The sequence below is a fragment of the Legionella septentrionalis genome, from assembly GCF_003989745.1.
GTDB lineage: Bacteria > Pseudomonadota > Gammaproteobacteria > Legionellales > Legionellaceae > Legionella_A > Legionella_A septentrionalis.
The window spans coordinates 1-45,165 of record NZ_RZGS01000020.1; the positions used below are offsets into that span (position 1 = coordinate 1).

Sequence of the window (45,165 nt, forward strand, 5' to 3'; positions counted from 1 at the left end):
TGACATCGCTAAGCTCCACAAGGGTGGTATCAATCGTATCTTGAACCGTAATCGTTGCGGTGTCGCTGGTATCCAGTTGTTCGTAATTGCCACCGGTTGCATTGCTGATGCTGATGGTTTGGCTGCCGGCATCGATATAGGCATCATCCGTTGGGGCCGGGAAGGTAACACTGCCACTGGTTTGTCCTACCGCGATGGTGATGATTTCGCCATTGGATAAGGTAATGACCAGTGGGGTGTTTTGCGGTGCATTCTCAACGTTCGCGGTTAAGGTCACCATACCGCCTTCATCCACGGTGACATCGCTAAGCTCCACAAGGGTGGTATCAATGGTGTCTTGAACGGTAATCGTCGCCGTGTCACTGGTGTTTAATTGTTCGTAATTTCCACCCACTGCATTGCTGATGCTGATGGTTTGGCTTCCGGCATCAATATAAGCATCATCGGTTGGCGCTGGGAAGGTGACGCTGCCACTGGTTTGTCCTACCGCGATGGTGATGATTTCGCCATTGGATAAGGTAATGACCAGTGGGGTGTTTTGCGGTGCATTCTCAACGTTCGCGGTTAAGGTGATGTTACCGCCTTCATCGACGGTGACATCGCTAAGCTCCACAAGGGTGGTATCAATGGTGTCTTGAACGGTAATCGTTGCGGTGTCGCTGGTATCCAGTTGTTCGTAATTGCCACCCACTGCACTGCTGATGCTAATGGTTTGGCTATCGGCATCAATATAAGCATCATCCGTTGGGGCAGGGAAGGTGACGCTGCCACTGGTTTGTCCAGCGAGGATCGTAATGATTTCTCCATTGGACAACGTCAACGTTAAATCGGTTTGCGGTGCGTTGTTGACATTGGCGGTCAAAGTGATGGTGCCGCCTTCATTGACGGTGACATCGCCCAGGGTAACGGTGGTGGTATCAATGATATCTTGAACGGTAATCGTTGCGGTGTCGCTGGTATCCAATTGTTCGTAATTGCCACCAATTGCATTGCTGATGCTGATGGTTTGTGTACCGGCATCGATGTAGGCATCATCGGTTGGGGCTGGGAAGGTGACGCTGCCGCTCGTTTGTCCAGCAAGAATGGTGATCACTTCCCCATTGGACAGCGTTAAGGTTAAGTCTGTTTCCGGTGCATTGTTAACGTTGGCGGTTAAAGTGATGCTGCCGCCTTCATTGACGGTGACATCGCCTAAGGTGACGGTGGTGGTATCAATGGTATCCTGAATGGTAATCGTTGCGGTGTCGCTGGTGTTCAATTGTTCGTAATTGCCACCGGTTGCATTGCTGATGCTGATGGTTTGGCTATCGGCATCAATATAAGCATCATCGGTTGGGGCTGGGAAGGTAACGCTGCCGCTCGTTTGTCCAGCAAGAATGGTGATCACCTGTCCGTTAGACAGCGTTAACGTTAAATCGGTTTGCGGTGCGTTGTTGACATTAGCCGTCAAAGTCACCATACCACCTTCGTTAACGGTAACATCGCCCAGGGTAACGGTGGTGGTGTTGATGGTATCCTGAACCGTGATGGTTGCGGTGTCGCTAATATCCAATTGTTCGTAATTGCCACCGGCTGCATTGCTGATGCTGATGGTTTGGCTATCGGCATCGACGTAGGCATCATCGGTTGGCGCTGGGAAGGTGACGCTGCCACTCGTTTGTCCAGCGAGAATGGTGATCACCTGTCCGTTAGATAGCGTTAAGGTTAAATCGGTTTGCGGTGCATTATTGACATTGGCGGTTAAGGTGATGGTGCCGCCTTCATTGACGGTGACATCACCCAGGGTAACGGTGGTGGTGTTGATGGTATCTTGAACCGTGATGGTTGCGGTGTCGCTGGTATCCAATTGTTCGTAATTGCCACCGGTTGCATTGCTGATGCTGATGGTTTGCGTACCGGCATCGACGTAGGCATCGTCGGTTGGCGCTGGGAAGGTGACGCTGCCGCTGGTTTGTCCAGCGAGGATGGTAATGACTTGGCCATTGGACAGGGTTAAGGTTAAGTCGGTTTGCGGTGCATTGTTGACATTGGCGGTTAAGGTGATGGTGCCGCCTTCATTGACGGTGACATCGCCCAGGGTGACGGTGGTGGTGTCAATGGTATCTTGAACGGTAATCGTTGCGGTGTCGCTGGTATTCAATTGTTCGTAATTGCCACCGGCTGCATTGCTGATGCTGATGGTTTGGCTATCGGCATCGATATAAGCATCATCGGTTGGGGCTGGGAAGGTAACGCTGCCACTCGTTTGTCCAGCGAGAATGGTGATCACCTGTCCGTTAGATAGCGTTAAGGTTAAGTCTGTTTCCGGTGCATTGTTGACATTGGCGGTTAAAGTGATGGTGCCGCCTTCATTGACGGTGACATCGCCTAAGGTAACGGTGGTGGTATCAATGGTATCTTGAACCGTGATGGTTGCGGTGTCGCTGGTGTTCAAGCTTTCGTAATTGCCACCGGTTGCATTGCTGATGCTGATGGTTTGCGTACCGGCATCGATATAAGCATCGTCGGTTGGGGCTGGGAAGGTAACGCTGCCGCTGGTTTGCCCGGCGAGAATCGTAATGACTTCTCCATTGGACAGCGTTAACGTTAAATCGGTTTGCGGTGCATTGTTGACATTGGCGGTTAAGGTGATGGTGCCGCCTTCATTGACGGTGACATCGCCTAAGGTAACGGTGGTGGTATCAATGGTATCTTGAACGGTAATCGTTGCGGTGTCGCTGGTATCCAATTGTTCGTAATTGCCACCGGCTGCATTGCTGATGCTGATGGTTTGGCTATCGGCATCAATATAAGCATCATCGGTTGGCGCTGGGAAGGTGACGCTGCCACTCGTTTGTCCAGCGAAGATGGTAATGACTTCCCCATTGGACAGGGTTAAGGTTAAATCGGTTTGCGGTGCATTATTGACATTGGCGGTCAAAGTGATGGTGCCGCCTTCATTGACGGTGACATCGCCTAAGGTAACGGTGGTGGTGTCAATGGTATCTTGAACGGTAATCGTTGCGGTGTCACTGGTATCCAGTTGTTCGTAATTGCCACCGGTTGCATTGCTGATGCTGATGGTTTGCGTGCCGGCATCCACATAAGCATCGTCGGTTGGCGCTGGGAAGGTAACGCTACCGCTCGTTTGTCCAGCAAGAATGGTGATCACTTCCCCATTAGACAGCGTTAACGTTAAATCGGTTTGCGGTGCATTATTGACATTGGCGGTCAAAGTAATGGTGCCGCCTTCATTGACGGTGACATCGCCCAGGGTAACGGTGGTGGTATCAATGGTATCTTGCACCGTAATGGTCGCGGTGTCGCTGGTGTTCAAGCTTTCGTAATTGCCACCGGCTGCACTGCTGATGCTGATGGTTTGGCTATCGGCATTAATATAAGCATCATCCGTTGGCGCAGGGAAGGTGACGCTGCCACTGGTTTGTCCAGCGAGGATGGTAATGACTTCTCCATTGGACAGCGTTAAGGTTAAATCGGTTTGCGGTGCATTGTTGACGTTGGCGGTTAAGGTGATGGTGCCGCCTTCATTGACGGTGACATCGCCCAGGATGACGGTCGTGGTATCGACGGTGTCATTAATAGTAATGGTTGCCGTATCGCTGGTATCTAATTGTTCGTAATTGCCACCGGCTGCATTGCTGATGCTGATGGTTTGGCTATCCGCATCAATATAAGCATCATCGGTTGGCGCTGGGAAGGTGACGCTGCCACTCGTTTGTCCAGCGAGAATGGTGATCACCTGTCCGTTAGATAGCGTTAAGGTTAAGTCTGTTTCCGGTGCATTGTTGACATTGGCGGTTAAGGTGATGGTGCCGCCTTCATTGACGGTGACATCGCCTAAGGTAACGGTGGTGGTGTCAATGGTATCTTGAACGGTAATCGTTGCGGTGTCGCTGGTATCCAATTGTTCGTAATTGCCACCGGCTGCACTGCTGATGCTGATGGTTTGGCTATCGGCATTAATATAAGCATCATCCGTTGGCGCAGGGAAGGTGACGCTGCCACTGGTTTGTCCAGCGAGGATGGTAATGACTTCTCCATTGGACAGCGTTAAGGTTAAATCGGTTTGCGGTGCATTGTTGACGTTGGCGGTTAAGGTGATGGTGCCGCCTTCATTGACGGTGACATCGCCCAGGATGACGGTCGTGGTATCGACGGTGTCATTAATAGTAATGGTTGCCGTATCGCTGGTATCTAATTGTTCGTAATTGCCACCGGCTGCATTGCTGATGCTGATGGTTTGGCTATCCGCATCAATATAAGCATCATCGGTTGGCGCTGGGAAGGTGACGCTGCCACTCGTTTGTCCAGCGAGAATGGTGATCACCTGTCCGTTAGATAGCGTTAAGGTTAAGTCTGTTTCCGGTGCATTGTTGACATTGGCGGTTAAGGTGATGGTGCCGCCTTCATTGACGGTGACATCGCCTAAGGTAACGGTGGTGGTGTCAATGGTATCTTGAACGGTAATCGTTGCGGTGTCGCTGGTATCCAATTGTTCGTAATTGCCACCGGCTGCACTGCTGATGCTGATGGTTTGGCTATCGGCATCAATATAAGCATCATCGGTTGGGGCTGGGAAGGTAACGCTGCCGCTCGTTTGTCCAGCAAGAATGGTAATGACTTCCCCATTGGACAGCGTTAAGGTTAAATCGGTTTGCGGTGCATTGTTGACGTTGGCGGTTAAGGTGATGGTGCCGCCTTCATTGACGGTGACATCGCCCAGGGTGACGGTGGTGGTGTTGATGGTATCTTGAACCGTGATGGTTGCGGTGTCGCTGGTATCCAATTGTTCGTAATTGCCACCGGCTGCGCTGCTGATGCTGATGGTTTGGCTATCGGCATCAATATAAGCATCATCGGTTGGGGCTGGGAAGGTAACGCTGCCACTCGTTTGTCCAGCGAGAATGGTGATCACCTGTCCGTTAGATAGCGTTAAGGTTAAATCGGTTTGCGGTGCATTGTTGACATTGGCGGTTAAAGTGATGGTGCCGCCTTCATTGACGGTGACATCGCCCAGGGTGACGGTGGTGGTATCAATGGTATCTTGCACGGTAATGGTCGCGGTGTCGCTGGTGTTCAAGCTTTCGTAATTGCCACCGGCTGCATTGCTGATGCTGATGGTTTGGCTATCGGCATCAATGTAAGCATCATCCGTTGGAGCCGGGAACGTAACGCTACCGCTGGTTTGTCCAGCGAGGATCGTAATGATTTCTCCATTGGACAGCGTCAACGTTAAGTCGGTTTGCGGTGCATTGTTGACGTTGGCGGTTAAGGTCACCATACCGCCTTCATTGACGGTGATATCGCCTAAGGTGACGGTGGTGATATCAATGGTATCTTGAACCGTAATCGTTGCTGTATCGCTGGTGTTCAAATTTTCATAATTACCGCCCAATGCATCGCTGATGCTGATGGTTTGCGTACCTGCATCGATATAGGCATCATCTGTGGGTGCTGGGAAGGTAACGCTGCCACTGGTTTGTCCTACTGCTATGGTGATGATTTCGCCATTGGACAGGGTAATGGTGAGGGGCGTATCTTTCGGTGCGTTCTCAACGTTGGCGGTCAAAGTCACCATGCCGCCTTCATTGACGGTGACATCGCCCAGGGTGACGGCGGTGGTGTCGATGGTGTCTTGAATTGTAATGGTTGCCGTATCACTGGTATCCAATTGTTCGTAATTGCCACCGGTTGCACTGCTGATGCTGATGGTTTGTGTACCTGCATCGATATAGGCATCATCTGTGGGTGCTGGGAAGGTAACGCTGCCACTGGTTTGTCCTACTGCTATGGTGATGATTTCGCCATTGGATAAGGTAATGACCAGCGGGGTGTTTTGCGGTGCATTCTCGACATTGGCGGTTAAGGTCACCATACCGCCTTCATTGACGGTGACATCGCCCAGGGTGACGGCGGTGGTGTCGATGGTGTCTTGAATTGTAATGGTTGCCGTATCACTGGTATCCAGTTGTTCGTAATTGCCACCGGTTGCATTGCTGATGCTGATGGTTTGGCTGCCGGCATCAATATAAGCATCATCGGTTGGGGCAGGGAAGGTGACGCTGCCACTGGTTTGTCCTACCGCGATGGTGATGATTTCGCCATTGGATAAGGTAATGACCAGCGGGGTGTTTTGCGGTGCATTCTCAACGTTCGCGGTTAAGGTGATGGTGCCGCCTTCATTGACGGTGACATCGCCCAGAGTGATGGCGGTGGTATCAATGGTGTCTTGAACGGTAATCGTTGCGGTGTCGCTGGTGTTCAAGCTTTCGTAATTGCCGCCGGTTGCACTGCTGATGCTGATGGTTTGTGTACCTGCATCGATATAGGCATCATCTGTGGGTGCTGGGAAGGTGACGCTGCCGCTCGTTTGCCCCATCGCTATGGTGATGATTTCGCCATTGGACAGGGTAATGGTGAGCGGCGTATCTTGCGGTGCGTTCTCAACGTTCGCGGTTAAGGTGATGGTGCCGCCTTCATTGACGGTGACATCGCCCAGAGTGATGGCGGTGGTATCAATGGTGTCTTGAACGGTAATCGTCGCCGTGTCACTGGTATCCAATTGTTCGTAATTGCCACCGGTTGCACTGCTGATGCTGATGGTTTGTGTACCTGCATCGATATAGGCATCATCTGTGGGTGCTGGGAAGGTGACACTGCCACTGGTTTGTCCTACTGCTATGGTGATGATTTCGCCATTGGATAAGGTAATGACCAGCGGGGTGTTTTGCGGTGCGTTCTCGACATTGGCGGTTAAGGTCACCATACCGCCTTCATTGACGGTGACATCGCCCAGGGTGACGGCGGTGGTGTCGATGGTGTCTTGAATTGTAATGGTTGCCGTATCACTGGTATCCAGTTGTTCGTAATTGCCACCGGTTGCACTGCTGATGCTGATGGTTTGTGTACCTGCATCGATATAGGCATCATCTGTGGGTGCTGGGAAGGTGACACTGCCACTGGTTTGTCCTACTGCTATGGTGATGATTTCGCCATTGGATAAGGTAATGACCAGCGGGGTGTTTTGCGGTGCATTCTCGACATTGGCGGTTAAGGTCACCATGCCGCCTTCATTGACGGTGACATCGCCCAGGGTGACGGCGGTGGTGTCGATGGTGTCTTGAATTGTAATCGTTGCCGTATCACTGGTATCCAGTTGTTCGTAATTGCCACCGGTTGCACTGCTGATGCTGATGGTTTGTGTACCTGCATCGATATAGGCATCATCGGTTGGCGCTGGGAAGGTGACGCTGCCGCTCGTTTGCCCCACCGCTATGGTGATGATTTCGCCATTGGATAAGGTAATGACCAGTGGGGTGTTTTGCGGTGCATTCTCGACATTAGCGGTTAAGGTGATGGTGCCGCCTTCATTGACGGTGACATCGCCTAAGGTGACGGTGGTGGTATCAATGGTATCTTGAACCGTAATCGTTGCTGTATCGCTGGTATCCAATTGTTCGTAATTGCCACCAATTGCATTGCTGATGCTGATGGTTTGGCTGCCGGCATCGATATAAGCATCATCGGTTGGGGCAGGGAAGGTGACGCTGCCGCTCGTTTGTCCGGCGAGAATGGTAATCACTTGGCCATTAGACAAGGTTAAGGTTAAGTCTGTTTGCGGTGCATTATTGACATTGGCGGTTAAGGTGATGGTGCCGCCTTCATTGACGGTGACATCACTCAGGGTGACGGTAGTGGTATCAATGGTATCCTGAACCGTGATGGTTGCGGTGTCGCTGGTATCCAATTGTTCGTAATTGCCACCAATTGCATTGCTGATGCTGATGGTTTGGCTATCGGCATCGATGTAGGCATCATCGGTTGGCGCTGGGAAGGTAACGCTGCCACTGGTTTGTCCTACCGCGATGGTGATGATTTCGCCATTGGATAAGGTAATGACCAGTGGGGTGTTTTGCGGTGCATTCTCGACATTAGCGGTTAAGGTGATGTTACCGCCTTCATCGACGGTGACATCGCTAAGCTCCACAAGGGTGGTGTCAATGGTGTCTTGAACGGTGATGGTCGCCGTGTCACTGATATCCAATTGTTCGTAATTGCCACCGGCTGCGCTGCTGATGCTGATGGTTTGGCTATCGGCATCAATATAAGCATCGTCGGTTGGCGCCGGGAAGGTAACGCTGCCACTGGTTTGTCCTACTGCTATGGTGATGATTTCGCCATTGGATAAGGTAATGACCAGCGGGGTGTTTTGCGGTGCATTCTCGACATTAGCGGTTAAGGTCACCATACCGCCTTCATCCACGGTGACATCGCCTAAGGTGACGGTGGTGGTATCAATCGTATCTTGAACCGTAATCGTTGCGGTGTCACTGGTATCCAATTGTTCGTAATTGCCACCGGTTGCATTGCTGATGCTGATGGTTTGGCTATCGGCATCGATGTAGGCATCATCGGTTGGCGCTGGGAAGGTAACGCTGCCACTGGTTTGTCCAGCGAGGATGGTGATCACCTGTCCGTTAGACAGCGTTAAGGTTAAGTCGGTTTCCGGTGCATTGTTGACATTGGCAGTTAAGGTGATGGTGCCGCCTTCATTGACGGTGACATCGCTCAGGGTGACGGTGGTGGTGTCAATGGTATCTTGAACGGTAATCGTTGCGGTGTCGTTGGTATCCAATTGTTCGTAATTGCCACCGGTTGCATTGCTGATGCTGATGGTTTGGCTATCGGCATCGATGTAGGCATCATCGGTTGGCGCAGGGAAGGTGACGCTGCCGCTCGTTTGTCCAGCGAGGATGGTAATGACTTCTCCATTGGACAGCGTTAAGGTTAAATCGGTTTGCGGTGCATTATTCACATTGGCGGTTAAGGTCACCATACCGCCTTCATTGACGGTGACATCGCCTAAGGTGACGGTGGTGGTATCAATGGTATCTTGAACCGTAACCGTTGCGGTGTCGCTGGTATCCAATTGTTCGTAATTGCCACCGGTTGCATTGCTGATGCTGATGGTTTGGCTATCGGCATCGATGTAGGCATCATCCGTTGGGGCAGGGAAGGTGACGCTGCCACTGGTTTGTCCCACCGCGATGGTGATGATTTCGCCATTGGATAAGGTAATGGTGAGCGGCGTATCTTTCGGTGCATTCTCAACGTTCGCGGTTAAGGTGATGTTACCGCCTTCATTGACGGTGACATCGCCTAAGGTGACGGTGGTGGTATCAATGGTGTCTTGAACCGTAATCGTTGCGGTGTCGCTGGTATCCAGTTGTTCGTAATTGCCACCGGTTGCATTGCTGATGCTGATGGTTTGGCTGCCGGCATCGATGTAGGCATCATCCGTTGGGGCAGGGAAGGTGACGCTGCCACTGGTTTGTCCCACCGCGATGGTGATGATTTCGCCATTGGATAAGGTAATGGTGAGCGGCGTATCTTTCGGTGCATTCTCAACGTTCGCGGTTAAGGTGATGTTACCGCCTTCATTGACGGTGACATCGCCTAAGGTGACGGTGGTGGTATCAATGGTGTCTTGAACCGTAATCGTTGCGGTGTCGCTGGTATCCAGTTGTTCGTAATTGCCACCGGTTGCATTGCTGATGCTGATGGTTTGGCTGCCGGCATCGATGTAGGCATCATCCGTTGGGGCAGGGAAGGTGACGCTGCCACTGGTTTGTCCTACCGCGATGGTGATGACTTCGCCATTGGATAAGGTAATGGTGAGCGGGGTGTTTTGCGGTGCGTTCTCAACGTTCGCGGTTAAGGTGATGTTACCGCCTTCATTGACGGTGACATCGCCCAGGGTGACGGTGGTGGTATCAATGGTATCTTGAACGGTAATCGTCGCCGTGTCACTGGTATCCAGTTGTTCGTAATTTCCACCGGTTGCATTGCTGATGCTGATGGTTTGGCTGCCGGTATCAAGGTAAGCATTATCTGTGGGGGCTGGGAACGTCACGCTACCGCTGGTTTGTCCAGCGAGAATCGTAATGACTTGCCCGTTGGACAGCATTAACGTTAAATCCGTTTGTGGTGGGTTATCGACGCTGGCAGTTAAGGTAACTGTACCACCTTCATTGACAGTGACATTTCCGAGATTGACGGTGGTGGTATCGATAGTATCAGTAATTTCAGTAACAATCTGATCTTTATTTATCTGTAGATTTTCGGAATTGCCGGATACCTCTTTAATATTTACGCTTATGGTTTCAGCATCTAGATACACGTCTTCATGATTCAGAATTTCTTGGGTAACATAACCACTGGTCTGACCCGCAGGTATAATAATGATAAGATTATTACTTAAGGTAATGGTGGTATCATTTGCAACTGCATTACTCAAGGTAGCGGTGTATGTGATTTTTCCGCCACTTTCCAGAATAGAAGGTGTTGCACTTAAATTTAATGTATTTTCAATAATAGGAGGATGAGTTGGGGGTTCGATTGGCCCGGAGGTTTCAGAAGCCAATTCGACAACTGGGATGGTTCTTGGTAATAGGGTAATTTCTTGGGAAATCACTTCAAAGGGTCTTGAGAATTCGCCAAAACGAGAGGTAGTATCAAAACCTGCTTCCACATGACCGCGGGAATTAATAAATTCGACAAATACTATAGCGCTGGTGCTGCTTCCTAGAGCCATTGGGTTCGCTGCTAGAATATTAGCGCTTATCTCGCCGGCTGCTGTAGGTGGTAGGACCACGCTTAAGTCAATATCGGATTCTCTTATTTCAACAACGCCTTTATCAAGCTTTTTTCCATAAGGAGCTTTGGCGATGTCAAAATCGGTAAAAAATAAATGATAATAGATATTTTCAGTCAAGGTGGAAGGAAAAACCCATGATTGCACAGCGAACCGGACCGGTTGCTCTGTATTAATTGGGTTATCATGATTTAGGCCATGTTTAGTCATATCCTTGGCAAGTGTAAAAAAACCTCCCATAGCTATATTTATAGTCATATTCCATCACCATTCGTCATAAGCTTACCCCACACTATAAGTATAGTAATAGTGTGAAATAAATTGCTTAAATTAATTGCTCTTTACGCATTCTTAGCTCATTAAGCCATGTAAAACCTAGCTTATTTGTTTAATATTAGACCATTTTTAGGAATTTTGAATAACAAAATAAAATTTACAAAATATAGATGGAAAGACTATTTTTTAACGCTTAATAGTAAAGTAGGAGGTTCTATATAATTCCCTTGGAAATAGGCAATCCCTAATTTTTTAAGATAATTAAACTGGCTTTCATTCTCGACGGCCGTAGCGATCGGAATAATGTCCAAGCTATGACATGTAGTCACTAATTTAATAATGAAATCTTGAATAAATTTATTTTCTTCCACATCCTTAGACAGGCTACCGTCTAATTTCAAATAGGCGATATTTAATTTTTTCAAGTGTTCTAAAGATGCAATGGTTGCTCCTACGCGATCAAGTCCTACGGTATATCCTAATTGGACCAAATGATTAATGAAAGGGACTGCGGTATTCATCGATTGGTCCAGCAATACTTCGCTGATTTCAAAATGCAGTTTTGTTTTGCCTGTTTTAGCAATTTTTTCCACCAGCGATAAGAAATGTTGCTGTTTTTTTTCAGTATTGATGGTGGAAATAGACAAATTAAGAGCAAATGTCTCGGGTTTCTTAAGGCGAGCGATTTGATTTAAAACATATTCATCGATTTCCAGACCTAAATTATATTGTTCTGCAATTGGAAAAAATTCGCGTGCAGAAATTTCACGTGGGGAATCAGCAAGTTTAATAAAGCATTCCTTATGATAAATGCCATTAGGGGATTGGACGGGTTGTGAATATAAATTGAATTTTTCTTCCTGAATAGCGGAAATAATTTTCTCATGCCAGTGCTCTTTAGAAATGATTTCTTCGGCTTCTATCTCAGGTTCTATATAATAATGTGTTCTTCGTGTACGCTTTGCCTGATTGATTGCTTTGTCTGCGCGCAATAACAGTGCGCTGGCATCTTCATTAAAGTCACATTTCACCGCTGCAATAATACAGGAGAGGGATTTATCGAACCGTTTAACGAGCTTTTCGATTTGGATATAGATTTCGTTAATGACCGCTTCAATATTTTCACGATGACGTTCAATGATAATCGTGGCGAAACTTGGCCTGTCGAGACGTACGGTGAGGAATAAATTTTTATCAAAAAGAATATCGCCAAGCTTATTGCTTACGGTTTTTATAACTTCATCGCCTTCGGAATAGCTATAATGTGCATTAAATTCAGCCAGCCCTGCAATTTCGATTATCACTAAAAAACCAGGTGAAAAATCATCTTCACTAGATAAATATTGTTTCAGTTGCTGCAGGAAATAATTTTTATTCCCACGACCAGTTAAATTATCTTTATAAGCTTTCGCTCGAAGGCGCTCAGTTTCTTCAATTTGCATGGAAAAGAAGTGTTTTAGTTTTCTTACCATGACGTTGATTGCAGTAGAAAGTTGGTTCAATTCTTTCAGCTTGGGTTTGGTTTCAAGTATATAAAAGTTCTTCCTGCCAATATCTTGGGCCTGCTGGATAATAAGTTTTAACGGTCTGAACATAACCTTAATCAAAATCACAGAAATAATGGTGATGAATAAGGTAAGTAATAAAAATAGGGCAAATAATTTTTTAACTGTTTGCCATAATGCTTCGTAAGCCAGACTCATGTCACTGCGTACGATGACTTCACCAACTTGCTGCCATCCATGCACAATCAGTGCAGATTTTGGCTGATTTTTAAAATTCAGAATACGGATAAACCAATGGGGCACGGTTTGATGTTCGTTTTTAAGATAACGTGATACCAAGGTGTTTTTTTTGATGTCGCGTACGGTGATTACACAAAAGTAGCCGCGATCAAAAACTGCATTTATTTTAGCAATCATCGTACCTTTGTCTATTACATTCCCAAACTGATTGGATAGCGATAAACCAAGGGCAGTCGCGGTATCTTGCGCGTTGCGTTCCAATTGCTCTTCAAAATATGTTTTGGCTTGATATACCGTAATTAAAAAAGTCCCTAGAAACAGCGTGGATAATGCTGCAATTAGAATTATGATAGTTTGCTTGGATAATGTCACTTATATTCGCCTTGTAGTTTGATGCGCTCGATAAGCGCTTGCCATTTACTTAAACTACTCGCCTTTCCGTAAGGCCTTGCCCTGTCTATCCGTTCATACAGCCACACTTCTTCTGCGTTAAAACTATAGACAGGTATTAAATCCATTCTTTCCGGGGCTGGTAAAATTTTAGCTACCAAATTATCAAGAATTAATGGCTGCTCTTCCGGTTTTGGATAATAAGTTAACACCATGTGGGGTTTATTATCAGGCCGGATTGTTACATAAGTAATCCTTAATTTTTCTTCCGGGATCCCTAATGCTACTAATGTAAAATATTTTGCTATAGCAAAATCCTCACAGTCCCCGCCTCCTGCCTCTAAAAATTCCTGCGGGGTCAGCCATACATCAGCACTTCCTTGCAGGGGAGTATCAGGTATATAAGTTAACTGATTAAAAAAATTATTAACTTTTTCCAGTAATATTTTTACGTTAAGTGAACGGTTTTCTCTTATTAATTTTTTCCAGGCTGCTATACGTTGGTTTGCTGTTGCTTCCTGGGGAGAACTATGCTGGTTGGCATAAGCGTAGTCGCCGGAAATTTTAATAGCGTATTTAATCGTATAAACGGTGTATCCTAGGTATCCTGTGCATATTATGAGCAAAAAAAGTATTGTTTTTTTTAAAAATTTCGTGCTTTTGTCAAACGTAGTCATGAATTAGCGCACAAACCGCAAAGCTTTAAATGGGTTGCTATGTCCGCTCAAAAAAGGGATTAAACACCCTATACTGTTTAAAATTCGATATCGTGCGAAGACTTCATCATTGCGTGCTTGCAGGTAATCAATTTCTGCCCGGTTTTGCTCGTTTTGAGCATTGAGCAAATCCAGAAAAGAACGCTGGCCAATCTGGAATTGTTCGAAATAAGCTTGTTTGGTTTTCTTGGCATTAATTACGTAAGATGCCAAAGTCACAGCACGCTCAGCACTAGCGTGCCATGCATTATAAGCTAACCGTACCGTCTCTTTTAAATCCACCATGGTGTTATTTCGTATTTCCAAAGCCTGTTGAACTTGATAGGCTGTTTTTCTGGCATTGGCAAGGTCGCTGCCGCCGCGAAAGGCATTGTAGCGAGCCCTTATCATTGCCAAGTTGTCGTTATTTCGGCCCTCAAGACCGTCAAGGTTTCTGTTTCTGCCAGCGCTTATGACAGCATCGATTCTGGGATAAAAATTGGCATTAGCTACTTTATTCTGTGCCCTTGCCTCACGAATATCAGCAGTAGCCGCTTTCATTAAAGGATGATTATCCAATCCCTTTTGAATTCCTTCTTCCACCGTTTTAGGAAAAACAGTCGTGTCGGGCGGAGCAGGTTCTACTAAATGCTCAGGCCAGGTACCTACGAATTTTTTAAAGCGGATGCGGGCTTCTTCATAATTGCTTTGCGCACTGATTAAATTGGCTTTAGCCAGCGCTACACGTGATTTGGCTTGATCAAGTTCAGCCATGCGCGTAATGCCAGCGACACTTCTTTCTTCAATTAATTTTAATAACCGTCTGTGCTCAAATAAATTACTTCTAGCTAGTCTTACCAGCTTCATTTGCAGCAGAATATTTAAGTAAGCTTCTGTTGTATTGAGGGCTAAATCGTTTGCGACCCCCCCGGTTTTATAATTCAGTGATTGAAATGCAAAAATGTTACGCTCTACTTCCCCGACAATGCCGCCACCGGCAAAGATATTTTGCGTCAAAGCAACGTTGAATTCCTGGCGGTTGAGCGTGGTTTTATCTGAACCTTCTAGATCTACCGTTAGCGGGCTTTCAGTTTCTTCCCGGCCATAGCCACCATCAATATCAATTGAAGGAAAGAAGGCGCCTTTGGCTTCGGCAATTCCTTCGCGTGCGGCAAAGGTTTCTGCACGATTTTGCATAATTTCGGGATGATGGCGCAGGGTTTGTTGTACTGCTTCCACCAAGGTTTGTGCAGTCACGTGTTTAAAACCCAGCATAAGTAAAAATATAATTAATTTTCTATTATTTTTGAGCATTTAACTGCAAAACCACATAAGTTTGATAGTTAAGTTACACTGCTTGGGAGATGTTAGCAAGAGCACAAAAAATATCATGAACTTATTGACCTGACGATAAGCTACAGGTATTATTTGCGCTCTGTCCTTGGGATGGGTTCACGGGGTGTAGCGCAGTCTGGTAGCGCGCCTGCTTTGGGAGCAGGATGTCGGGAGTTCGAATCTCTCCACCCCGACCAATATTCACCCTCAATTCCGAGGGTATGTATTGCGCCCGTAGCTCATCTGGATAGAGCATCGGCCTTCTAAGCCGAGGGTAGCAGGTTCGAATCCTGCCGGGCGTGCCACGTCAAGCAGTATTCTTTGATATAATTGGTATATCCATGGTGGGCGTAGCTCAGTTGGTAGAGCCCCGGGTTGTGATCCCGGTTGTCGTGGGTTCGAGTCCCATCGTTCACCCCAAAATTCTTTTTGGCATATTCCCTATTTAATTTTGAGACTTTACAAGATAGTGGCACTGTTTAATAATTCCCACCTGTTTGCGAAAGTGGCGAAACTGGTAGACGCGCTGGATTTAGGTTCCAGTGGGGCAACCCGTGAGAGTTCGAGTCTCTCCTTTCGCACCATTCTATTAAATAATTTTCACGAGGTGACTAGATGTCCAAGCAAGTTTCTGTTGAGACCCTGAAAGGTTTAGAACGTAAAGTTACGATTTCGGTACCTACCGAAAAAGTAGAGGAGGAAGTGAGTCTACGCCTCAAGAATCTTGCTCGAAAAGTAAAGGTGTCTGGTTTCCGTCCAGGCAAGGTGCCTTTTGACGTTGTAAAAAAACGCTATGCGGATTCTGTACGCGAGGAAGTGGCTCGTGATATGGTTCAATCTACCCTGTATGAAGCATTGAAAGAGAAAGAATTAGTTCCTGCCGGATATCCTTCTGTGGAACCAGAGCAGCTTGAAGCGGGTAAAGATTTCCGTTACAGCGCAACTTTTGAAATATTTCCAGTTATTGAAGTCACTGAATTAAATCAAGATTCTGTTGAATTAATGCGTGCAGAAGTCAAAGACAGCGATGTTGATGCAATGCTTGAGAAGCTGCGCGAGCAAAATAAGGAGTGGGAAGAAGTTTCTCGTCCGATCGCTGATGGCGATAAAGCAATCATCGATTTTGAAGGTTTCCTCGCTGATACGGCTTTTGAAGGTGGAAGCGCCAAGGATTTTGAAGTCATCATTGGTTCAGGCTCTATGATCCCTGGTTTTGAGGAAGGGTTGTTAGGTGCAGAGCCAGGCAAAGAATTTGATATCAAGGTCAACTTCCCTGAAGATTATGGCCATAAAGATTTAGCTGGTAAAGAAGCCAAATTTAAAATTAAAGTTAAGCAGGTTTTGGCAGGAAAATTACCTGAATTCAACGACGCATTCGCCGAGAAATTCAACATCAAAGAAGGCGGTATGGAAGCGCTCAAGAAAGATATTAAAGAAAACATGGAAAGGGAACTTGAGCGTCGCATTAGTTCCCTGAATCGTGAAACTATCTTTAACAAGCTTTTGGAAAAAAATAAATTTGATTTGCCTATGTCCTTGATTAATCAGGAAATTGAGCATTTGAAACATGAAATGTTCCACCGCATTTTTGGTCCGGAACATAAAGAGGGTGAGCAAATTCCTGATTTTCCACGCTCCTTGTTCGAAGAGCAAGCTACTCGGCGTGTGCACTTGGGATTGCTTTTCTCTGAATATGTTAAAAAGCATGCAATCTCCGCAGACAAAGATCGCGTGGATGCAATGATTGAAAAATTGGCAAGCGCTTACGAAAGCCCTGACGAATTGCGTACATGGTATCGTGGCAATAAAGAGCGTCTGGCAGAAATTGAAGCATTAGTGATGGAAGAAATAGTTTCTGAGAAAATAGTTGCAGATGCTAAAGTTACTGAGAAGCAATCTACTTACGATGAAATCATGAATCCGAAGAAAGATAGCGAAAAAAATAGCGAAGAGGACAATGAGAAAGGAGCATAGCATGCAGGGATATTCAGACAACATAATAAGAAATGCCAGCGGACTTGTGCCTATGGTGATTGAGCAAACCTCGCGAGGCGAACGCTCTTATGATATTTATTCACGTCTGCTGAAAGAACGAATCATTTTTCTTTTGGGTGAAGTAGAAGATCATATGGCTAACCTGGTAGTAGCCCAGTTATTGTTCTTGGAATCTGAAAACCCAGATAAGGATATTTCTATTTATATCAATTCGCCCGGCGGCGTTGTTACAGCCGGGCTTGCAATTTACGATACCATGCAATTTATTAAGCCGGATGTTAGTACTCTATGCATCGGGCAGGCTGCGAGTGCTGCGGCTTTATTACTTTGTGCTGGCGCGGAAGGCAAGCGCTATTGTCTACCTAATGCCAGGGTCATGATCCATCAACCTCTAGGCGGATATCGTGGACAAGCAACAGATATCGAAATTCATGCCCGCGAAACATTAGCCGTACGTGAGCGTTTAAACAGCATTATGGCAAAACACACGAAAAAAACACCTGATCAAATCATGCTCGACACCGAACGGGATAACTTCATGAATGCCGAACGAGCCGCCGAATATGGATTGATTGATCAAGTGTTATATGACCGTAATTCCATACAGAAAACAGCAGCGAATACAGAAGTATAAGCAAGGATGAATACTTTGTTTCCCTTTATCGTCAGTCTCTGACTGGCGATAAATTTCTAATTGGCTAAAATTTTACTAAGAGATAATTTGTTAATCATTAGTAAAAAAGGGGTTTTATAGATGAGTAAAAGCAGTAACGGCGATGGGGACAAAGTTTTATATTGTTCCTTTTGTGGCAAAAGCCAGCATGAAGTAAAGAAATTGATTGCGGGCCCATCTGTGTTCGTGTGTGATGAGTGCGTTGAATTATGTAATGACATCATTCGTGAAGAAACCCAAGAGGCCCATGAAGAGACAGAGTCACATTTACCTACACCTAAGGAAATTTCTACGTTTCTGGATGAATATGTAATTGGGCAAGTGCATGCTAAGAAAGTTTTGGCTGTAGCAGTATATAACCATTACAAACGCATGCAGCACAAATCGGAGGATGGCGTAGAGCTTGGCAAAAGTAATATTTTGCTGATTGGGCCTACGGGTAGTGGTAAAACATTGCTTGCACAAACTCTGGCGAGATTATTGAATGTACCTTTTGCCATCGCTGATGCCACAACTCTTACGGAAGCGGGGTATGTAGGCGAGGACGTTGAAAACATCATTCAGAAATTACTGCAGAAGTGTGATTATGATGTTGATAAGGCACAGAAAGGTATCGTTTATATTGATGAAATCGATAAAATTTCACGTAAGTCTGATAATCCATCCATCACCCGGGATGTTTCCGGTGAAGGCGTACAGCAAGCCTTGTTGAAATTAATCGAAGGCACAGTAGCTTCTGTTCCTCCACAAGGGGGCCGTAAGCACCCACAACAAGAATTCCTCCAAGTTGACACGTCCAATATCTTATTTATTTGTGGCGGTGCTTTCGCAGGCCTTGACAAGATTATTCGCGAACGCAGCGATAAATCCGGCATCGGCTTTTCGGCGCAGCTAAAAAATAAAAAAGATGGAAGCGATTTGGAGAAAGTATTAAGCTCTCTTGAGTCTGAAGACTTAGTGAAGTATGGCCTTATTCCTGAATTCGTAGGACGGTTGCCTGTCGTAGCTAATCTACATGAATTAAATGAAGAAGCTTTGATAGACATTCTTGTTCGCCCTAAAAATGCATTAACTAAACAGTTCCATGCGTTATTTAAAATGGAAGGTGTGGAATTGGAGTTTCGTGAAGAAGCATTGCATTTAATTGCTAAAAAAGCATTGGAAAGAAAAATTGGCGCTCGCGGTTTGCGGTCTATTCTCGAAAATATTCTTCTAGATACCATGTATGAATTACCTTCGTTGGCAGAGGTAAATAAAGTAGTCGTTGATGAGAATGTTGTTAATAATTCCGGCAAGCCTATTTTGATTTACGCCACTGAGGAACTCAAACAATCCGCTGCCGGTGGTGCTGAATAATTGCATTTAACAAGGATGCATGTTTCTTAAAGTATTAAAGGCTGCACTGGTCTTACTGATTAGTGCAGAGCTTTAAATATATCGTATTCTAAATTTAATTATCATTTGAATAAGGGAACATCATGTCGAATGAAAATGAATTGGTGCCCAATGACAATGAAACATTGTCGAGTTTACCTGTTTTACCCCTCCGCGATGTAGTTGTATACCCGCATATGGTTATCCCTTTATTTGTTGGTCGCGAAAAGTCCATTAAGGCCCTAGAAGCCGCAATGTTGAACAATAAGCAAATTTTTCTGGTAGCACAACGCAAGTCGGCCAATGACGATCCAAATCCCAAAGACTTATTTGATTTTGGAACTGTTTCCAGTGTTTTGCAGTTGCTGAAATTACCTGATGGGACGGTTAAAGTTCTGGTGGAAGGAGAGCAGCGCGCGCGGGTGACTGAGTATTCTTTAACGGAAGGATATTTGTCAGCTTCCCTGGAAATGGTGGAGGAAGTGAGTGAAGCGCTGAAGGAACAGGAAATTGAAATATTAATGCGCTCCCTCATGTCGCAATTTGAACAATATATCAAGCTTAATAAAAAAATTCCTCCTGAGGTTTTAAGCTCAATTGCCGGAATTGAGGAGGCAGGTAGATTAGCAGATACCATAGCGGCTCATCTCACTTTGAAAGTTGAAGATAAAGAAGAGCTTCTTGAGACGTTGGATATTGGCACGCGTCTGGAACGGTTAATGGGCGCTATCGAATCCGAGATTGATTTGCTACAGGTAGAAAAGCGGGTGCGTGGCCGCGTTAAACGGCAAATGGAAAAAAGCCAGCGTGAATATTATCTCAACGAACAAATCAAGGCAATCCAGAAAGAACTGGGTGAAATTACCGAAGAAGGTAGCGAAATTGAGCAGCTTGAAAAAGCCATAGACAAGGCTGGTATGCCAAAAGAAGCCAGAGACAAGGCTTTATCCGAATTGCATAAACTAAAATTAATGTCGCCCATGTCTGCTGAAGCTACAGTGATTCGTAATTATTTGGACTGGATGCTTAGCGTACCGTGGAAAAAAAGAAACAAAATTCAGTTTGATCTTATCAAAGCGGAAAAATTACTTGATAAAGATCATTATGGCTTAGAAAAAGTAAAAGAACGCATTCTGGAATATTTGGCTGTACAACAGCGTGTAAAGCGCCTGAAAGGACCTATTCTTTGCTTGGTTGGACCGCCAGGTGTAGGAAAAACTTCATTGGGACAATCCATTGCCAATGCAACTGGCCGCAAATTTATCCGCATAGCTTTAGGCGGCGTTCGTGATGAAGCAGAGATCCGTGGGCATCGCCGTACCTACATTGGTTCCATGCCTGGAAAAATTATCCAGAAATTATGTAAGGCAGGCGTTAAAAACCCGCTTATTATGCTGGATGAAGTGGATAAAATGGCAATGGATTTCCGCGGTGATCCTGCTTCTGCATTGCTTGAAGTGCTGGATCCGGAGCAAAACCATACGTTTAACGATCATTACTTGGAAGTTAACTACGATTTAAGCGATGTAATGTTTATTGCAACAGCGAACTCGCTTGAAATTCCGGCTCCTTTACTGGACAGGATGGAAGTCATCCGGTTGGCAGGGTATACCGAAGACGAAAAAGTTAACATCGCTAAAAATTACCTGGTTCCAAAGCAAATCGAACTGAATGGTTTGAAACCTTCTGAAATTCAGATAAAGGAAGACGCTATTCATGAAATCATTCGCCATTATACCCGTGAAGCCGGCGTGCGTAATTTGGAACGTGATATTGCCAGCATTTGCCGTAAAGTGGTTAAAGATATCCTTACGCATAAACGCGTTAAAAAAATTACGGTCACACGTAACAATGTTGAAAAGTATCTGGGAGTGAAAAAATTTCGCTATGGTCTTGCTGAACAGTTTGATCAAGTCGGTCAAGTTACTGGTTTAGCTTGGACCAGTGTAGGAGGCGAATTACTTACCATAGAAGCGTCTATGATGCCTGGTAAGGGAAAAACCATACATACCGGCCAGTTGGGCGAGGTGATGCAGGAATCCATCCATGCAGCTATGACTGTAGTACGCAGTCGCGCTGAATTGTTTGGTCTTGCTCCTGATTTTTATGATAAACATGATTTTCATGTTCATGTACCAGAGGGAGCAACACCTAAAGATGGACCCAGTGCGGGTATTGGCATGTGTACTGCTTTGGTATCCATCATTACACAAATCCCGGTTCGAGCGGATGTGGCCATGACTGGGGAAATCACCTTACGTGGGCAGGTTTTACCTATTGGTGGATTAAAAGAAAAACTGCTGGCCGCTCATCGGGGAGGTATTAAACATGTCATTATACCCGAGGAGAATAAAAAAGATCTGGTCGATATTCCCGATAACGTATTGAAAAAATTAACAATTCATACGGTAAAGAACGTGGAACAAGTATTGCAGATTGCTTTGAAAAACAGCCCCTTAGTCCATCAAGCAGCTTCTCCCGCGCTTCATGTAGAACAAAGTGTAAAAAAAATTGAAAATAAGGATTTACACTCTCCTCAATAAAGAGTATATTTCTCCCGTTGCCCGCTACTGGCGGGCTTTCAAGGATGTAAAACAGCTTGACGAGAGTAATTGAATCTGGTTTAATCAGCTCCGCTAAAGGATGAATAACAGCAAAGGGGAAAAGATGAATAAAAGTGAATTGGTTGAAGCAATCGCTAATGGTTCAGGCGTAACAAAAGCAGTTGCCGGAAGAGTTTTAGATACCTTTATGGCAACAGTTAGTGATGTTCTGAAAAACGGCGACCAAATCGTTTTACCAGGATTCGGGTCTTTTTCAACCGGCAGCCGTTCTGCGCGTACTGGACGTAATCCGCAGACAGGTAAGACTATAAATATTCCGGCTTCTCGAGTTGCGAAATTCAAAGCAGGTAAGAAATTAAAAGAAGCTGTACAAGAAGCTTAGAATTCTTGGGTGCTTAGCTCAGCTGGGAGAGCATCGCCCTTACAAGGCGAGGGTCGCAGGTTCGATCCCTGCAGCACCCACCATGAAATGGAGTGGTAGTTCAGTTGGTTAGAATACCGGCCTGTCACGCCGGGGGTCGCGGGTTCGAGTCCCGTCCACTCCGCCAGCATCACGCGCGCCGAAAGGCGCGTTTTTTTTATCAGGATTTTGTGTAATCAGCTTGTGATTGCGGTTGCGCGAAAACTCCCTAACAGGGACATCCTAGTTGCTTGGGTGGTGACGTCAGCCCAAAAATATAGAAAATTCAACAACGGGAAGACGGGCATCGAGTTAATTGAGGTGAATTACTCCTTGTAGAAGCTTGATTGTCTATAAGACTTGAATTTGCTATCTTCTTGCGAGTTAATCAATTATGGAATTTCTTACATGTTGCAGAAGCTAAATGAACGCATCCAGGGGATTATAGCTTGGGTAGTCATTATTCTCATCGCAGTAACATTTACCCTTTTCGGTATTGATTACTACATGCAGTCACACCAAGATACAAGCATCCAGGTCGAAGTAAACGGACAACCCATCACTAAACAAGCATTCGAATTAAGCTATCAGCGCACCCGCCAGTTCAGTGAGCCTGCACAAATTACAGCTACTTCAGAAAGTGAGCTTAAAAAACAAGTCTTAAATGATATGATGCTGAATACGGTAAGCGTTCAATCTGCACAAAAAAGTGGCTTTGAAGTGAGCTCTGATCAAGCAAATTCTGCGATTTTAAATATTCCACAATTTCAAGAAGACGGGCATTTCTCACAAGATAGATACCAACAAGCGTTAACAGGCGCCTTGTTCACTCCGGAAACTTTCCAACGTGAAGTACGCCAGGGCATGTTGTTAAATCAACAGCGGTTTGCTTTCATTGGTACAGCATTTGCTCTGCCTTCTGAAGTGACACGCTTCGTGCGTTTATACATGCAAACCCGGGATTACAGTTATCTCCCCATACCTGCGTTCCCCTTTATGAAACAAGTTACTGTTTCGGAAGAAGAAATTAAAAATTATTACCAACAGCATAAAAAACAATTTATGGCTCCCGAAAAAGTTAGTATCGAATTCGTGCGTCTTTCCATGCGGGATATTAAAGAAAAAATTCAGGTTTCTGATGAAGAAATAAAAAGTTATTACGATGAAAATCAAAATAACTATCTCACGCCGACTCAATGGCAAGTGGCGCATATTTTGTTTGCTGTCCCGACTGATGCTTCCGAGGACGAGCAACAACAAACACAGCAAAAGGCTGAGCAAGTTTATCAACTTTTGCAACAAAAGCCCGAGTTATTTGAAGAGCAGGTAAAGCTTCATTCCAGTGATAAAATATCTGTAATGAACAAAGGTATTTTGCCTTGGATTATTGCCGGACAGTCGGAATTTGATAAAGTTTTGATAACGATGGATAAACCAGGCCAAATTTCTGCTCCCACAAAATCACGGCATGGGTATGAAATTTTTAAATTGGTGGGATATAAGCCATCTGCTATCAAACCTTTTTCTGAGGTTAAGCAAGAGATAAAAGAGCAAATGCTGACCGAACAAGTGCAAACGAAGTATACACAGGCTTTAGAGCAGCTATCTGATTTAAGTTATCAAACTCCGGATTCTTTGGCGCCTGTAGCGGATGCTTTGAAATTGCAAATAGAGCAAGCGGAACCGTTTTCGCGTCAAGGTGGCAATCATGCAATTACCCAGAATAAACAAGTCATTAATGCTGCTTTTAGCCATGATGTGTTGGAGCTTGGCAATAACAGCGAGCCTATCCAGATTGATAATGACAGTGTCATTGTTCTGCGTCTGAATAAGCATATACCGGCTGCCGAAAAAACGTTGGCTGAGGTCCATGGCATGATTGCAGATAAATTGGCAAAAGAAAAAGCTGAAGCGCAAGCTACAAAGCTTGGCAAGATATTGCTTAGTGGCAAGGACGTACTGCAACAGGAAAAATTAATTGAGGAAAACCACTTGCAATGGCAAAGTGTTGCCGAGGCGACGCGGGAAACAGACAAAGCGCCAGAGGCTGTAAATGAATTGGCATTTAATCTAGCTCGTGCAGGTGCTCATGCAGGCCGAAAAATGGCAAATGGAGATTATGTTATTGTTCAGCTGAAAAGAATTAATGACGGGAAAGTCGAGGCTCTTGATAAAGAGCAAGTAGCCAGCATCACCCAGCAATTGGAGGCGAGCTACGGCGTTATGGATTATGATCTCTACGTCAATGGCCTCTTAAAAGAGGCTAAAATAGTTAAACACTAATTTTATCCAGATCCTCAGAATTTTCATGAATCCTATAGGTATGCACATGCATACCTATGCAACTAACCGGGAAATTCGTCATGTATCCGCAAAGGTTCAATAACAGATTAATTGCTAACTTATATACCCAATTACATCACCATTATCTAGATTGCAAAAAACGTAATCTTTCTGATTCTGAATTATGTTATGAGCTTGATAGCCAGATTTATCACACGTTCCCTTGGGGTGCGCTGGCAGAGGAAGATCATCACTATGTTTATAAGATATTACATATTTTTCTTGACGCTTCTTCAGCCCATTTAATGGCATCCCAGCTGCAAAAAAATGATGAACTAACAGGGGAACGCCGTCCTGTAGTAATTCTTACCCCATATAACTATAACCGCGTGTGTGATGATCATTTATTTTTTATGGCATTTGCCCCACAGTCTTTTCCTGTTATCCACATGCATGAACATGGCTCTGCCCATTCTCATACTCATCAGCATCCCAGTGAAGAAGATAAGAAGAAGCAAGGGAGTGTTTTGGCAGCTATTGCTCTAATTATTTTGGGAACATTGGCTGCCGGCTTGGCTTTTATAGCAATGTATTACTTGTTAAATCAACTGTTAAGTAGTGGTGAGCGCTTTTATTATCATGAAGGATGGCTGCAGGCAGGATTATCGCTCTTGTATATGGCAGTAAGTGCTACGGCAAGCGCTCTTCTTGGCGCTTTATTAGTACCTGCTTTGACAAGCCTTGTTGTATCTGCCGGCATTGGCAATCCAGTTTTTCTGGTGGCTTTGGGTGTTATTGCAATCACTTTAATAGGTACTGCTTTTGGTACTTTAATTGCCAATGCTATACAACAAGCAATCATAGAAAAAGCAAATGCCAATGCCTTGGAGCCTAAAGATCCATATCGGTTCAATTTAACTGAGAGGGAGTGCTTGAAATTGGACGAGATGGGAGTGGATCCCTTAAAAGTCAAATGTGCGATAGTTGCTTTACGCATGCAATTGGGAGAGGGTGGTGTGCCTTCCTATATGAACCGATTGTTTAGTGAGAAAAAAGAGATTATTAACGAAGTCTTGGAAAAAGTTAGAAAATTACGCCGTGGTGAGTTAACGGAGGTAATAGTTGGAGACATGAGTTTTGACTGCAGAAAGGATTTGCCCATGTTTGTGCCAACAGCCCCGCCATTTAATCCTGAGTATGTGCCGCAATACAGTGATCAGCTGAATTATCCACAAGACAACCCATCAATGTCGTTTATGCCACAAACTCAGTTTTCTTTTAATATGAACTATTAGGCTCTTAGAGAAATGAGAGAGTATGGGCTGGTAAGCAGCCCATATGATTATTCGCCGAGATCCATCATCGAAACTGCATGATAGCCCGCATCCACATGCACCACTTCGCCGGTAATGCCTGATGCTAAATCAGAACACAAGAAAGCGGCGGTATTTCCTACTTCTTCAGTAGTAACATTACGTCGCAAAGGGGTAATGTTGGCATAGGCGCTTTGAATTTTGCGGAAATCTTTAATTCCAGCAGCAGCTAAAGTTTTAATTGGGCCTGCAGAAATAGCATTCACGCGGTGGCCTTTGGGCCCCAGGCTTTGTGCCAAATAACGCACGGCTGCCTCAAGACTTGCTTTGGCTATGCCCATGACATTGTAATTTGGCACCGCTTTTTCTGCACCAAAATAACTTAGTGTAAGAATTGAACCTTGTGTATCTTTCATCAATGGTTGAGCTGCTTTGGCTAAAGCCACCAAACTATACACACTGATATCATGTGCAATGCGGAATCCTTCGCGGTTAGCGTGTTCAACATAATCTCCGCTGATTTGATCGGCAGGAGCAAATGCCACTGAATGGATAACAATGTCCAGTTTATCCCATGTGCTGCCCAATTGTTCGAATACGGCCTGGATTTCCACATCGCTTGCAACATCGCAAGGAAAAGTAAGCTTGGAATTAAATTCGGCAGCCATATTTTCAACGCGTTCTTGCAATTTTTCATTCTGATATGTAAATGCAAGCTCGGCTCCTTGCTCATGGAATGCTTTGGCAATTCCATAGGCAATGGAGCGATTGCTGGCAAGGCCCACAATCAATGCTTTTTTTCCGCTTAAAAATCCCACATTTATCTCCTTTAATCGTCTTTATACTTGTCTTAAGTAATATGCCTGCTTTAATCGGTGGCAAGACAATTTACAGTCTTATGTATGGGAAGCCAACAGCTCGCGCATTTTTGCCTGAATCATATCAATGGCAATGCGGTTTTCCCCGCCTCGGGGTACGATTAAATCTGCGTACCGACTGGATGGCTCGATGAATTGTAAATACATAGGGCGAACAGTGGTCTCATATTGATGCAGTACGGATTCAAATGAACGGTGCCGTTCAACTACATCACGTTTAAGCCGGCGGCTTAGGCAAACGTCCAGAGGAGCGGACATAAAAATTCTTATATCCATAATTTCACGTAATGCCTTATCGCTAAATAATAAAATACCCTCAAGAACAATGATGGCATGCCGACCGATAAAACGGGTTTCCGGCAAACGGATATGCTTAGAATGAGAGTAGATTGGGATCTCAACGGATTCGCCGCGTTGCAGTCGTCGCAAATGTTCGCAAAGCAGTGCATGATCAAACGAATCAGGATGATCGTAGTTTATTTTTTCACGTTCTGCGAAAGGTAAATGGCTATTGTCCTTATAGTATGAGTCTTCCGAAATAACAACCACTTGATCAGAGCCAAGTTCATTGACAATGGTGTTGGCCAGTAAACTTTTTCCGGAAGCAGATGGGCCGGAAATCCCAATAATAATAGCTTTCTTACTCATAATTATAGGATTCAAAATTTAGTGCAGATAGTAAGGGTTTATGAAAATAAATTCAATGTGTAATAACGCCTATCACTGATTTTTACTTGCTGATTTGCCGCTTTAATAATACATATAAAGCCCCTGTACCTCCATCGCGCGGTTGGGCGCTATGAAATGCCAATACTTGTGGAATTTGCCGCAGCCATTGATTAATTAAATTTTTAAGCCTGGGAGCCTCGCCTTTATGTCCCCCTTTGCCGTGAATAATAAGCAGACATCGGACATTGCTTGCAGTGTGTTGTATAACGAAGCTGCATAGCGCTTGTTTGGCAACTTCTGCCCGCATGCCATGCAAATCAAGTTTGACTTCCCATTTTATCTGTGCCGTTTTTAATTGACGAAAACGTTTTCCAGGTATGTCTGCTGCACAATAGGAAAGAATGGAGTCAGACAACACGGGATTTTCATCTTCATAATAATCAGAAAGATAAAAGGATGCGGTTTCTTTTGATGATGATGGGACAGATGCTGAAGCTTTAGGTAATACAGCCGGTGTTTTGCAACACTTTATTTTTTTTGCAGCGTTCTGCAAAGGCTTTACATCCCGCATCATGGTACGAAATAACGCCTTATCCTCATCCGCAATCTCTTTAGCCATAATTCTTTATCATATAAACTGCTTACCTATATTATAAATGATGAATGCAGGGCAAAAGCATGCCGTGAAGAATATCATATATTGAGTCATTGCCGACAAAAGCACCACAAGGATTAACTGCCGGTTTACTTTGATTTAAATAACGACAATCAATGCGGATTCCTATACAATTTCCGGCGAACGCAGCAGGAGTATACATGACCCAATCTTATGCAAATATTGCCAATGAATTACACACGATTATTGATTTTTTGCGTTATACGCTTTCCCGCGCCAATCTTGAACATCTCTATTATGGCCATGGAACAGACAATGCCTGGGATGATGCCTGGGCATTAATCCTTGGCAGTTTGGCATTGCCGCTGGATGTGGATTCAATGCTACTCGCTTCTCGCCTAACAGAAAATGAAAAAAAATATTTATGCAGTCAGATCGAAAGACGTATCAAGGATAGGGTTCCTGTTCCTTATCTAACCAACCAAGCTTATTTTTGCGGCTTGAGCTTTTATGTGGATGAGCGGGTGCTTATACCGCGCTCGCCTATTGGAGAATTAATTTCCCAGCAATTCTCTCCCTGGATTGAAGAAGCCCGCGTAAATAAAATTCTGGATTTGTGTACAGGCAGTGGCTGTATTGCCATCGCTTGCGCCTATGCATTTCCGCATGCAACAGTGGATGCAGTGGATATTTCCGCAGAAGCCTTGCAAGTGGCTGCCATGAACTGTGATATGCATGCTATGCAAGATACGGTAAATTTAATCCAGTCGGATTGTTACCAGGCTTTACCCGGCGAGCAATACGACCTCATTGTCAGCAACCCTCCATACGTAAGCCTTGCAGAAATGCAAACTTTACCTAAAGAATATCTACATGAACCGAAGCTTGCATTGGAAGCAGCCGGCAATGGGTTGGCTATTGTGGAAAAAATCCTTAGAGAGGCTCATCATCACTTAAATGACCGCGGCATTTTAGTCGTTGAAGTAGGCAATAGCGAGGAAGCATTAACGGAAGCTTATCCCGATTTGCCATTTACCTGGCTTGAATTTGAGCGTGGCGGCCAAGGTGTATTTTTATTGACTAAACAACAATTGAAAGATTATTTCGAATGAGCGGAAACACGTTTGGCACATTGTTTACAGTGACAACTTTTGGCGAGAGTCATGGGCCTGCTATTGGTTGTATCGTCGATGGTTGCCCTCCGGGCTTAAGGTTAACTGCAGAATTGATTCAGCCATACCTGGATAAGCGCAAGCCCGGACAATCCAAATATACCAGCCAAAGGCGTGAAGAGGATAAAGTTGAAATTCTATCCGGAATTTTTGCGGAAAAAACGACCGGCACACCCATTGCTTTAATTATTCATAATGAAGACCAACGCAGCCGGGATTACGAAAACATTAAGGATTTATTTCGTCCTGGCCATGCAGATTTTACCTATCAACAAAAATACGGCCATCGCGACTACCGCGGCGGCGGGCGGGCTTCAGCACGTGAAACTGCAGCACGGGTGGCAGCTGGCGCCATTGCTCGCCTGTATCTAAAAGAACATTTAAACATCGATATTATCGGCTATTTACAGCAAATGGGTATGATTTCTGTTTCTTTTGAAGATGAGGCAGCGATCCATAATAATCCTTTTTTTTGCCCCAATAACTCGCAAATAAACGATTTGGCTTTTTATATTGATGAATTACGCCGAGCTGGCGATTCAATAGGGGCGAGGATTGCCGTGGAAGCCCGTGGCGTGCCGGCAGGTTTGGGTGAACCAGTATTTGATAAATTGGACGCGGCGTTAGCTCATGCCATGATGTCGATAAATGCAGTCAAAGGGGTGGAAATTGGTTCGGGTTTCAAAGCAGTTACTGAACTGGGCAGTGAGCATCGCGACGAAATGTCTAAAGCCGGCTTTCTCAGTAACCATGCAGGCGGCATACTCGGCGGTATTTCTACAGGGCAGTCCATTTTTGTCAGTATGGCGCTCAAGCCAACGTCAAGCATTACTAAACCAGGAAGAAGCCTCAATACAGCCGGTGAAGAGGTTGCAGTCATTACCAAAGGACGTCATGATCCATGCGTCGGAATTCGTGCCGTGCCAATTGCAGAGGCAATGATGGCCCTGGTCATCATGGATCACTGGTTAAGGCATAAAGCACAAAATAACTAAAATTTTTATTGGAAAAGTGACGCGCATGCGCCGCTGGGCTACCATGTGTTTACACGATTACTTTTTAAGGCTAGATGATGGGCAGAAAATTAAATATTGCAGTCGTAGGTGCCACAGGCGCCGTAGGGGAGACAATTATTAAAGTGCTGGAAGAGCGCAATTTTCCTGTTGCTGAATTGTATCCTCTTGCTAGCTCGCGTTCTGTAGGCAAGATCGTCGAATTTCATGATAAGCCTCATGATGTGGAGGATTTGGCGCAATTTGATTTTTCTCAAGCCGATATCGCTCTATTTTCGGCTGGCGGTGCGGTTTCCAAGGAATATGCGCCCATTGCAGCTGCAGCCGGCTGCATTGTAGTGGATAACACTTCTTGCTTTCGTTACGACGCTGACATTCCTTTAGTGGTGCCGGAAGTGAATGCTCATCGCATCGCTGAATATAAAAACCGCGGCATCATTGCCAATCCGAATTGCTCGACCATTCAAATGGTAGTAGCCCTTAAACCTTTACAGGATGCTGTGGGAATTGCCCGCATCAACGTCGCTACTTACCAGGCCGTTTCAGGAACAGGAAAAAAAGCAATTAATGAATTAATTACCCAATTAGGAGAACTTTTAAACGGCCGGCCCATTAAACCTTCTGTCTACCCGCAGCAAATTGCATTTAATGTACTTCCACATATCGATGACTTTCAAGAAAATGGCTATACACGAGAAGAAATGAAAATGGTATGGGAAACGCATAAGATTATGGAAGATGATGGGATCTTGGTTAATCCGACTACAGTACGGGTACCAGTACTCTACGGTCATTCAGAAGCCATTCATTTGGAATTAAAAGCACCACTTAGTGCCGAAAAAGCACGCGCATTACTGCAAAAAGCACCTGGCGTTAAAGTAATCGACGATCCATCCCGATTAAAATATCCTACTGCGATGATGAATGCTGCAGGGCATGATGAAGTATTTGTAGGGCGCATTCGCCAGGATATTTCCCATCCCATGGGCTTGAATCTGTGGGTGGTAGCGGATAATGTGCGCAAAGGTGCTGCTACAAATGCTGTACAGATTGCAGAAATTCTGCAACAAGATTATTTATGATTTATAATAGGAGATATGACAGTACGTAACTCCGACATAGAATTGCCTGTGCGCCTACCGGAAGGTGAGCAAAAAGTTTCTTTCTTGCCTGATGAAAGCAAGGAAATGGAAAGAACCAGGCGAATAATTGAACAGCAAGGCCATCGTCCGTATGCGCCTGTAAATGCACGCGACCATTCACAGCGCTTGCAAACTGCTCCTGAAGAAGGAATGCAGAACGCTTTATTAGAGCATCCGGAATTGGAAAATCTGCAATATTTGGATGGCCTTCCTGATGATTTTGTGCCCTCCGCACGTAACTGGCAAGCTTATGAGGAATATAAGAAGGCGCAGGAGGAAAAGAAACTTAGGAATGAACTGCAGTTAAACAATGCGCCAAAATTTTCTAACAGTCCTAAGCCTAGGCCGGCAGGTATGTAAGCATGTCCATTGCAAATGATATCATCAATTGCCGCGTCCCTGATTTTGACGCCTACATTCGCGCAGGCGATTTCTTGGATGATATTGACGAATACGGGTTTACCCCCCTGATTGAGTGCATCATCACCCGGCAGCCGCATATTGCGGAATTATTATTAGCCCGCGGCGTAGATATCAACAAAGCGGATATAAGCGGACGCACTGCCTTGCACTGGGCTGTCGATAACAATGATTTGGAATTCGCGCAATTATTGCTAGAGCATGGTGCTGATGCGAATGCCTATACCCGTTCGGGGTTGGCAGTTTTGGTGTATCCCCTTTTACGCGAACAGGATTCTATCAAGCATCTGCTTTATCGATATAATGCCAAATTGGATTTTGCTCTGGACTTTATTTACGCCAAACTGCTAGGACATCGTTTTGAATTGACGGGGGATGTAGACATTGTTAATGCCGGCGGGGAATTCATAGAAGTGGATTATGAGGGATTTATTCTTGAGTTTACAGTGGCGGTGATCCGGGATTCTTTGCGCCGCTTTACCAGCAGCTATGCGACAAAACATTTGCGTCAATATTTTCCTTTTTTATACACAATAATGGATGGACTCGCGGTCGCTGATGAATTATTGCGCTTTCAACACATAAAAAACCGTTCAGAAGAAGATAAACGTTACTTAACACAATTGCTCAAATCTCCAATGGTCATTCTGCCTGCAGCGAGCAGGGGACATGCTTTAGGTTTTGTGCGCTTTGGCCGCTGGTGGGCAAAGATTGATCGCGGCGAAAATAGCTTGCAGGAAGGAAGTGTCAACATTTATCAAATTACAAGACCCGAAGCATTCAATTTTAATTTTTTACAGAATTTCCTGTTTAAAAAACAAAGTCGTAATTATTTTCACAAGGAAATTAATCAGCAGTTGGGCTTAATACCCGCTGCTCAATTTCCCATGAGTTCACAAATTTCCGGCAATTGCTCCTGGGCGAATATGCAAGGCATCATTCCGGTTGCCTATGCGATGCAAGAATTGCAAGCAACAGGAACCTTCAATTATGAAGAAATTAAAAATTTGTATGAAGGTTGGATTGAGTGGGATAAAGATCGAGCCCTGCATGAAAGCATACAACGGTTTTATCTGGCTAATCCAGCCAGGAAAGCCAGTTATGCCTCCATGGTGGCTGCAGTTTTATTTCAGGCTTGTGATCACGCCAAGACGCATGATATCGAGCGTGCAGAAAAGATTTTAACAATCCTTACCTTGCCTGAATACAAATATATCTTGCAAAGTTATCTGGAAGTTTACTGCGTCCGGCGTTTAACCCGTAAAGGAAACAATCTCTTGAAACTCTTGGATGATTGTGGGGTAAATCCGAATATTGGTGTCACACCGATCGCTACAGGATTACAGACTCGCGAAGAACGGTAGGCGTACATTGCACTAAATTTTCTTTATCTGAACTCTGGATTGAGCTACCCAGGCAGGCGCCTGGGCAGGGAAGTTTAATAGATTTTATGCTTCAGTTTTCACTGGATTCTTTATTGGTTGATGCTTTTTTTTTTGATAATTCAGCATTGATGGGAATAACGCGCCCGCCTTGTTTATGCTGTTGTTCATGGCTGCCAGCATTGCTGCGTTGTTTATTGCGCCCTGAGGAATTGCCGGAAGTATGGCGGTTGGTATGGCTTCCTCCCTGGCGACGTTTGCGATTGGATTGGGCATAACGCTTGCCGGAGGATTGACCTCCATGAGCTTGCTTTTTCTCCCCTGCATCATCTTTGACACTTTTCTCAGAAGCATGAGCTTCCAGTGTTTTGGAAAATAAATTGCTCCATAAACGTTGAAAAAAGCCTATTTCCTTTTGTTTGCTGGCTTGCTGCCCGGTATATGGCTTAACAACAGGTTCATCGAGTTTTAAACCGTCTTTCTCACCTTGGGGGACGTTCACTTCAGGTTGCTGAATCAAAGAATAACTGGGTTTTTTGTGTTTACCCACATTATCTTCTTTTAAACGGGTGATGGTGTAATGCGGCGATTGCAGGTATGGATTGGCAATGAGTAAGACATTCACTCCATGACGTTTTTCAATATCAAGGATGAAATCGCGTTTTTCATTCATGATGAAAGTGGCCATTTCGGGAGCTAGCTGAACTTGAACTTCAGCGGTTTTTTCCTTTAGGGCTTCTTCTTCAATCAAACGGATAATAGACAATCCATGCGATTGAATATTGCGTACCGTACCGCGACCTTCGCAGCGTGGACATACTTCCTGCGCAGATTCCCCAAGCGATAAACGCAAGCGCTGACGCGACATTTCAAGTAAGCCAAAACGGGAAATCCGTCCAACCTGAATGCGTGCCCTGTCGGCTTTTAAAGCTTCTTTCAAGCGATTTTCAACATCGCGCTGATTTTTGCTTGAGCTCATATCAATGAAATCGATTACGACAAGACCACCTAAGTCGCGTAAACGCAATTGCCGTGCAATTTCATCAGCTGCTTCAAGGTTGGTATTCAGTGCCGTAGCTTCGATGTCTGCGCCGCTGGTAGCTTTTGCGGAGTTAATATCGATGGAAACCAGAGCTTCGGTGCGATCGATAACCAAAGCGCCTCCAGACGGCAGTAAAACTTCACGCTGGTAAGCTGTCTCAATCTGGCTCTCAATCTGATAAAAGTTAAACAAGGGGATCGTGCTCTTATACAATTTCAAGTTAGGCAAGAAATCCGGTTTAACTTGTTCAATATATTGTTTCGCTTTCACGTAAGATGCATGATCATCAATGATGATTTCGCGGATGGATTTACGCAAGTTATCGCGTATTGAGCGGATGATGACATCGCCTTCCTGATGAATTAAACAAGGCGCAGGCTGGTTGTTATAGGCATTCTTGATGGCTTGCCACTGATTGCAAAGCATATCCAAATCAGCTTGTAATTCTTCCTGGCTTTTGCCAACGCCGGCCGTACGGATAATCAAGCCCATGTCTTCGGTTAATTGTAAGGAATTTAATGTTTCCTTTAATTCATCCCGCTCATCTCCTTCTATGCGGCGGGAAATGCCGCCAGAGCGCGGGCTGTTCGGCATTAATACAAGGTAGCAGCCGGCTAGGGTGATGTAGGTTGTTAAAGCAGCCCCTTTGTTACCGCGCTCTTCTTTATCCACTTGTACCAATAATTCCTGACCTTCGCGAATTAAGGATGTGATTGAAGGTTTTTCATCACCGAATTGGTCGGGATGTTTGCTTAAGTATTCTGCTGCAATCTCTTTTAACGGCAGAAAACCTTGGCGTTTTGCCCCGAATTCTACAAAAACAGCATCCAGGCTAGGTTCGCGGCGCGTTACTACTGCCTTATAGATATTGCCTTTCTTTTTTATTTCTGACGGACATTCAATGTCCAAATCAAATAAAATATTATCTTTAACCAAAGCAACACGAATTTCTTCGGCTTGTGTTGCATTAATTAGCATTCTTTCCATCTTAAACCCCATTAAAAGGGCGCTGGCACAAAAGCGAGGACAAGAAGGAAGCTGACTTCTCTATGGCGTTAAACAATTAAAATACTCATGCCCATTTAAATTTGCATGGACAGTCTGCTGTTGTTCCAAGCAGAAATGAAGTATTTGCATTGTTAAAACGTTTATATGAGAGACAGCTGACGAGCATCACCCTAAACCTGGAGAGAGTGTTTATAAATTCAGCCAAGAGGATAGAGATATTATTTTTGCTGCCTGCAGCACAGGCAGTGCATTCTGCTTTGTTCAAGCCAGAAAATTTGTTGAAAATAATATTTTTTCCTCTAAGTGTGAAAAATTTATAAACAGGTTGTAAGACCTTAGTTACAAACTGTTTAACTGCTGCAAAAATGGCGAATTGTTCTAAAATAGCGTTTGTTTTCATTAAAAAAAATAAATTATTCGCCGCAAATGGGTGCTGTTTTAGTTGCGATTCTCCTTGTTTTCGCTTCAATAAACAATTTGCAGACAGACTCTTCATAACAGACCGCACGCATGTTGCCTTTAGGTAGAAAGGTGCATACTTTATCCAGAAGTATGTCGAATATGCGTGGGTATCTGGTGAGTTTGTGTTCAATTTGCCTCTGGTATTGGGCTGCTTCCTTTCCTTGCTTAAGGGAAGCGCATTCTCATTTTTTAGCTGGTTTTTGCCAGCCGGTAAACTTTTTAATTGTTTATGCGTTATAATTCTGGCGCAGAATATAATTCTGCTCATTGTTAATCATAACAAAAAAATGGTGTTCAGGAAATAGGGACGCGATTGGACGAACGCAGTTTAGCATTGAAAAAGGTTTTGTTTAATGAGTGATGTCCGCTACACAGAAATTAGTCAGGAAGAGGAAGGCCAGCGTTTGGATAATTATTTGCTGCGCATTTTGAAAGGGGTTCCCAAGAGCCATATTTACCGTCTCATTCGCAACGGCGAGGTACGCGTTAATAAAAAACGCGCCCAGCCTTCTTCCCGATTAGAGGAAGGGGATAGCATCCGAATACCACCAGTGCGCAGTTCTCAAGGTAAATCTGACGTCTATGTGGGCTCCCGCCTTACCGAACGTTTACAAAAAAGTATTATTTTTGAAGATCAGCAATTATTGGTAGTTAACAAGCCGGCCGGATTGGCAGTGCATGGAGGGAGCGGCTTAAGCTTAGGCGTAATTGAAGCATTGCGCAAAACGCGTACGGATTTGGCTTATCTTGAATTGGTGCACAGGCTGGATAAAGAAACTTCTGGCTGCTTACTTTTGGCTAAAAAACGCAGTATGTTGCGTGCCATTCAGGCTCTTTTAGAAGCCAGGGAAATTGATAAAGTTTATTGGGCGCTACTTTTGCACTCCTGGCATGATAAGAAAGATTGCCTGGTTGATGTGCCTCTTAAAAAAAATATTCTAAAATCAGGAGAGCGGCTGGTTGCCGTGGATCCTGATGGGAAACCGGCGCAAACTCGTTTCAAGCTTTTGGAAAACTATGGGGAATCGTGCTGGGTAGAAGCTAACCCTAAAACCGGAAGAACGCATCAAATTCGCGTACATAGTGCTTACTTAAAGCATCCGATTATTGGTGATGAAAAATACGGTGGTACCCATCTCCAGGGCTTAAAGCAACGCTTATATTTGCATGCTCGGGCGATTCAATTTAATCTCAATGGAAAAAATTATTTCTTTCAGGCGGACTTGGATCAAGAATTTACACAAGCAATAGCCAAGCTGCGTTCAGGGAGTAAATCACTTCATGAATAAACCGTATCATTTGGTGGTGTTCGACTGGGAGGGGACACTGGGAGATACATTAGGAAATGTTTTAAATATCCTCACCTTGGAAGCCAGGCGCATGCATCTTGGGCAATTTGATGAACACCTTGCCCGGCATTACTTAACCTATGGATTGGCTGTAGCCATTAAAAAGATATTCCCGAAGTTAACTGCGCATCAGCAAGATGAGTTAACGCATTCGGTACGTTTGGCTATGGCGTCCCCGGGGGCTGATGTCTATTTGATTCCGGGTGCACAAGCGGTCGTGGAAAAAATGAAAATTGCGGGTATTCATTTGGCCATTGCCACGAATAAAGGGCATAATTCATTGCGGCGAAATTTGCAGGCGGCGCACATGGACAGTTTTTTTCCGGTAACGCGTGCAGCTGATCAAGTGCCAGCCAAGCCATGCCCACAAATGCTTGAAGAAATTATGGATGAATACGGGGTTTCGGCTGTTGAAACGCTGATGGTTGGCGATTCGGTAAGTGATATCGAGATGGCCGCAGCCATTGGAGTGGATGCAATTGGCGTGAATTTTTATAATCAAAAAGAACAGGCACGGGAACTTTTGGCAGCCGGTGCTTTGTATGTATTTGATGATTACCAGCAACTGTTAGATTACATGCAACTGTAATTATTTTGAGGAAAAGGGGTTCGGAGTGGGTACCTTGACGAGTTTACCTAATTTGCTGACATTGATGCGTATTTTGCTCATTCCTGTTTTCATTATTGTGTTTTATCTGCCCTTCCATTGGGCACATGCGGCTGCGGCAATTATTTTTGCTACAGCAAGCTTTACCGATTGGCTGGATGGTTATTTGGCGCGCAAATTAAAGCAAATGTCTTTATTCGGCGCATTTCTTGACCCGGTTGCCGACAAATTGTCGGTGGCTACGAGTTTATTGTTGCTGGTAGGTGCCAAAGATATCAATTACATCACTATTCCTGCCATCATCATTGTGGGAAGGGAAATTGTGATTTCCGCACTGCGTGAATGGATGGCTGAGATAGGAAGCCGGGCAAGTGTGGCCGTAAGTTATATTGGCAAAGTGAAAACAGTATTGCAGATGATTGCATTGGTGTTGCTGCTTGCCTTTCATCCTGCCTATTCTTGGTGGGGCATCCTCGGTTTCATTTTGCTTTATTTGTCAGCAATTTTAACGATTTGGTCAATGGTCATTTATCTCATGATAGCTTGGCCGTTATTAACAAAAAAAAATTAATTTTCGTTATTGACAGGGTGTTTATTTCCGGTAGAATTGCACCCCGTAGAGGCGCGGGAATAGCTCAGTGGTAGAGCACAACCTTGCCAAGGTTGGGGTCGCGAGTTCGAATCTCGTTTCCCGCTCCAATTAAAGCGACAGAGGGTCGCTTTTTTTTTACCAGGTTTATTTGCATCAAATAAATTGCATGCAATTTCTTGCAAGAATGTAGTAGAATTTGCAAGCAATCAGGAACAAGGCTGTGTGGCAGAGTGGTTATGCAGCGGCCTGCAAAGCCGTGTACGCCGGTTCGATTCCGGCCTCAGCCTCCAAGATACCTGCCCAGGTGGCGAAACAGGTAGACGCAAGGGACTTAAAATCCCTCGGGAGTTAAATCCCGTGCCGGTTCGACTCCGGCCCTGGGCACCAATTACACATTTTGTAATTGTTCGCAAGAGTTTAAATTAGTACGTAACTGATTGATAAATAATAGAATAACACTGACTTTTCTCTCTCAAATCTTTCTCAACAATTCGTTAATTTTCGTATTTAACCGCGCGTACTTTGGGTAAGATTTTGGGTAAACTTTTTTTACCTCCTTTCTCCAAAGTCACCGCTTCGTTGAGGTGATTACAATGTTATCAGTCGCTCTAATCAAATCTTTAAAGCCCGGAGATAAAAAACGTCATACTGACCGTGATGGCTTAGCCTTAGAACTAAGGCCAAGCAAGAAAAAACTCAGCAAGGTCTTCATTTTTCGTTTTCAATGGGGTAAAAAACCGCAAACAATCACAATTGGGAAATTTCCAAATATTGAACTGGGAGAAGCCCGTGAAATAGCCCTAGCTTATCGAGCTCTAGTTGATAAAGGGATTGACCCCAGAGCAAAAAATGTTGATGCAGAGCAAACCAAGATAACGTTCAGTATGGTTGCTGAGCAGTGGTTTCAAAAATATAAATTTTCATGGAAAGATTTTGCTCGCAATCGTCATGAGAAAAGTCTTTTGCGTGATATTTTACCCTTAATTGGTGAAAAGGCTATTGATGAAGTAACAAAAGCAGATTTATTAAACGTTATTAAACCACATGAAGATGTAGGGCATCATGATGTCGCTCATCGTTTATTTGCAAGACTACAAAGCATTTTCGAGTTCGCAGTAGGAGCGTCTCTTACCGAAAATTATCCATTTATTGGCTTAAAAAGGGTTTTAATGCCAAAGCCGAAAGCTAAAAACCAGCCAGCGATTAGTGCAAGCGAGGCTCATGAAATGATGTTGGTCATTAAAAACACCAATTCTACAAAAATCGTTAAGTTGTATATGGAGTTGTTAGCTCATCTATTTACAAGGCCGTCAGAGTTACGCGAAGCAAAATGGTCAGAATTTGATTTACAAAAAGCAGAATGGAATATTCCCTCAGAGCGAATGAAGATGGGGTTAGCCCATTGGGTGCCTTTAACTCATCACGTTTTAAATTTATTAAAAGAACTCAGATTACTTACTGGTTTTACACCCTATTTATTTAGCTCACCAGCGTTAAAAAAACCTCAGCCTATTAGTGAAGCAAGTGTTCGTAAGCTTCTGCACAACGCAGGTTATAAAAATCGTCATACAGCACATGGTTTCCGTTCTTTAGCCTCTAGTGTCTTGCATGAGCAAGGAGACTTTAAAGCAGATGCTATTGAAGCTCAGCTAGCTCATAAAGTACAAGGAGTGCGTGGAATATATTTACGCGCCGACTTTAAACAGGAGCGCAGGTTGCTTATGGAATGGTATAGCAGTTGGTTGCTATGTCATAGCAAAGGCCAGCTTAAGATAAATCAACAATAGGAAAATTACAATGGCAGAACTTTACGAAGAGCCTACGTGCTCAAAACAAATGATAAATCGTGCATTAAATACCGATATTAAAACTAATGCGAACAGCCTATTACTAGTGCCAATTTATTTGGAATTATGTGATTTGATTGGGCACGAAATTTCAATGAAGCATGTAAATATAATCACTAACACATGGTATTATTACCAAGCCTTGATAAAAATGAGTAGCAAGACTGATCTAGAAGGTATAAAAGGGAAGATTGATAAATTAATAGAGATTCAGGATGAAATTCTGCAAGAGATGTTTGAGCAAGATATTAGTATTTTTGAACGTAGTGGGAGGCCTTTTGTTCTGTTTGGCAGAAGAGATGCAATAGTTCAATTTTCCAAAAACTTAAATAGAAAAAAAGGCTCCCCATATAGTACAAGCTCACTTGAAAAACAACGGTATTTTGAGCTGCTCTTTATTGCTGAATCATTAGGGCTGGTTCCTCCAAGTCAATATTATGAAGGTAGTAAATTAAAATCCTTTTTAAAGATTGTCACAACCCATTTTCTTGGAGATTCTGAGCCATCAGATAAGACACTTGAATATTATTGCCAAAAATATGAAATAGCAAAAAATCATCCAAGTGTAAAAAAATTAACATCCGAACTATTAAAACATTGTATCGAATATCGATTAAACGCTGCTTTATGGGAAAAACTATTAACTATTTATCAAATTCAAATAACCCCGCTCATGCCCCTTCAATAAATCACAGCCCTACAACACATTCCCGATTTTTGATGCTGTGTTGTAGGGGCCAGAGATAAAAAATTAATTCCTTCATAATTTCTCATGAATCCTTGAGAAAGATTCCGAAAGAGAAGCTACGTTTTAAAAACATTTTTGAAGGAGACGATTTTGAGTGAGCTACCAATTCTACTTTATCCCAACCATGTCCAAAAAGTTTTAGGGGTTGGTCCAACCAAATTTTACGAGCTAGTAAAACTGCCTGATTTTCCTAAACCGAGAAATCCGCTAGGTAAAAGACCCATGTACCTCAGAAAAGAAATTGAGGATTGGGCGCATAACCTCAATACAAATTGCCATTTATAAGGAAGTAATAATGGAGCGTATAACGAATCACCCAGTCAAGCAACTGGGCAATCCAAAACATGAAAAGCCTTTATATAGTAATTTAACCTCTCCAGAAAGAGCAAGATTATTAAAGTACTATAAGGAACTAAAGCGTGAGCAATCGATTTTATATGCAGATATTTTTACTGAGCATAAGTTGTCAGCGAATCTAGAGCGAGAGTTAATTGAGTCTAGAGGTTTGTTAGAGGATCAGCTTAATCAAATTTTGGGGGGTAAGCATGCCCAGAAATAGAATGATTAAACCAGAATTCTGGACAAGCGAGCAGGTTTTAAATTGTTCGCCTATAGCGCGATTATTGTTTATAGGACTTTGGAATTTTTCTGATGACAACGGTGTGCACCCTGCTGCATATAAAAAACTAAAAGCAGAAGTGTTCCCTACAGATGATTATTCCACAAACGATATACAATCGTGGGTGTCCGAGCTTATACAACAAGGGCTGTTAAATGAATATACGGTGGCCGATAAAGCATATTGGGTGGTTACCGGATGGAAAAAACATCAAACCATTAAATATCCAACCTCTCTCTACCCTGTAGAACCCATTAATATAGAGCAAGTTACCAATATGGAGAAAGATTCCGGTAGTATTGAAGGAATAATTCCGAGGCATTGTAACATTGCTTCCTCAGTGTTGACGGAAGACTGCGGAAGTCCTGCCACCCAAATTAAAATAAATAAAATCAAACAAAATAAAGAAAAACATTTAAGTGAATCTGACGATTCACCTCTCTGTGTTTCTTCTACCTCATCCAATGATGCTAGCGCACAACTATTTGATTACTGGCAGCGCACTATGAACCACCCCCGTGCGATATTGGATAAGAAAAGGCGGCGAGCAATCGAGCAGGCTATCAAGCAAGGTTACACTATACCAGAGCTTCAAAAAGCCATTGATGGCTGTAAAAACACCCCATTCAACATGGGAAAAAATGACCATCACCAAGTCTATGATGATATCACTTTAATTTTTCGTGATGCAGAACATATTGAGCGATTCATGAAGAGTGCCCATAAAGATGAAACTCAGTCTAATTGTATGAAAAGCGACGATATTATGGCAGGAGTAATTTAATATGATAATGGCAAAGGAAATTGTAAGAAATTTATCTCAACGTGCCGAGGAAGTAGCACGGTATTTATTACCCAACGGCAAGAAAATTGGTAATGAATGGCGAGTTGGTAGTATTGATGGTGAGTCTGGCAAATCTTTAGGAGTACATCTAACGGGCGAAAAAGCGGGTATATGGTCTGATTTTGCCACCGGAGATGGCGGTGATTTGCTCAATCTATGGGTTCAAAAGCGCAATTTAACAAACTATGAAGCCATGAAAGAAGCTAGTAGCTACTTAGGCATATCACAACCTCATTTCGAAGCTTACAAAGTATCTAAATTTGCTAGACCCAAACAAAATTTAGATTCATTAGGTGATAATTCGCCTGTAATGAATTACTTAACGCAGATACGTAAATTACAACCAGAGATTATTCAAGCATTCAGAATAGGGCAAAAGGGTAATGAAATTGTTTTCCCTTACCTTTGTAATAACGAACTCATATTCGTAAAATACCTGGACTTAAAACGCGCTGATGGTAAGAAACAAATGCGTGTTGAGCCTGATTGCGAACCTTGTTTATTCGGTTGGCATATGCTTCCTAAGCAAGCCCGTTCGGTTGCTATTTGCGAAGGTGAAATTGATGCTATGTCTTTATGCCAATATAGTATGCCTGCATTGTCAGTTCCATTTGGTGCCGGAGGTGGTAAGAAACACAATTGGATTGAATATGAATTTGAACGCTTGTCCATTTTTGATGAAATTTTTCTTTGTATGGATGATGACCAAGAAGGCTATATTGCAACAAAAGAATTAATTGAACGCTTAGGTCGTCATCGCTGTAGAGTTGTTAAACTGCCGCTTAAAGACGCTAACGAATGTCTGCAAGCAGGAGTTGCAGAAGAGGCAATTAAAAAGTGCTTTGATTTAGCAAAAACACTTGATCCGGATGAATTAAAGCCAGCAAGCCAGTTTGTGGGGCAGGTGATTGATGAGTTCTACCCTAAGCCAGGGACATTTATAGGATATTCATCTCCTTGGGAAAAAGCCACTGATAAAATATTGTTTAGACCCGATGAGCTTTCAGTGTGGACTGGCATAAACGGTCATGGAAAAAGCCAATTTCTCGGACAAATTATTTTGAGTATGATGCAGCAAGGTGCTCGTGTTTGCATTGCTAGCCTTGAATTAAAACCTAAGCGGCTATTAATGAGATTAACACGTCAAGCTGCTGCCTTAGCTAACCCCTCGATTGAGTATATAGAAGCGATTCATAAATGGTATGAAGACAAACTATGGCTTTTTGACCTTGTTGGCTCAGCGAAATCAAAGAGGTTGTTGGATGTTTTTTTGTACGCTCGTCAACGTTACGGAGTTGATGTTTTTATCATTGACTCGCTAATGAAATTGGATATTGCTGATGATGATTACAGCGTCCAAAAAGTGTTTATTGACCAGTTATGTGACTTTAAAAACCAGCATAATTGCCAAGTCCATATTGTAGTTCACCCTAGAAAAGGATTTGATGAATCAAAACCCCCAAGCAAACTAGATATTAAAGGTACCGGGACAACCTCAGATTTAGCTGATAACTGCTTTATTATTTGGCGTAATAAAGAAAAGGAACGACTGACACAAGTTAAGGCTAGTGGCGCATTACTAGACGAAAAAGAAGAAAAAATTGTTAATTCAGCAGACTGTAAATGGATTTGTGATAAACAACGTAACGGAGACTGGGAGGGCGTATTGGGTTTTTGGTTTCATGCTAACTCTTTACAATATGTGTATGCTCCAGATAAAAAACCGATACGATTTGTTGAATACTCTTCAAGGCAATCTATTACTACTGAGTAATAGAGGTTTTTGAAGTTTTTATTTTTTTCAGGCTATAAAAAGGAGGCGTTGATGAAAAATAAAGGCGGAAGGCCCCGAAAATTAACCTATGAAATAAAAGATGCCATCGTTGAAGGAGTAAAAAAAGGATACACTTTAAAAGCTGCGTGCAAATACGCAGGGGTTTCATACGCTTCATTAGCAAATTGGAAGAGGCTTGCAAAAACAAAAGATGCCGACACAATACTATATCAGGACTTAATCACTGACATCGATGCAGCAATACGCTTATTATGGCGCCAACATAGGCAACAAGGACTATCTGCTTTTAGACCAGAAGATTTAAAGTTCAAGGCATTTAGAAAAAGGAACTATCAGCATAAAAAAGAAATTGAAGACCAAAAGATTCTTAATCTTTTTGAGCGTTTGGTTATTTTAGAAAAAAGAAAATATAAACCTTCATAGGGAATATAGGGTAGGGGTTCAGCACGCCAAACTCATACCCCCTCAAAAATCAAAAGACTTAGTTGCTCAACATTCTATCTGAAAATGGCCTAAAAAATTCTTTGCTGCAATGTAAGCGCGCAAAGTTTGTAAATGTTATTTGGCCATATTGTTCTTGCTGTTGAGCAATAAATGTTCCTGCATTTTGAAAATGTCCAATAATGGAAAAAGTGTTGATACCCAACCGATTTTTGTAAGTGTCTGTGATTATTCCGTATGCCACTACACTCTGAATAAAGGTATGTGACCTATTTATATAAACAGTCTTATTGTCCCAGTCAATTTTTACATAAACTGGTTGTCCCGTTTCAAATCTTCCCTGGCAAATACTTGTAGTACCTGGATAGCTATTGGATAAATTAAGCATCATGCAGCTAATTATAAATAAAATTTTTTTCATTTAGGAAAACTTAATAACAAACATTGTTACGACAATGCATGCCCGAGCGAGGATTGCTTGCTCGGTGGCTCTGAACAAAGGTGCCATTCTTTTTGAAATAAGGCCTGATACCGCGTGTTTTGCCATAACTGCCGTATTTAGGTGTTCTCGGTAGATGATGCCCGTACCGTTTGGCGTAGGATGGGCTGAACTGGATAAGACAAAATAACGTACTCAACAATAATATTTTTAATTTCATTAATTACCTCTGTAAACCTCCCCTTATTAGTGCCAACCTAAACTAGAGTTTTCCGACTTATTTTTAATCAACTTGTAATCAAATGGTGACAAGTCTCCCAGTGATTCATGCGGTCTTTCTTCGTTATATTCCTTCATCCATTTCCCGGTTATTTCCCGAACTT

Annotated in this window: 32 protein-coding genes and 9 tRNA genes; 30 read left to right on the top strand and 11 right to left on the bottom strand. The window is 43.7% G+C overall.

All coding sequences use genetic code 11. The features are described from left to right. The 4 genes from ELY11_RS07630 to ELY11_RS07645 all read right to left on the bottom strand — a co-directional run. Window positions 1-10,912, bottom strand: a 10,912-nt coding sequence (locus ELY11_RS07630; RefSeq protein WP_148110518.1) for an immunoglobulin-like domain-containing protein, incomplete at its 3' end; no start/stop codon positions are given. Between the two features lie 197 nt (window positions 10,913-11,109). Continuing rightward, window positions 11,110-13,047 carry a bifunctional diguanylate cyclase/phosphodiesterase gene (locus ELY11_RS07635; protein ID WP_127032937.1) on the bottom strand — a complete coding sequence of 646 codons (1,938 nt, stop codon included), beginning with the start codon at window positions 13,045-13,047 and terminating at the stop codon, window positions 11,110-11,112. Beyond that, a complete protein-coding gene (locus ELY11_RS07640; protein ID WP_127032939.1) occupies window positions 13,044-13,742 on the bottom strand; it encodes a transglutaminase-like cysteine peptidase in 699 nt (232 codons plus the stop codon). Before ELY11_RS07640 ends, ELY11_RS07635 begins: the two co-directional genes overlap by 4 nt. A gap of 3 nt (window positions 13,743-13,745) precedes the next feature. Then, window positions 13,746-15,074: a TolC family outer membrane protein gene (locus ELY11_RS07645; protein ID WP_126952923.1), complete on the bottom strand. Its 1,329-nt coding sequence runs from the start codon at window positions 15,072-15,074 to the stop codon at window positions 13,746-13,748. A 141-nt stretch (window positions 15,075-15,215) separates the two neighbouring features. Here ELY11_RS07645 and ELY11_RS07650 point away from each other — a divergent pair. The 13 genes from ELY11_RS07650 to ELY11_RS07710 all read left to right on the top strand — a co-directional run bounded on the left by ELY11_RS07650 (window position 15,216) and on the right by ELY11_RS07710 (window position 25,679). Further along, window positions 15,216-15,292 (top strand) — tRNA-Pro (locus ELY11_RS07650). A 31-nt stretch (window positions 15,293-15,323) separates the two neighbouring features. Beyond that, window positions 15,324-15,400: transfer RNA gene (locus tag ELY11_RS07655), tRNA-Arg, on the top strand. A gap of 39 nt (window positions 15,401-15,439) precedes the next feature. Then, window positions 15,440-15,515 (top strand) — tRNA-His (locus ELY11_RS07660). A 79-nt stretch (window positions 15,516-15,594) separates the two neighbouring features. Continuing rightward, window positions 15,595-15,679, top strand: a tRNA-Leu gene (locus tag ELY11_RS07665). Between the two features lie 31 nt (window positions 15,680-15,710). Continuing rightward, window positions 15,711-17,069 carry a trigger factor gene (gene tig, locus ELY11_RS07670; protein WP_126952924.1) on the top strand — a complete coding sequence of 453 codons (1,359 nt, stop codon included), beginning with the start codon at window positions 15,711-15,713 and terminating at the stop codon, window positions 17,067-17,069. 1 nt (window position 17,070) lies between these two features. Next, complete coding sequence (gene clpP / locus ELY11_RS07675) at window positions 17,071-17,724, top strand: ATP-dependent Clp endopeptidase proteolytic subunit ClpP (protein ID WP_126952925.1); 654 nt, start codon at window positions 17,071-17,073, stop codon at window positions 17,722-17,724. A 120-nt stretch (window positions 17,725-17,844) separates the two neighbouring features. Further along, the gene (gene clpX / locus ELY11_RS07680; protein WP_126952926.1) at window positions 17,845-19,119 is read left to right on the top strand and encodes an ATP-dependent Clp protease ATP-binding subunit ClpX; all 1,275 of its coding nucleotides are present in this window, start codon (window positions 17,845-17,847) and stop codon (window positions 19,117-19,119) included. A 122-nt stretch (window positions 19,120-19,241) separates the two neighbouring features. Continuing rightward, on the top strand, window positions 19,242-21,680 hold the full coding sequence (gene lon, locus ELY11_RS07685; RefSeq protein ID WP_126952927.1) for an endopeptidase La: 2,439 nt from the start codon (window positions 19,242-19,244) through the stop codon (window positions 21,678-21,680). A 124-nt stretch (window positions 21,681-21,804) separates the two neighbouring features. Beyond that, the gene (locus tag ELY11_RS07690) at window positions 21,805-22,083 is read left to right on the top strand and encodes an HU family DNA-binding protein (protein ID WP_199737579.1); all 279 of its coding nucleotides are present in this window, start codon (window positions 21,805-21,807) and stop codon (window positions 22,081-22,083) included. 7 nt (window positions 22,084-22,090) lie between these two features. Beyond that, window positions 22,091-22,166 (top strand) — tRNA-Val (locus ELY11_RS07695). A 6-nt stretch (window positions 22,167-22,172) separates the two neighbouring features. Continuing rightward, window positions 22,173-22,249, top strand: a tRNA-Asp gene (locus tag ELY11_RS07700). Between the two features lie 260 nt (window positions 22,250-22,509). Beyond that, window positions 22,510-24,384, top strand: coding sequence for a SurA N-terminal domain-containing protein (locus tag ELY11_RS07705; RefSeq protein ID WP_127032941.1), 1,875 nt, complete (start codon window positions 22,510-22,512; stop codon window positions 24,382-24,384). A gap of 80 nt (window positions 24,385-24,464) precedes the next feature. Continuing rightward, on the top strand, window positions 24,465-25,679 hold the full coding sequence (locus ELY11_RS07710) for an MFS transporter (protein WP_127032943.1): 1,215 nt from the start codon (window positions 24,465-24,467) through the stop codon (window positions 25,677-25,679). A 47-nt stretch (window positions 25,680-25,726) separates the two neighbouring features. On the opposite strand, the gene ELY11_RS07715 is transcribed toward ELY11_RS07710, so the two are convergent. The 3 genes from ELY11_RS07715 to ELY11_RS07725 all read right to left on the bottom strand — a co-directional run bounded on the left by ELY11_RS07715 (window position 25,727) and on the right by ELY11_RS07725 (window position 27,863). Continuing rightward, window positions 25,727-26,515, bottom strand: coding sequence for an enoyl-ACP reductase FabI (locus ELY11_RS07715; protein ID WP_126952931.1), 789 nt, complete (start codon window positions 26,513-26,515; stop codon window positions 25,727-25,729). Between the two features lie 78 nt (window positions 26,516-26,593). Further along, a complete protein-coding gene (udk, locus tag ELY11_RS07720; RefSeq protein ID WP_126952932.1) occupies window positions 26,594-27,223 on the bottom strand; it encodes a uridine kinase in 630 nt (209 codons plus the stop codon). 82 nt (window positions 27,224-27,305) lie between these two features. Next, window positions 27,306-27,863, bottom strand: coding sequence for a Smr/MutS family protein (locus tag ELY11_RS07725; protein WP_127032945.1), 558 nt, complete (start codon window positions 27,861-27,863; stop codon window positions 27,306-27,308). Window positions 27,864-28,060: 197 nt separating this feature from the next. On the opposite strand from ELY11_RS07725, the gene prmB reads away from it, so the two are divergent. The 5 genes from prmB (at window position 28,061) to ankH (ending at window position 32,971) form a co-directional block, all read left to right on the top strand. Continuing rightward, entirely contained in the window at window positions 28,061-28,972 is a 912-nt protein-coding gene (prmB, locus tag ELY11_RS07730) for a 50S ribosomal protein L3 N(5)-glutamine methyltransferase (protein ID WP_127032947.1), read from the top strand. Further along, window positions 28,969-30,027: a chorismate synthase gene (gene aroC / locus ELY11_RS07735; protein ID WP_126952935.1), complete on the top strand. Its 1,059-nt coding sequence runs from the start codon at window positions 28,969-28,971 to the stop codon at window positions 30,025-30,027. Before prmB ends, aroC begins: the two co-directional genes overlap by 4 nt. A 77-nt stretch (window positions 30,028-30,104) precedes the next feature. Then, on the top strand, window positions 30,105-31,127 hold the full coding sequence (locus ELY11_RS07740; RefSeq protein ID WP_126953119.1) for an aspartate-semialdehyde dehydrogenase: 1,023 nt from the start codon (window positions 30,105-30,107) through the stop codon (window positions 31,125-31,127). Between the two features lie 15 nt (window positions 31,128-31,142). Beyond that, the gene (locus tag ELY11_RS07745; protein WP_126952936.1) at window positions 31,143-31,547 is read left to right on the top strand and encodes a hypothetical protein; all 405 of its coding nucleotides are present in this window, start codon (window positions 31,143-31,145) and stop codon (window positions 31,545-31,547) included. A 2-nt stretch (window positions 31,548-31,549) separates the two neighbouring features. After that, complete coding sequence (gene ankH, locus ELY11_RS07750; RefSeq protein ID WP_126952937.1) at window positions 31,550-32,971, top strand: Dot/Icm T4SS effector AnkH/LegA3; 1,422 nt, start codon at window positions 31,550-31,552, stop codon at window positions 32,969-32,971. Between the two features lie 91 nt (window positions 32,972-33,062). On the opposite strand, the gene ELY11_RS07755 is transcribed toward ankH, so the two are convergent. Further along, window positions 33,063-35,018: an Rne/Rng family ribonuclease gene (locus tag ELY11_RS07755; RefSeq protein WP_199739148.1), complete on the bottom strand. Its 1,956-nt coding sequence runs from the start codon at window positions 35,016-35,018 to the stop codon at window positions 33,063-33,065. A gap of 85 nt (window positions 35,019-35,103) precedes the next feature. Further along, window positions 35,104-35,535 (bottom strand): hypothetical protein, encoded by a 432-nt coding sequence (locus tag ELY11_RS07760; RefSeq protein ID WP_127032949.1) that lies wholly within the window; start codon window positions 35,533-35,535, stop codon window positions 35,104-35,106. 319 nt (window positions 35,536-35,854) lie between these two features. Here ELY11_RS07760 and ELY11_RS07765 point away from each other — a divergent pair, with 319 nt between their 5' ends. The 12 genes from ELY11_RS07765 to ELY11_RS07820 all read left to right on the top strand — a co-directional run bounded on the left by ELY11_RS07765 (window position 35,855) and on the right by ELY11_RS07820 (window position 44,325). Continuing rightward, a complete protein-coding gene (locus ELY11_RS07765; RefSeq protein WP_127032951.1) occupies window positions 35,855-36,790 on the top strand; it encodes an RluA family pseudouridine synthase in 936 nt (311 codons plus the stop codon). Further along, the gene (locus ELY11_RS07770; RefSeq protein WP_126952941.1) at window positions 36,783-37,439 is read left to right on the top strand and encodes an HAD family hydrolase; all 657 of its coding nucleotides are present in this window, start codon (window positions 36,783-36,785) and stop codon (window positions 37,437-37,439) included. Before ELY11_RS07765 ends, ELY11_RS07770 begins: the two co-directional genes overlap by 8 nt. 25 nt (window positions 37,440-37,464) lie before the next feature. Next, on the top strand, window positions 37,465-38,028 hold the full coding sequence (gene pgsA, locus ELY11_RS07775) for a CDP-diacylglycerol--glycerol-3-phosphate 3-phosphatidyltransferase (protein WP_126952942.1): 564 nt from the start codon (window positions 37,465-37,467) through the stop codon (window positions 38,026-38,028). Between the two features lie 53 nt (window positions 38,029-38,081). Next, window positions 38,082-38,156, top strand: a tRNA-Gly gene (locus ELY11_RS07780). Between the two features lie 109 nt (window positions 38,157-38,265). After that, window positions 38,266-38,339 (top strand) — tRNA-Cys (locus ELY11_RS07785). 8 nt (window positions 38,340-38,347) lie between these two features. Further along, a tRNA-Leu gene (locus ELY11_RS07790) sits at window positions 38,348-38,436 on the top strand. A 206-nt stretch (window positions 38,437-38,642) separates the two neighbouring features. Further along, on the top strand, window positions 38,643-39,836 hold the full coding sequence (locus ELY11_RS07795; protein WP_127032953.1) for a tyrosine-type recombinase/integrase: 1,194 nt from the start codon (window positions 38,643-38,645) through the stop codon (window positions 39,834-39,836). Window positions 39,837-39,846: 10 nt separating this feature from the next. Further along, window positions 39,847-40,584, top strand: a complete 738-nt coding sequence (locus tag ELY11_RS07800; RefSeq protein ID WP_127032955.1) for a hypothetical protein — start codon at window positions 39,847-39,849, stop codon at window positions 40,582-40,584. Between the two features lie 355 nt (window positions 40,585-40,939). After that, window positions 40,940-41,203 carry a hypothetical protein gene (locus ELY11_RS07805; RefSeq protein ID WP_127032957.1) on the top strand — a complete coding sequence of 88 codons (264 nt, stop codon included), beginning with the start codon at window positions 40,940-40,942 and terminating at the stop codon, window positions 41,201-41,203. Further along, a complete protein-coding gene (locus ELY11_RS07810; RefSeq protein WP_127032959.1) occupies window positions 41,190-42,047 on the top strand; it encodes a hypothetical protein in 858 nt (285 codons plus the stop codon). The genes ELY11_RS07805 and ELY11_RS07810 overlap by 14 nt, the downstream gene beginning before the upstream one ends. A 1-nt stretch (window position 42,048) precedes the next feature. Further along, complete coding sequence (locus ELY11_RS07815) at window positions 42,049-43,881, top strand: bifunctional DNA primase/helicase (RefSeq protein ID WP_127032961.1); 1,833 nt, start codon at window positions 42,049-42,051, stop codon at window positions 43,879-43,881. A gap of 51 nt (window positions 43,882-43,932) precedes the next feature. Then, window positions 43,933-44,325, top strand: a complete 393-nt coding sequence (locus ELY11_RS07820) for a transposase (protein WP_127032963.1) — start codon at window positions 43,933-43,935, stop codon at window positions 44,323-44,325. Window positions 44,326-44,383: 58 nt separating this feature from the next. On the opposite strand, the gene ELY11_RS07825 is transcribed toward ELY11_RS07820, so the two are convergent. Together ELY11_RS07825 and ELY11_RS07830 are read right to left on the bottom strand one after the other, a co-directional pair. Then, complete coding sequence (locus tag ELY11_RS07825) at window positions 44,384-44,764, bottom strand: hypothetical protein (protein ID WP_127032965.1); 381 nt, start codon at window positions 44,762-44,764, stop codon at window positions 44,384-44,386. Window positions 44,765-45,028: 264 nt separating this feature from the next. Next, complete coding sequence (locus ELY11_RS07830) at window positions 45,029-45,154, bottom strand: integrase core domain-containing protein (RefSeq protein WP_407656438.1); 126 nt, start codon at window positions 45,152-45,154, stop codon at window positions 45,029-45,031. Window positions 45,155-45,165: the final 11 nt, after the last annotated feature.

Coding starts and splice junctions, on each gene's coding strand:
- udk (WP_126952932.1), bottom strand. CDS start 27,223: ATGAGTAAGAAAGCTATTATTATTGGGATTTCCGGCCCATCTGCTTCC.
- ELY11_RS07640 (WP_127032939.1), bottom strand. CDS start 13,742: ATGACTACGTTTGACAAAAGCACGAAATTTTTAAAAAAAACAATACTT.
- ELY11_RS07765 (WP_127032951.1), top strand. CDS start 35,855: ATGAGTGATGTCCGCTACACAGAAATTAGTCAGGAAGAGGAAGGCCAG.
- prmB (WP_127032947.1), top strand. CDS start 28,061: ATGACCCAATCTTATGCAAATATTGCCAATGAATTACACACGATTATT.
- tig (WP_126952924.1), top strand. CDS start 15,711: ATGTCCAAGCAAGTTTCTGTTGAGACCCTGAAAGGTTTAGAACGTAAA.
- ELY11_RS07740 (WP_126953119.1), top strand. CDS start 30,105: ATGGGCAGAAAATTAAATATTGCAGTCGTAGGTGCCACAGGCGCCGTA.
- ELY11_RS07815 (WP_127032961.1), top strand. CDS start 42,049: ATGATAATGGCAAAGGAAATTGTAAGAAATTTATCTCAACGTGCCGAG.
- ELY11_RS07760 (WP_127032949.1), bottom strand. CDS start 35,535: ATGAAGAGTCTGTCTGCAAATTGTTTATTGAAGCGAAAACAAGGAGAA.
- ELY11_RS07800 (WP_127032955.1), top strand. CDS start 39,847: ATGGCAGAACTTTACGAAGAGCCTACGTGCTCAAAACAAATGATAAAT.
- ELY11_RS07745 (WP_126952936.1), top strand. CDS start 31,143: ATGACAGTACGTAACTCCGACATAGAATTGCCTGTGCGCCTACCGGAA.
- clpX (WP_126952926.1), top strand. CDS start 17,845: ATGAGTAAAAGCAGTAACGGCGATGGGGACAAAGTTTTATATTGTTCC.
- lon (WP_126952927.1), top strand. CDS start 19,242: ATGTCGAATGAAAATGAATTGGTGCCCAATGACAATGAAACATTGTCG.
- ELY11_RS07755 (WP_199739148.1), bottom strand. CDS start 35,018: ATGGAAAGAATGCTAATTAATGCAACACAAGCCGAAGAAATTCGTGTT.
- ELY11_RS07825 (WP_127032965.1), bottom strand. CDS start 44,764: ATGAAAAAAATTTTATTTATAATTAGCTGCATGATGCTTAATTTATCC.
- ELY11_RS07770 (WP_126952941.1), top strand. CDS start 36,783: ATGAATAAACCGTATCATTTGGTGGTGTTCGACTGGGAGGGGACACTG.
- ELY11_RS07705 (WP_127032941.1), top strand. CDS start 22,510: ATGTTGCAGAAGCTAAATGAACGCATCCAGGGGATTATAGCTTGGGTA.
- ELY11_RS07805 (WP_127032957.1), top strand. CDS start 40,940: ATGGAGCGTATAACGAATCACCCAGTCAAGCAACTGGGCAATCCAAAA.
- ELY11_RS07795 (WP_127032953.1), top strand. CDS start 38,643: ATGTTATCAGTCGCTCTAATCAAATCTTTAAAGCCCGGAGATAAAAAA.
- clpP (WP_126952925.1), top strand. CDS start 17,071: ATGCAGGGATATTCAGACAACATAATAAGAAATGCCAGCGGACTTGTG.
- aroC (WP_126952935.1), top strand. CDS start 28,969: ATGAGCGGAAACACGTTTGGCACATTGTTTACAGTGACAACTTTTGGC.
- ELY11_RS07820 (WP_127032963.1), top strand. CDS start 43,933: ATGAAAAATAAAGGCGGAAGGCCCCGAAAATTAACCTATGAAATAAAA.
- ELY11_RS07710 (WP_127032943.1), top strand. CDS start 24,465: ATGTATCCGCAAAGGTTCAATAACAGATTAATTGCTAACTTATATACC.
- ELY11_RS07725 (WP_127032945.1), bottom strand. CDS start 27,863: ATGGCTAAAGAGATTGCGGATGAGGATAAGGCGTTATTTCGTACCATG.
- ELY11_RS07690 (WP_199737579.1), top strand. CDS start 21,805: ATGAATAAAAGTGAATTGGTTGAAGCAATCGCTAATGGTTCAGGCGTA.
- ELY11_RS07810 (WP_127032959.1), top strand. CDS start 41,190: ATGCCCAGAAATAGAATGATTAAACCAGAATTCTGGACAAGCGAGCAG.
- ankH (WP_126952937.1), top strand. CDS start 31,550: ATGTCCATTGCAAATGATATCATCAATTGCCGCGTCCCTGATTTTGAC.
- ELY11_RS07645 (WP_126952923.1), bottom strand. CDS start 15,074: ATGCTCAAAAATAATAGAAAATTAATTATATTTTTACTTATGCTGGGT.